The sequence below is a fragment of the Xenorhabdus sp. PB61.4 genome, assembly GCF_963894935.1.
GTDB lineage: Bacteria > Pseudomonadota > Gammaproteobacteria > Enterobacterales > Enterobacteriaceae > Xenorhabdus > Xenorhabdus stockiae.
On record NZ_CAWQJR010000155.1, the window covers coordinates 1 to 40425 of the forward strand.

Consider the following 40425-nt stretch of genomic DNA (forward strand, 5'->3'; position numbering starts at 1 on the left):
AAAATAAATACAAATCTATATATAGTATAGTTCTCATAAAGAGATTATCAAAGTGTAATGCATCAATACTCTTTTTTATTCTTCAATAAGTGCCCGGATCAATAAAGAATTTTACCAGAAGAGTGATAATTTATGGCAAACACCATTGGATCGCGGGTAGTTATACTCATCGAAAATCAGATGCAAACACTTTTCATCTGGCAGCGATAACAAATAAATCTCAACGTATATCCTCCCCCAGAAGAGATAAACTCCCGAGGAGTTATTTTTCATCCCAGCCATAACATCAATATTTTTTCTATTAAATCACGCTGCCTGCAATGAAAGATTCAAATTAAGTCTTAAATGCAAACAGTTATCTACAAAACAGATTATCTTTTGATTAACAATAATAAACAATAATTTGTCAGCATATCTCAGCGCTTCGGTATATAGCTTGGAAAATTTATCTAGATTAAGCTATTAAAGAGAATATACCTTTTCACAAAGCTAAATATTTATTACATGACAATTAAACCCAAAGTTAAGAATTTATATAACGTATTCAGTTATTGTCCAAAACAGGCTGTTAATTTATTGGAATCCAACTACGATAAATCTGAACAATTGCAAAAAAAGCAGGATGTATGTCTTCATAATCGCCTGATAAAACTGTTTAAAAGCCAGAAAAATATCAATAGACAAGATAATTGTATAAGTTCAGATAACTAATAACGGGAAATTCTCCCACAATAAAAACAGTATGATTTCCGGTCAGACTAATTTTCACTCACGCCATATTTTAATACGGCAAAAAATATAATCAGGGGATATACATTGGTGAGAAAATTTAGAACCCGATAAAAAAATCACCGGAAAAAGAGATTCATGGTGATGCAGAAAAATGATAGCTCAGACAGGAAACCTGTTCAGACAACATACAATACACTCTTCTGCCGAGTAATCAGAAAATCCATAAAGCAAAAATTCTTTCCTCTGCTCCTGTTCATGGCCACACATAAATTTATTAACAAATCAACAACCATATCCCTGATTACTCCATTTTTTCGATCAAAATCATTGTTCTCAATAATATTTATTAAATAATTTAGACATTTCACATTTTCACTTTTATTATATTTCGTTAATGTTGTTTTACCTGTTAACAAAAAAATAAATTACTCTATGTCGATACCTGATACACCCGTGCCCGATAGCTTAAGTTCAGACACGCCGATAAATGACCAAACTATAACAGGCAAAAGTTCCTCATTTATTGAAGGTATTTTTGATAGTCTCCCCATTGTTATCGGCTATATTCCCATCTCTTTTGCTTTCGGTCTGAGTGCTGTCAAACTGGGTTTTTCTCCTCTCGAAGCCATATTTTTTTCGTGTGTTATCTACGCAGGTGCCAGTCAATTCGTCATCACTGCATTACTCAGTGCAGGTACATCTTTATGGATTGCAGCCCTGACGGTTATGGCTATGGATATCCGCCACATTCTGTATGGCCCAGCCTTGCGTTATCGGCTCAAGCAAAAGTTATCCCAAAAGAAAACGGTTATTTGGGCGTTCGGGTTAACCGATGAAGTTTTCGCCGCTGCTACAACGAAATTAATAAAAGATCAGCGCAGCTGGAGCGAAAACTGGATGGTCGCCATTGCCATGTGTTCCTTGCTGTCATGGGTATTGGGCACAGTAGCAGGCGCATTGCTGGGTAATGGTTATCTCGAATCATATCCCGCTATTGAAGCAGCGATGATATTTATGCTGCCAGCCCTGTTTTTAAGTTTTCTGCTCTCTTCCTTCAAAAAACAAAATAATTACTGCGTTATTGCTTCTCTGGCAGGCGCGTTAATAGGTGTCATGTTTTTTTCTATCCCGGTTGCCATCCTGACAGGAATTATTGGCGGCTGCTTAGGTGCTCTTGTACAAGCTCACCTAACTCAAGTGGGGGAAAAAGCATCTCATGATTGATCATAATATATTCATAATTGGAATGGTTGTAGGAATAGCCAACTTTTTGTTCCGCTATCTGCCACTGTGCTTTGGCTCGAATCGTTCTCCCGGAGCAAAAATGGGAAACATCGGGATCATATTGGACAGTATTGGAGTGGCATCAATTTGTTCGCTCCTCATCGTTGCAGGAATTCCTGAGGTGATGCGGGCACATAACAAGTTTTTTCCTACACTGTTGGGCTGTCTGGCTATTGGTATATGCTTCTATAAGACACGTAGCATTATCATATCTACACTGTCCGGAGCAGCCATTTTTGGATTAACATTCAAAGTATTTATGAATTAGGTATCAATATTAAAAGAAATATGATGATAATAAATAACTATAATTGCTAAATTTAACTTTTAATATAGTATTTGTATGGTTTTTAACAGAAGTTACTTTACCGGTTGAAACTAATAAGGTATCTAAACAATGGAAAGTTCATTCACTCCCACAGAAGAGTTGCTTAATTGCCGTGTTGCACAGCAAAAAGAGTTGAACAAAAGTTTGCCCTATCAAGAGATATTACTGACTCGCTTATCGATGCATGTCCAGAGTAAGATGCTGGAAAATAGAAATAACATGCTGAGAGCTCAAGGAATCAACGAAACCTTGTTTATGGCACTGATGATCCTGGATACCAAAGAAAGTCGCAGCATTCAGCCATCAGAACTTAGTGCAGCGTTGGGTTCTTCTCGTACAAACGCAACTCGAATTGCTGATGAATTAGAGAAGCAAGGCTGGATAGAAAGAAAGGAGAGCCACAACGACCGCCGTTGTCTCCATCTTCATCTGACAGAAAAAGGTACAATTTTTTTGAATAGTTTACTCCCGCCTCAGCATGAGTGCTTGGTTAAACTTTGGTCTGCCCTTGATCTGGAGGAACAGAAACAATTAGAGAATTTGATGAGAAAATTGCTGACACAGTTGGATAATATTGGGGATTGTTTGAAAAAGTGATTGTTTCTCCCTGAACAGTAGTACTGAGTCAAAAAATCATATTATGGCAATATGACCTAAAAAAACTTTTCCGCTAGCCGGTATCATTTGATACTTCATATGGCTAACGATTAGCCTCTGATAATAATCAATCCCATAAGTCTATCTTTTCCAGTAGTGTCATCTACACTACTGGAATTGAATGGTTTTTATAATATTTATGTCGTACAGCAACATAAACCGAAATTACGGAGATTCACTATGAGTTCTAGTGAGGGAAATCCAGTACCACCAACTTCGAATCAACCTCAAAAAAATATGAGAAACAAAAAACGCTCTCGTCGCAATACATTGATCTTAATCTCTTTATTATTTCTCATCGTCGGAGTTATTTATGCCATTTACTGGTATCTCTTCTCGCGCCACCAGCAAGAAACGGATAACGCCTATGTCACAGGTAATCAGATTCAGATCATGTCTCAGGTAAGTGGCAGTGTCACCACGGTCTATTTTGATAATACCGATTTCGTGAAAAGTGGCAGTGTTCTGGTTCAGCTCGATCCTACAGATGCAGAACTTGCACTAAAAAAAGCACAGAACGGACTTGCCATGGCGGTTCGGAATACTCAGCAACAGATCGTTGATAGTGAAAAATATCAGGCAGTCATTGCACAGAAAAAAATTGCCCTCAGAAAAGCACAGAATGATTTTGACCGCAGGAAAATATTGGGTAGCCGAGAAGTAATTGGTAAAGAAGAGCTACAACATGCTTATGAAAGTGTAGCGCTTGCTCAGGCAGATTTGAATGTCGCAATTGAACAGTACAATAGTAATCAGGCTGTTATTTTGCATACACCGCTGGAAAAACAACCCGCAGTGGAAAAAGCAGCCTCCGATGTCCGTGATGCCTGGCTGAATTTACAGAGAACCAAAATTGTCAGCCCTGTAGACGGGTATGTTTCCCGCCGTAATGTACAGATAGGCTCCCGCATCAATACAGGAACGCCTTTAATGGCTATCGTACCCGCCACCGGCATGTGGATTGAAGCTAACTTCAAAGAAACCCAGCTCGTCAATATGCGCATTGGTCAACCAGCAAAAATCGTCAGTGATTTTTACGGTGATAAGATCGTATATACAGGAAAAGTTGTTGGCCTTGATATGGGAACAGGCAGCGCCTTTTCTCTGCTACCTGCCCAGAATGCCAGTGGAAACTGGATCAAGGTTGTCCAGCGCCTGCCTGTCCGCATTGAAATTGACTCAGAAAACCTGATAAAACATCCTCTTCGTATCGGGCTGTCAACAAAAACCACCGTTGATACAGCGGATACCAACGGAATTGCCTTATCCACTACTGAACGCATTAAACCAGCCTATCACACAAATGCGTTGGCGATAGACATGTCTCCTGCAAACAAAATAGTTACTGACATCATTAATAGTAACCTGAAGAATTAATTATAAGGGGGAGCCATGGTAACACGAGCACCACTTACAGGCGCAAAACTGGCGTTAGTGACCATTTCTCTCGCAATGGCTACTTTTATGCTGGTCTTGGATTCAACCATCGCCAATGTTGCCATACCAACCATTGCGGGGAATTTAGGTGCATCCAATTCTCAGGGAACATGGGTTATCACTTCGTTTGGGGTTGCAAACGCCATATCCATCCCCATTACCGGCTGGCTGGCAAAACGCATTGGTGAAGTCAGGCTGTTCATCTGGTCTACAGCACTGTTTACCCTCTCTTCATGGCTGTGTGGGATCTCAGGCAGCCTTGAGATGTTAATCGCTTTTCGTATTATTCAGGGGTTAGTCGCAGGCCCAGTGCTTCCGCTTTGCCAAAGCCTGTTATTGAATAACTATCCACCAGCCAAGCGGAATATGGCGCTGGCACTCTGGTCTGTCATGGTGGTGGTTGCTCCCATTTGTGGCCCGATACTGGGCGGTTATATCAGTGATAACTATCACTGGGGCTGGATTTTCTTTATTAACGTCCCTCTTGGTATCGGAATTATCTTTGTCACAATGAAACTCCTGCGGGGCCGGGAAACCAAAACAGAAATTAAACCGATTGATACAATTGGCTTAATTTTGCTCATCGCAGGTGTCGGCTCTCTACAGATCATGCTTGATAAGGGTAAGGAGCTGGATTGGTTTAACTCGACTGAAATTATTGTTCTGGCAACGGTTGCTGTTATTTCATTAGTGCTTTTGGTCATATGGGAATTAACCGACGATAACCCCATTATCGACCTTTCATTGTTCCGGGAGCGTAATTTTACTATCGGAACACTGAGTATCAGCCTCGCCTTTATGTTGTATTTCGGCAGCATCGTTCTGCTACCGCAGCTACTACAGGAAGTGTTTGGCTATACCGCAACATGGGCCGGTTTTGCAGCCGCACCGGTGGGGATACTCCCGCTGTTACTGTCACCACTTTTCGGTAAATATGGTCATAAAGTTGACATGCGTGTCCTCATCACCTTCAGTTTTATTGTTTATGCTATCTGTTTTTACTGGCGGGCATATACATTCGAACCAGGAATGGATTTTGCAGCGGCGGCATGGCCCCAATTTTTGCAGGGGCTTGCGATGGCCTGCTTCTTCATGCCACTGACAACCATCACTTTGTCAGGTTTGGGGCCTGAACGCATGGCATCCGCTTCCAGCCTGTCAAACTTTACCCGTATATTATCAGGCTCAATTGGTACATCGATCACAACCACACTGTGGACACAACGTGAATCGATGCATCATGCAAACTTTACCGAGCAGATCACCCCGTATAACCCCAATTATCAGCAGGTTCATCAGCAACTCTCTCAATTGGGAATGAATGATCAGCAAATTGCCGCCTATCTGGCAAAAGAGATCACTCATCAGGGGTTGATCATTTCAGCTAATGAAATTTTTTGGATTTCAGCAGGTATATTCTTGATCCTGATATTACTAATCTGGATGGCGAAGCCACCTTTTGTAGCAGGAAAACAGGGTAGTGGCGGAGCACACTGAGCAGACCATATATTTCCGTTCATAGTTTTTCCGACAACTGCAGCTCATTCTCTGACTGAAAGAACCCGGGATCATTCGGGTTCTTCAGACAGTGACGCTAAAACAACCTCTATAACCTTCTCTTTATTTTCATCAATAAAAAAATGACCGCCCTGAACATATTGTACGGTTACCCCTTCACTGGATAATTCTGACCATGCATGGAGTTCAATTGGTTTAATGTCCGGGTCAGCATCTCCGCTTAAAACGGTTATCGGGCTTTTCAACAATCTCCGTTTTATCTGATAAGTTTCAGCCATTTTAAAATCAGCCCTTAAAAGCGGCAGCAAGAAATCCATCAGTTCCCTGTTTAACAGGACTTCATCCGTAGCACCATTCATTTCCCGTAATACACAGATAAATTCATCATGCGGTAAGTCGTGAGTTACGGGGTAATTATGTCTCAAATGCGGAGCTGTACAGCCTGATGCAAACAAATGCACAGGAACCGGATAACCACAGGATTGCAGTTTGCAGGCAAGCTCAAATGCCACCCGGGAGCCCAGACTGTGTCCGATGAAAGCATATGGGATTGTCGTAATAAATTCCGTATGAGCCATTAATTCATCGATCAGTAATTGCAAATCTTCATATGGCGCTTCATCAATCCGGGTTGTTCTACCCGGCGGCTGTACGGCAACAATTTCAATATCATCCGTAAAATATTCAGCCCAGTCATGGTACGTCTTGGCGGAGCCCCCCGCATAGGGAAAACAGAATATTCTCAGCCTCGGGTTATGGATCGGCTTAGGGATAATAAATAGCTTATTACTCTCCAAACTACCCTCCTGTTTTTCCATAAATTACCTATTAATATATGTATTGCGATAGCGCAGTTGTTCTTCCGCTAACGCAATCAAATTTGTCAGAGACGGGCGTTGATAAAAGGCCTTAAGTTTTAGCTCAATGCTAAAATGGGCATTAATTTTTGCCAGTAGGCGTACAGCCATCAGAGAATCTCCGCCCAGCTCAAAAAAATTGTCCTCCGGCGAAACCGTGCTGCGATTGAGAGCCTCACTGAAATGGGAACAGAGCTGTCTGGCAATCTCAGAGCTAAATTCACACTCCACATGTTCTTCTGCCAGTGGAGAATGTTGGTTTTGCCCTAATATCAATAAAGCGGCAGTATCAATCTTATTGTTTATGGTATAAGGAATAGCATCGATTACCCGCCATTGCGTTGGGATCATATAATCCGGCAATTGGCCTTGCAGGTGCTGTTTGACCAGACCAATAAGTTGATGAGGGCTCTCCATAACCCCCGAAGCTGGCACCAGATAACCACAGAGCCGCTCATAGGGCTGTTTTTCAACGACGACGACAGCTTTATCAATATTCGGTACTTGCTTAATCCAGGATTCAATCTCTTCCGGCTCGATCCGATAGCCCCGGAGTTTGATTTGCTTATCCTTCCGCCCCAGACACAGCAGCGTGTTATCCAGAGTAAAACAACCCAGATCACCGGTTTTATAAAGCCGTTCGCCGCTGATACGGGAGAAAGTATCTTCAATAAACGCAGCCGCAGTTAAGTCGGGACGCTGCCAGTATCCTTTCGCGACCCCCGCACCACCGATAAATAACTCACCAACCACTCCGGCTGGCTGATGGCAGCCCCGTTCATTGAGAACATACATCTGTGTATTGGCAATAGGGGAGCCAATCGGTAACACACCCTGACGCCTTCGGAGGTCTGACCCGATATTCAATCGCTCGACACAACAACCCACAACCGTTTCTGTCGGGCCATACTCATTAAAACACACACTTTCAGGCGCAATAGCGCTGAGATACTCCAGATGGGTACGACTCATCTGCTCGCCACCGACAACGATCACGTTAACGTCCAGCGATGTCTGTTTCTGCCCCAGACTAAGTGCCAGATGCTCCAGTTGTGAAGGCGTTGTTTTCATTAATCCCAGAGGTTTATTCAGTTCTAATAGGTGCAGTAATGGCCCACCCTGACTATCCTGACTATCCTGACTGGCTTGTGAGGAGAACAGTATGACATGTCCCCGTGCCATTAATGGCAAGAGTAAACTGGTGATAGTGGCATCAAAACCGAAAGATGTTGTTACGGGAACACCCAGTCCACCTAAATCATGGGATTTTGTCGGAATAGATTTTATCGGAATATAGGTTTGTGCTGCCCAGTTAAGATAGTTATTCAGCCCCTTACGATAAACTTCAACGCCTTTGGGTTTGCCTGTCGTACCGGAGGTGTAAATCATGTAACAAAGGCTGTTATTCTGGGGAATTTGTTCCCATTGCGGGACTAAGGCACCAAAGTTTCTGTTGTCTCTGCTTGCCGCTTCCCATTCGCGCGTCAGCTCAATAACCGGAGTATTGAAACGCGATATCTCCGCAACCAAAGACGCGTTTTTGTCCTCTACACCACTTTCCTCAATCACAACAGCGTCAGGGCAGGCATCTTCAATAATCATCAGCAAACGGTTAAGAGGTAAATGGCTATCGACAGGTATCCAGACAATGCCTTCCATTAAACAGGCAATAATAGTGGCCAGAGCCAAAGGGGTAGCGCCGGAGAAAATCACAACCCGGGCCTGCTGCGCCGTTTCTGACGGAATATGCCGGCGCAACTCATCAGCGACTTTCTGGCTCAGAAAATATAGTTTTTCATAACTCATACTTTCATCATGTGAGCCAGTTAAATATTCAACTGCTGTTAACTCAGGTTCTGTACTTAATTGGCGCAAAAAATGCTGACAGAAGTCTTCCTGAAAGAGAGTATCGGTCTGATTGAATGCCAGTACCTGACGTTGATAATCATCCTCGCTCAGCAAAGACTGAGCTAATACTTCCTGATCAGCATTGAGAATCATCGCGGTACACAACTGCTGATAGCTGTTGATTAATACGTCAGAATAGTCTGCCGCAACATGGTTATATTGATATTCAAAACATAGCTCCACGGTATCAACGTGATTCACCACAAACAGCGTCAATGGGAATTTTCCCCCGACCGGCGTTAACTCATGTAGATAAGCACGAGTACCGGGTAACGTCCAATCTGTCTGACCGACAAAATAGTTGTACATCACATTGAATAACGGAGTTTGTGGGGTCTGCTGCACATGGCTGACACTGCGCACAATAGAGCTGTAAGGAAATTGCTGATGCTGTATACCGGTATAAAGCTGGTCACTCAGTTGAGAGGCTATATCGGCAAAACTGATTTTTGGGTTGAAGGTTACTTTAATGGGTAACACATTGATAAAATAACCTATTGTTTTATCAAGACGTGCATCATCCCGCAAAGATGTGGGCACACCGAACACAATCGTTTGCTGTCCCGTTAATCGGTATAGCAGCGCAGCGTATACAGTAAAGTAAGCAAGTGCCGGTGAAATACCCAAACCAGAAGCACAGCGATTGAAATTGTTAGCTAAATGCGATTCCAGCAAACGTCGAACCATACCGCCCTGCTCACTCTTTGAGGAGACAGGATTACCAATAGCAAACTCCAATCGGCCATCTACTCCGGACAATTCATTCAGCCAGTAAGCTTTATCACCATCCAAGTAATCACCACGCAGTAACTCGTCCTGCCAAATTGCAAAATCAGCGTACTCGAGGATATCGGCTCCTGCATCATCACTTAATAACGCTTCTCCTGCGTATGCAGTCGCAATGTTATTGAGAATTAAGGCGACAGAATCATTGTCACAAATCAGATGGTGCAGGCAAAAATGCAGAATATGCCGTTGCTCTCCTAATTTGATCAACAGAAAGCGGGCTAAACCGGGCTGGCTCAATGTAAATGGCGTTTCCAGATTATTCTGACAGTAAGCCAGTGCCCGTTGTAGTTGCGACTGCTGATGATCATCCGGGATCTCATTTTGTCCCGCCAGATCTACAACCGTCACCGGTAATTCAACTACTGGGTAAATATGCTGCACCAGCCCCTGTTCAGTTTCGACAAATGCCGTACGGAAAGCTTCACTGTTCTGGATCGTCTGTGCAATGGCATCCAATAATCTCACCTGATCCAACGTTCCGACCAACTCGTAGGTAACCGGCACAATGTAGAGCTGTTTTTCGGTCAACTGCTCCGCCAGCCATAAATCTTGCTGACCGGCAGTTGCCTGTATTTCATCAATTTCAAAGGTACGTTCCATCTCAATATCAGTATGCATCTGGTCTTCCATCTTATTCATGCCTGACTTTCCTTCCTGCCATTTGGATGTAAAATCGCCGCTAAGTTGCGGTGCAACTGGCTGATGAGAGACTCAGCCTCACCATATAACAGGCTCGGAGCACTGGATACTTCCAGATTCTTCTGTACTTGTTCGATGGCCTCGTAATCCTCTTCCAACGCTTCCGCCAAATACTCCACATCCAGCTGGCATACTTCCTTAATCTCTGCATCCGCGTTATGGATAAAGTTGAAGGTCTTCGACCACGTTTGATTAGCCGATACAGGATGGTAAAAAGAGACAAAAACATGATAAGGCTGCACCCCGATAATCACGTTAGGGAACAGTAAATAAGTCGCAACCATTTCCCGGCGTATCTTATGAGGAGTTTGCTGGCGAACCTGAGCCAGATTTTTCAGCGGAGTCAGGATACGGCCATGCTGGGCAAAGGAATCCAGCGAGTACAATTGACCATTCAATGTGGGTACCAGGCTGTTCCGGTGCAAAGACTGGACATGATAGTATTCGATAAAGTTTTCAATCAGCAATTTCCAGTTAGCCTGCACCATTCTTTCGCGGGAATTCAGCAGTTGATGCTGTTCAAAACCAATGGCTGTCATTTGATCTTCAATGGCAGCAAACCAGTTATCCAGCGAAAAATCAGGTTGAGGATCGCTCGGCATTTGCCACAACATACCGAATCTTTGTCGGGCATTAATTGAATTCAGTGAACGGTATTGGTCTGGTATTTCGGGGAAGGCATCACGCCAGCGCGCAGCAATTAAGTGCCCCTGATGGCTGAATGACCAGCTATGATAAGGGCAAACAAAAGCTTTTTTGCATCCTTCCGTCTGGTTTTCCAGCTTTGCTCCCCGATGTGGGCACACATTTTCAAATACAGCACAGCGATCACTGTCTACTTTGCTCACGATCATAGGAACACGGCCTTGGTAATCAACCGTAATAAAATCCCCGATATTTTCCAGTGACTGAATCGGAGTTATAAACTGAGGGATTTTTTTCCACAGCTTTTGCTGTTCGTCCTTAAAATAATCCTGACAAATATAGTGTTTAATCTGGCTTTCATAGATCCCAACGGGTTGCGTTGCAATAAAAGAATTACGCTGACTAAGCATGTCGATAAAATAATCAGCATAAGGAGAAAATACGTTATTCAGAACGCCTTCACCACCATCAAGCGAGCTTACTGTTGTTCCGCTCATTACGCATCTCCTTTAACCAGAGTCATATCTGTGAATGTATAAGATTGGGTTATGCACGACTGAGTTACATAGGTATTGTAAAAATCGAAATAACGATAAACGAAATCCAGATTGGGCACCGCAAGACCCATTCGTTGGCTGAGATTGATAAAAGAAGCGAGCAGGGTTTCAGCTTCTGTTTCTTTGCCATGAAGTACATCCAGAACCAAGGAGGATTTAAAATCAGGAATCGACATCAAATATCCCATGGACTGACGACGAAAATTTTCACTATCTCTGACGTATCCGGCTTTCTCACCAATAGCCGTACATTCATCAACAATCGCCTGTATCACGGTTCGGGAACTGCTGTTGCGCATCGCGGTTTCTACGCCGGAACGGACTAACCCACACACAGAAGCCGCCGCATTCAGGGTATTTTTAGCAAATGCTTTATGCTCTATATCTGTACAGCCTTCGAAGGGAATGCCCACGCGGTTGAGTAAATCCAACGCCGCTAAAATATCCGTTTCTGGCCGTTCTTTGATTCTTTTGATCTGCTCAGGGACACCAAGATAACTGGTTTTCAGGAACCTCAATTTCAGTTTTTGTTTCCCGTGCTGAGTCACTGAGAAATTGAGCACTCCTCGGATAATCGTGACATCCAGAGCCTCATCAATGAATGGCCGTTCGGTGGCAAACCCATTCTGAAATAAAATCACCGGGCCTTTAAGACAGTGTTTATGGCGGGACAATTGCTGACAAATATGCAGGTTGGAAACGGTTTTACTGCATACATACAGTTGATCAAACCCTTTAGCTAAAAAAGCACTGTAGTCGGTAAGATGCCCATCAATAGCAATGCTACCGAGATCCACACTCGCGGCGTATTCTGGTTTTGTCTCATCGAACAGCTGTATTTGGCTGATCGGATGTGCCTGATGTCTTGTACCGCGTGAAGACAATAAAAAAACCTGACATCCTTGTTGTTTACATTGATGGGCTAAGTAACACGCAACCGCCCCCGTACCGATAATGCCTATTCTGAGCATATTATTCTCCCCTTATAGCGACTAACAGCCTGCGTGTCGAGATAAGCAAGGGAGGTAATATCAGTAAGGTAATCCCAATAAAGTAAAGATCCATAGGATTACCCTGCCCCCAAATCGCCCATCCACCCTCTTGAGCCAGTAAGAGATCCAATACAATTCCGGTGATGAGATAAATAATGAAACTACTGAATGTCTTAACCAGATTACGCAGTGCGAAGACTCGGCCGTGATATATTTTCGGCACCGTTGTTTGCCATAACGTTTGCATTTTAATGATGCTTATCCGCATCGTGATAAAACTAAGCGCAATACATATGCCAGCGACATAAATATTCTTTATCTGGGTCAATACCACAAAACCCGCCGCGAACAGGAATTCCAGCGCGAATAGCGGCATACGTTTTAATATAGAAGGCCGCCATGCTGAGATAAGACTGACGATCACCATGGAGACACCACCGATAGACATCATGTAACCGGCATCTGCGACAGAAAAATACGTGGTGAAATAAGGCACAATAGTGATTAGCGTTCCCCCGACCAGAATGGCTTTAAAAAAGGTGTACGCAATCATATAAGTCATTTCCGGCGATGCTCTGACCAACCGGACACAGCCGATATCAGGAAAAATAGCTTTCCAGTTCAACTTAGAGAGCGTGCCATCATCATGTGGCAGAAACTGCACGGCGCTGACCCTGAACAATAATCCGGCAGCAAAGGCACTGATCATGAAAGTCATCAGATCGAGCGTCAGCACAATCCCCAAACCATAATGAGAGAACAGAAACGCCCCGATGATCGGGGCAAGCATTTGTGGTAATGAATCGCTGAGGCTGCCCAATGAATTCGCCCGATTCAGTGAAGCAGCCGGTACCAGCCGGAAAACCAGCGTGCTGTAACAATCAATTTGTAACGCCGTCAACACACTGGTCAATGCGATATAGAGATAAACCACGATGTTATTGAGATAGCCAAAGTGATTGAAGATAAGCACAATCGCCAAAGCTAACCCCGCAATGCCCTCTGTGAACAATAACACCTTACGTTTATCGTAATGATCAATCACATAACCGACTAACGGCATCAGTAAAAAGGCCGGAAGCACTAATACCAGATACATATTTGTATAGGCAGTGACTGACATTTGTTTTTCCAGCAACCACAATCCGAATGCAAATTCGGTCAGTTCACTGCCAAAAATCGACACCGCAATGCCAATCCACAGCGGATAAAAACCATTGATCCCCTTCATTCAACCATTACCTTCTTTTTTCGACTACGGGCCTGTAATACGGGTTTTGCTTTTTGCACGGTCATCTCTGCATGATTATTCGGTAAGGATGCCTGAGATCCGGCTGTAACCCTGCTCTCAGCCAGCGCGGATTCAATCCACCCAATCAGCTCAGCCAAGGTTTCACAGGCCATAAATTCCGGTAGTCTCAGCGTCATGCCATACTCTTTTTGCAATGCAGACAGGATTTTGATCGCAATTAACGAATCTCCGCCCAATGCAACAAAACTTTCATTCATATTCAACCCATGCTGTCCAAGATGAGTCATCAGCAAACGGCCCGCTGTGCTGCCAAGATCCGCCGGTGATGGCGCTTGCGTGACGCGTTCAGAAACATGTGCCTGTAATGAACTGTGTTGTAACGTGTTATTTGGGAATAAGTCAGGTTGCAAAGGAAATCTTTTTATCGATACTTTGCCATTGGTGGTTTTGGGGAAGTCAGCCAGATAAATAATGGCATGTGGCTGCATATAATGAGCAAAATTACCACGGATATACTGGCGTATCCGCTCACTTAGCGCTTTTTGTTCCGCTTTATCCGCCTGAGTTTTCACATAACAGAGTAATTTTGTTTCCGCCGGCGGAATACGCGGATCAATGACACTGTTTGTTGTCAGTACAACCTGCTCAACACCTTCCCACTGGCCGATAATACTTTCAAGCTGAGTCGGCTCAATGCGATAGCCACGTACCTTAATTTGGAAATCGGTACGTCCGAGGAATGACAGGCATCCCTGCTCATCCATGCTGACCAGATCACCGGTTTTATACATACGCGGAGTGGCATGGTTGCAGGCTTCACGCGGAATATACGGATCAGCCACATATTTGGCAGCGGTCAGGGTGTTATTACCGTAATACCCTTTGGATACCAGCGGGCCGCCAATATACAATTCACCGGATTCGCCACGGGGCACTGGCTGCCCGGCTTCATCCAGCACATAAAAACCAGTATTCGCTAATGGCTTGCCCAGCGGAACTGTTTCACCGACCCATGTATCAGCAGTGATTACCGAATCCGTCGCGGTGATGGTTGTCTCAGTCTGAGCATAAGCATTGGAGAAAATCCCGCCTTTCGGAACGTGCTGCTGCCATTTTTTCAGTGTCTGTGGATCAACTTTTTCCGTCCCGACTAAAATACGTCGTAAGTGAGAGGGATACTCCATCGCCGGATCGTCTAAACTTTCCACCCAGCCTTGCCAGTAGGTCGACGGTAAATCAGCCAGCGTAATCTGTTGCTCAATCAGCAATTGATTAAAATCAGAGAAAGTGCTTGGCGGTGTATCACCCATAAAGACAACCCGACCACCCGCGCTCCAGACAGGGAAAAGTTCTTCCAGAACAATATCCCAGAATAAATCGGTAAATTGAAGCATCCGATCTTCGGGCCCAATCGCCAGATATTCCTTCATCATCAAACAGTGATGGGCAATGGCTCCATGAGAGTTCATCACACAATTAGGTTTTTGAGTACTGCCTGAAGTACAGGTAATGTAAGCCGTCTGGCCTGCTGGAATCATTTTTTCGGGATTTTTCAGTAACGCCGAATTTCCCTCACTCATTCCACCTTCATCCACGCCACATTGACGTAACAGCGTCTCTTCATCGTAAAAATTGAAATACTGCACATGAGAGAGGGTGCTGAAGGTGCCATAATCTTCATCAATTAGGGCAAATCGCGGAGTCAGTATTGAGAGCAGATATTCAACCTGAGTCACTGGTAATTTTTTATCGACAGGAACATATACGCCCCCTGCTTTCAGTATGGCTAACACGGAGATTGCCAAAGGAATACCACGACGCACCCTGACAAAAACAGGTTCTTCTGGCTGTAATCCTTGGTGTAACAAATGATGAGCCAACGCATTTGCCTGACGGTTCAGCTCAGCAAATGAAAGTGGCTTCACCCCTTCCGGCGAACGGGTATCAACTAATGCACACGCCTGTGGTTCATCGCAAGCACGTTGCTCAAACAAGGCATGGATCGGAGCCTGATACAGAAAATCCTTCCGCACTGTTCCTATGGCAATAGAAGGCGCATCCAGTGATTTTAGATAAGTAGCAATATCAGCCAGAGTCAGTGCATTCTGCTCTGGTGCACTCACCAGATAGTTCAATAATTGCGCCATTTGACCGGACAGCATTTTAACTTGTACCTTGCTGTAGGCCTGTGCCGCATACTCCCAGTGCAGATACAGGTCATTCTCACTCTGGAACACATCCAGAGACAATTGACCCACAATGAAACGCTTGGGATTGTCCAGTAATACCGACCAGCTACCACTATCATTCAGCCTCAGTTTACGGGGGCTGAAATTGAAATCGTAATTGAGATAACGGGTCAGCATTTCTGAACGGTTGCTCAGGCTGTTACTTTGCACTGTCAGATCGTCAACGGTCACATCCTGATGGGAAAGAACCTCCAACAATTGCTCACAGGTCAGGTCAAGATACTCACTAAAAAGCTGCTGTTCATTGCAGGTATTAACCCGGACGGGCAACATCGCGGTCGTTAACCCGACCAAATTATCGAAGTTATCAAAATTACGCCCGGCCACCGATGTCGCCATAACGAACTGAGATTGTTTAAGTACCGATCCCAGAAAAATGGAGTAGGCGGTATACATCAGTATGTAAGGTGTTACGCGATGTTGAGTGGCGTATTGCAACAGCTTGGCCGTCAGTTCAGCCGGTAATTTCTCCAGATGAAAGCCCCCCGTAGCCAGCACGTCACCTTCTTCAGTAAGTTCGACAGGTACTGTAACGGGTAAATTAGCCAAATCCTTCTGCCAGCCAGATAGATATTTATGCCAGAATGATTTCTGATGAATAAAATCTGGTGTGTTTTTGAAGGCAGCCAGCCGTCCCAGATAATCCTGATATTGCGCAGCGGGTGGCAAATCACGGGCACCATGATAAACAGCAACTAATTCATTGATGAAGATATCCAAAGAGACACCATCAACAACCGTATGATGGGCAACCAAACAGATGATATCCACCCGGCAATGATCTGATGCGTATTGCGCTAAAGAAGTTCCATTCCATAATGGTTTGGACAGATCAACCTGCGCTACATGCACTCTGAACATCGGCCCGCGATCGAGTATAAATTCTTCATCTATACAGGCTTGTTGCCACTGAGAAAACTGCGCCGGTGAATCAAGAGGAGACTGCTCAACACGCATGGCAGCATGATAGTCAAATTGTCCCGTTACGGTTTTAAACGTTTCAGGGCAAAAAACCTGTTGTAGCTGCTGGTGACGATTGAATAGATACTCAATGGTGCTGTTCAAACGGTGGGGCTGCAATTCATCGGTAATCACACACTGAATGAATTCATTGTAAGATTTTGAGGCTGCCGGATCGTACCAACTCGCCATCGCCAGATTTTTCTGCATTCTGGGTTCAGCCAAAACCGTTGTTTCCTGCATTTTCGGCGCAATCGGTTTATCCTGCGGACGAGCAGAAGAAGAGCGAGAAGCAGTGGTAATTCCTTCAACCGTTTTTTCGAAAGCATTGAAACACGCCTCCAGAACATTATCGTCATGAGCCGTCGAGAGGAAACAAGTGCGCCCTTCCCACGTATAAACCCCATTCATCAGTAAATGATGGAAAAATAGTTCATGGTTTTTCTTCTGGTTGAACTTGAAAAGTGAACCAAAATTCGCAACTTCTATCCCGCTATTTGCTGCGGTAAATAAACCATTAAGCCGTTTGACAAACCCTGTTGTTCTGTCGTTCAAATCAGCTTGTAATGATGGCCCTTGTGCTTTCATATGTAACAGCGTTGCTTCTGCGGCTGCCATTGCCAGAGGGTGTTTACAGAATGTTCCGGCAAAGAAAGTGGTCTCATTAGGCGGGTAAGAAGAATCACCAAATTGCCAGAAACCACCATCAATATAATCCATGACTACAGCATCTCCGGCCAGCACACCAACAGGCAGGCCGCCACCGATAACTTTGCCATAAGTCACCAAATCTGCCTTAACCTGATAGTAATGTTGGGCGCCTCGGGCGTGATAACGGAATCCTGTAATAATTTCGTCAAATAACAAGACGATATTCTGCTGTGCGGTGATTTTCCGTAACGTCTGAATAAACGATTCTGGTCGTAAAGTGATATTGCGTGATTGAACCGGTTCAACCATAACCATGGCGATTTCATGCCCATGGGCTGTAATGTAATCCAGACTTTGCTGTTCGCCATAATTAAGCACCACAATATCCCGCCCCAGATTATCAGGAATACCGCTGGATTGTGGGAACTGCTCTCCGGGCTTCATGCCGCCCATAAAGAGAATTTCCGTATAATGACCGTGATAGGCATTATTGAAGATGACAATTTTTTGTTTCCCGCTGGCAGCTCTCGCCACACGGCAGGCAAGCATAATCGCCTCAGTCCCTGAATTGGTGAAAGCGACACGTTCAACGCCGGTGATTTCGGTAATGAGATCCGCAACAACCATCGCAGACTCATCAACAGGGCCAAGATGAAAACCGTGCTGGAGCCGCTTTTGCAACGCCTGTTGGATGAAATCGGGGTTATGCCCAAAAAAGTTGACACCAAATCCCATCGCGATATCGATAAAAACATTACCGTCAAGATCGGTAAAGTGCGCCCCTTTTGCCGTTTTCCCCACAATCGGGTAACACAGTTCTTTCAGTTTGCTGTTGAATTGGATCGCATTGCGGTTATCACAAAGTGCTGTCCGATATTTCTGGATAGTGTTTTTTGACGCGATTGTTTTCGCATTGTATTGCTGAATAAACGCTGTCGTTTCCGCATCACATTGCACAGGCTCTGAAAGCACAACCGGTTTATAAGTAAATTTGGCTTTTTCACCTGACGAAGCTGCCGGCTTTGTCACCTCAGTCTGAGGCTGCTCAGTGTGATGATCGGGGATCTCAACGGATTGTTTGCCTGATTGAGTGCTCGCCAATGGCGCGGGATTTGATGCTGTAGGCAACGCTGATGTTATTGGTGCTGGTGGCGCTATTGGGGTTGTAGATAATACCGGGGCTAATGCTGAGACTGGCGGTTGATTCGCCGTGATAAAATTCGTGGTTCCTCCCCTGATATTCTGCAATACCGCCAGCTGCTGCTGAAACAGTTGCTGCATAGCGTTTAACTGAGCCACCATAATGCCCTGTTTAGTCTCAATATCGAGTTTGGTTTCACGGACAGGAGTCATCGGCACATTAACGACAGGTGTGTTAACTGTAGACTGGTTAACTACTGATTGATTAACTACAGATTGATTAACCATAGGTTCGTTAATTATCGGCTCAGGCTGCCTATTATCGGCTGCCTGTGGCTGTACCAGTGCTTGCTGCGGTGTTGGCATCTCCGGCGCAGTTAGCGACACATCCGGTTCATGATTAACACTGCCAGCCACGGCAGGCTGAGCCTGCTGACGGATGAAACTGGCAACCTTATCGATATTCGACAATCCCTTAAAAAACTTCCCGATGCTGATATCCACGCCATATTCGGATTTAATATTGTTTTTAAATCTAATCAACGTGAGAGATTCAATACCCAGCGCCAAAAAGTCAGTATTGGTAGGCACATGCTCACTCGCTAATTCCGACTGTAGCCAATTTTGCAGAGCGTGTTTTAGTTCATTTGGCAGTTGCGTCATTACGTTACTTTCCCTTCATAAGTTCTAATTGGGCTTGGAAAATGGCGTTCATACAGTCAATTTGCTGCTGCATGATGAAGAAAGGTTCATGATCGATCAGATTGCCCTGCTCATATTCTTCAGGCTGTTTCTGTTGTCTTGCGCCATTCGCTAACGTGGCGGTGTATTCCGTAAACCAACACGTTTCTGTCAGTAGTTTTCTGGCCGGCAATAAGGCGGGATTAAATGTGAACGGGGAATACATTGTCAGCCATTCTCTCGGTGAGCCGGATAAACAGTCGCTGGCTAATACCGCCAATAAATCGCAATAATTGAGTTGCTGGCTGTTCCGGGAGGGACTATAAGCGGAGGCAAAGTGTTGCGGTTGTTTCTCCGACAACCATACGCTGAGCATACTTTTAGGCCCAATCTCAATGATCTTCAGCCCAGACATCGCCACTAAATTCTCCAGATTACGCCGGAACAGGACACGGCCTAACATGTGCTGCTGCCAGTATTCGACTGTAGCAAAACACGCTGTTTCCGGTTGTCCTGTCAGATTCGACAAAATCGGCACTTCTGCCACTTTAAGCGGAATATCAGCGAGAAACGCCCCAAATTCCTGAGCTGCCTTCCCCATCATCGGAGAATGAAATGCCCGGTTAGTATTGATAAACCGGGCATGGAGCTCATGCTGTTCCAGTTTTTGCCGGAAATGCTCCAGCGCATCACGTGTGCCGCTGATAATAGTGTTGGTTTCGCTGTTTTCTGCGGCAATAGTCAGCTCAGCGTGTTCTATCAGCTCACTGACCTGCTCCGCCGAACCATTCACCATCATCATTGCACCACGGGGATCGCTGGCTTCCATTAATTGAGCGCGCTTGATGATGATCCTCAGCCCTTCTTTCAGGGAAAATACATTGGCGATACAGGCCGCCACATACTCACCAAGACTGTGACCAAGCAGAATATCAATGCGTCCAATGGCAGGACGCAAGCACTGATAGAGCGCATATTCGAAGGCAAACAAAATAACCTGAGCAAACTCAGTGCGGTTGATTATCTGCTCGTCTACCGGCTCAATCAGAAGTTGTCTGACCTCCACCTTGAGTTGCCCACTTTCATGTGCTATCTCCGAACATAATTGATCAATCTGATCAATCCACTGGGCAAATTGCACATTATGACGATACAACTGAGCCGCCATTGCTACCGATTGAGTTCCCTGTCCGGCAAAAACTAATGCCATCGTTGTTTTATCAACCGTGGTATCAGCAATTGATGGGCCATGTTCACTGGCGCGATAACCTATTATTTCGCCTCTGGATACTGCGGATAACTGCTCAACCAATTGTTCAGCACTATTGACCACCAGTGTACAAACAACCGGCAATACCGTCCGTTGAGCCAGTGTCTGGCAAAAGTCTCTAAGCACAAATTGCTTTTGTTTGATATGTTGCTGCACATCCGCCAATAATCGGCAGGCAAACGCCTTCAGGTGTGCCTGATCGTATCCGCTCAGTACGCAAGGTAACGTCTGGTTTTCCGGCTCTGTCTCAGCAAGCCTTTTTTGACTTTTACGGGGGCTTTTGATCACCACATGCGCCCCTGTTCCTCCCATGCCAAATGCACTGACGGCCAGACACGTTTTTTCGGGGGCAAGCGGCTGGACGGTAGTCGGGATCGCCAGTTGTCCTTCGGCCAGCGTGATCCGTGGGTTCAGCTCGCTGAATCCTGCCACTGGCGGCGCGATTCTGTGTTTATCAATCAGTAATAGTTTGATTAATCCGGCAATACCCGCCGCAGCTTCAAGATGCCCGATATTAGCTTTGATAGCGCCTAAATAGCAGGGAGTCTGCGCTTTTTGAGCGTGAAAACAGGCATGGATACCCGCCATTTCGATGGGATCGCCCAGATGAGTGCCCGTACCGTGAGTTTCGAAATAACCGATATCACTCGCCTTCACATCAGCATTTGCCCAACACTGTTCCAGCAACTGTTGCTGTGCAAGCGGATCGGGGGCTGTGATGCCATTACTACGACCACCATGATAAATCTCAGAAGCCAGCAAACTGGCTTTAATATCGTTGTTATCACGGATGGCAAGATCTTGACGTTTAAGGATTACTACGCCAGCCCCTTCGCCCAGAACGGTTCCGTTTGCCTTAGCGTCAAAAGGGCGGCATATGCCATCATGGGATAATACGCTCAATTGCTGCATTTCCCTGAAATGGGCCATATCCAGCTGTAGGTGTACCCCCGCCACAATAGCGGTATCGCATTCGCCCCGTTCAATACTCAAACGTGCCTGATGCAATGCCACCAGCGATGATGAACACAAAGTATCGACCGTTAACGAAGGCCCTCTCAAATCCAAAAAGTACGATAGTCGATTAGCGCATACGCTGTTCTGATTGTTGATTGCACTGCTCGGATATCCCTCTTCCCCTGTCTCCGTGAGATAATCCTGTAGCAACTGTCGATAACCATTCTGGCTGATACCAACAAATACACCGGTTCGGCTTTCTTTCAGATCATTCAGGCTCAGATTAGCCTGCTCAATAGCTTCCCATGTTACCATCAGCAATAATCGGTGCTGAGGGTCCATCAGCCGGGCATCTTTAGGCGTAATCTGGAAGAAACTATGATTGAACTGACGAATATCGTCGCAAAACGCCCCGCTCAACTGGATACTATTCGCCTCAAACTCGGCTAATAGCGATGCCATAAAAGGACGATCTTCCGGGCAGCGGCTGAACTGGCTTTTTCCTGCCAGCAGATTTTCCCACAACTGATCGCAATCTTCTGCGCCGGGAAAACGTCCGGCATAGCCGATAATCGCTACTTCAGCATTATTTTGTTCAGACGGCAGTGATATTGTAGCCTCAGTGTGCGAAAGGCTTTCATCTATTGTTTTTACTGAGGATGTTTTTACTGTAGGTACTGCCAGCCTCTGCCAAAGCTGATGAATTGACGAAGCGGAGAACAACACGACTTCAGTCACCGCATGGCCCATAGCCTGACTTAAACTGTCAGCCAATTGGACGATGGTCACGGAGTTATAACCCAGATCCATTAAAGAACGTTGTACATCATCTTCGGCCAGTTTCTGCCCCCGCACCTGACCAATGATGCGAACAAATGTTTCCCAGTTAATTCTCTGTATTGGCACAGCCTCTTGAGGAATAACGGATGAAACAATGTGATTTTCGGTAATTTTCAGGAATGAATGACATGCCGGATTCAGATGGAAAGGCTGACTGATATCGTATAAGGCATCACGCACAGCCTGATAATTCTCGCGTACAGTACGCTGCGACACTTTAAATGACGGTGTGACTTCCCCTTTCTCCAGAGACAGTGAGGTTTCAGTGACCGCCACCGCAATCAATTTAAACGAACTATCCTCCACCTGCTGATTATGCTGTTGTACCACTTCAGCAATATGCTCCTGCAAGCGGGATGAGTGTTGTAGTGTGCAATTCTCGCCAAATCGCTGGCGACAAAGCTCAGGGTTAATAAACAATAAAGCCGTAGCGTAGGGGCGTTGTTCAATATCAATAATGGCATGGTTGATAATATCGGTTTTCTCAAACAAACTTTGTTCAATGGCATCACTGGAGACCTTTTCGCCATTAGACAGTTTTTTGACCGAATCTAACCGCCCCAGAAGCACAAGTTCACCCTTGATCATCTTGCCGAGATCGCCTGTTCTGAACCATCCCTGACTGAAGCAACGCTGGTTAGCGGCTTCATCGGCATAATAGCCCAGCATCACATTCGGCCCTTTTGCCAAAATCTCCCCGCTATCTTCATCAATACTGAGAATGACATTGGGTAAAGGGCGGCCTACGCTGTTGTGTTCTTCATAGCCCGGGCCTTTAAGTGTCAGGCATGGGCTGGTTTCCGTCAGCCCCCAGCCCTCAGCAACGTAGATGCCACATTGCTTAAAATAGTCTTCGATATCCGGAGGCAATTTGGAGGCAGCAGAGAAGATCATCTGCAATGTCGGTGCCACTGCCCGGTAAAAAGCCCCGGAATGTTTCATTTTGTTGGCAACGACTGTCAGTATCTTGGGTACACTGAAAAAACGTGTCGGTTTTAACTGACTCAGATTAGTGCACATCCGGTCAATATCCATGCCCCGGCTATTATCAATATGTAACATCGCCTGACTGAAAATAGCCGTGTATTTTTCAAATAATCCACCAAAGCTGTGATGCCATGGCAGGTAACTGAGAAAAGATTGCGGGCCATCGAAATGCCATAATGTTTGCAGAGCCTGCTGCTGTGACAGAATATTGTTCTGACTGAGCAGCACACCTTTTGGTTTACCACTGGAACCGGAAGTAAACATCAAACAGAATGCCTGTTCTGCCCGCGTGGCCTGTAAGTCTGTCGTAATAGCCCTGAGTAACGCCTCTCCGATAGCTTCATCGCTGACGGCTTTATCCGGGCTGATCAGGTCAGTTTCCCTGTCAATACCGGCAAAATCAGGGAACGGTCCGGCCTGTTCCAGTGTCATCACCTGCCACGGGCTATGCTGAGCCAGCGTCTGTGCAAGGGATACCTTTTCCGTGATGACTAATGCGGGTTCTGCCAATGACAGACAGTAAGTCATCATCTCCTCAGAATAATTGGCGTATACCGGCGCATAAATAGCACCTTTAAGCTGACAGGCGAATTCAATAGCCAGTAATTCCCAGCAATTATGGGAAATTGTCACCACCCGCTGACCACGAGTAACGTTCAATTCATGCAAATAACGATAAATGCGGGCAATACTGCACAGTAATTGGCGCCAGCTTAGCTGACGCCCGGATTGCAAGTCGTTAAACCGTATTGCATCAATATCGCTGAGTGCTTTTTTCAGTAACGCCAGAATAAGGACATTATCAGTATCAAGTCCCTGAAGGCAGACACGCCATTGCTCAACAAAACGATCTGCTCCTGCATTTTGATTGTGTTTACGCATACTCTTAAACCAAATAAAAAAGATCACTCAAATACATCAAGATTTCAGGCAGCAAAAATTCCCCTCAGTGCCCATACTTAAGGTAAAAACTTAAGGCAACACGTTGATGCGGCCGGGTAACGACAAGTGTTTAAAATCCCGTAATCTCGTTAAAATCTGGGTACGCTTCAACCAGCGATCAGTGCCGTCATATCTGGGTTGGTACGCTTTGCGGCCATGAGCACAGCGGTAATTATCGATAAAGGCAATTTCACCGGGGCTTAAAACCAGATCAAATACCGCCGACTCAGCTAATGCCTCCAGTTCAGCCACCGCCTCAAGTTCTTCGGTATCCAACGCGGCTTTATCCATATACAGAGGGTCATAGCGCATATGAATATGATCGCCGCTGCCCGTCAGGACAGGACAAACCGTATAATTTTCATCCCGCTCTTCTTTTGACAAACACGGACGATCGTTAAAAATACGGAATTTGTTTTTCTTGAGAATAGTGACGGTTTTTTCACTAAGTTTGGAAAAATCGGGAACTGATACGCTGGTAGGGATTCGGTAAATATTACGAATACACATAAAACCGAGATAATCTGCACGATAGTCCAGTGAGGTATCTTCGGTATGCAGTAATAGATCGACAGAACCCGTACCTAATTGCTTTCCGGCGTCTTGCTGGATTGGGAAGATCTCCTGCACCAGTTTTCCGTTTTGTAAATCGGAAAAACCGACAACGTCACCGCATAAGCTCGACATCAAACAGCAGTAGTAATCATAATGACCGTTTGTATTGGAAACGTCCTTCCAATGGTTCGGTGTTGCCCCCATCGACTCGGACATATCAGGGTATCCCTTTATAACAGCTAGCGGGTAACCCTGATGGCGGAATTTTTTGACTTCAATACGTAATCGGGTGGGTAATGACTCGACCCATTCAGGCAAGCTGTGAACAAATGCCTGATCATCAGTAGAGTGATAACGTTCTTGTAAATTTCCGATGAGTGCCTGAATCTCATCAACTTCTGAATGAGATAATTCAATGGAATATATCGCCTGATTCATTCTTGTTAATCCTTATGGTTATCAATTATACACTTCGTCTTTCAAGCTGCCTCTTTGTTGGCTGCGCTCGCTCACCCCGGTCGCATAGATATCTATGTGACCGGGAATTCTCTCCCTTGCCGCCGCGATGCATCCTGAAATTCATTGTGTATAGCGCAATACATTTGCGATCCGTTCAAACCCCTGCTCAATGGCATCCATGGGCGCAGCAAAAGAAACTCGTACGTGTCCACGATACAGACAGGCTTCTGCCGGGATCAGGGCTACCCCTGCATGAGTGAGCAGATATTCACAGAATTGAGTGGCATCACGACAACGATCATTGAGGTATTTTTCAACATTGGGGAACAGATAAAATGCACCGGCAGGAAGCTCACAATCGAAAAGCTCGCGGGTATATCGGTATGCCCGATCCCGGCGTTGTTTGAGTATCTCTAACCTTTCCTGATAAAAATCTTTGGGCATTTCGAGCGAGGCAATTGCACCATACTGGGCAAAAGTGCAAACATTATCGGTCATATGACCATGCAGGTCAGAGACTCTGTTGATTAGTTCAGGGTGAGCTATCATGTAACCAATACGGTAGCCCGTCATGGCAAAGCTTTTTGAAAATGTTTGCACCGTGATGATGTATTCATTGTCATCAATGGCAGCCAGACTATGATGTTCACCATCAAAGACAATTTGTTCATAGGCTTCATCAGATAACATGAAAATCTGTTTTTCTTTGACGATTTGGCACAGGGTCTGTAATGCAGCTTTCGAGTAAACAGCTCCGGTCGGATTATTTGGCGTATTGATAATGATAAGTTTGGTATTTTCGGTAATGGCCTGCTTTATTTTTTCAACATCCAGATCAACACCAATATTTTCAATTAATACCGCTTTCCCACCGGCTAATTTGACTGCTTCAAGATATGTTGCCCAACAGGGCACGGGAATAATGACTTCATCACCGGGATTAATGACTGTCTGTAAGATTTCATAAATAACTTGTTTGGAGCCATTGGTTACGATGACATTTTCAGGCGTCGCTTTAATCCGGTTATCTTCAAATACTTTTTGGCAGATTTTCTCTCTTAATTCAGGTTCACCGTTGAGCCAGCTATAACGTGTCCTGCCATCTATCAATGCCCGGATGGTCTCATTAACAATCGTAGCCCCGGTACTGAAATCCAGCTCACCTTCATTCAATCCAATAATGTCACGACCTTCACTTTTCAATTTAGCAACGATATCTGCCAGCCCTACCGTTACTGAGGCATTAATATTCTTTGCTCTACCAGCAATGCGGGATGAAAAAGGATTCTCTTGTATCATTATGAATATCTCAGTTAATTAATATAACAATGCTTAATCTTTCGTTTTAAAAACCGATAGCCTACAGATCGCTCTTTTTATAAATCGACAGTCTTAGAGGGAATAATTTCACTATTACGATATTCAGAGGGATAATCATTCAAATCTGAGGGCGGTTTGATATATTCAGTAATATCCAAAGAATCCTGTTTATAATTCCTCGCCGTTACACGACCATCTTCATGAGCGGTAACATGTGCCCGGTTAACCGGTAATTTGCCTAATGTCGTTGTAACGACATACTGCGGCACGCTAAAACCGGTCTCGAACCCTACCATCGCATCCATAATTTCCTGTCCCTTCTCCAGAGTGGTCATGAAGTGAGAAACACCGGATACGTTATCGCAATGGTACAAGTAATAAGGACGAACCCTGATCCTCAAAAGCGCCTTGAGTAGTGACCGCATCGTTTCTACATCGTCGTTGATCCCTTTTAATAAAACGGACTGGTTTTGCACAGGGATGCCATGTCGCAATAATCGATCACAGGCAGCAGCCGCTTCTTCGGTCACTTCTTTCGGATGATTAAAATGTGTGTTAACCCAGATAGGATGGTACTTTTCCAGCATCTGGCAGAATTTTTCTGTCACTCTTTGAGGAGCAAATACGGGATAACGGGTTCCGATACGGATAATATTAATGTGACTGATGCTCCTCAGCCTCTTAATAATCGCTTCAAGAAACTTGTCATAATGTATTAAGGGATCACCGCCCGTCAGCAGAACATCATCAATTTCGGGATGGCTCTCAATATAAGCGAAGTCTTCTTCATAAGATGCGGCAAGATCAGAACCAAAATAGGTGCCACTGACATCTGTGGTATGAAACTTTCGCGTACAATGGCGACAATAGACAGGGCAAGTATCCGAAACCAGTAAAACAATTCTATTCGGATATTTATGTACTACTCTGGCTGTTTTGAGGTTGGCTGTATCTCCTACCGGATCATTATCAGAATTTTCCGCTACGTTCATTTCTCTTAAATGAGGAATAGTCTGTAATCGAATGGGGCAATTCTCATCATGCTTGTCCATAAGCGAAGCGTAATACGGAGTGCTCTGCCACAGATATTTTCCTTTAACAGCCTCTATGGCTTTTCTTTCTCCGTCAGTTAATGCCACCCATTTTTCCAGCCCTTCAGATGTTTTAATTAAGTTACGTAACTGAAACTTAGGATCGTTCCACTCCTCGTCACTGAACGATTCTTTACTTAAGAACATACCACCTTCCTCATATACTTTTATATTCTTTATTAAGTGTGAGTCATGCTTCAAACCACGACAGTAAAATTTAGAAACAGGCGTAATAAAATAGCTATCACATCGAAAACCAGAGGAATAACTCACGAAATGAATGTGGGCATAAATAATAATGAGTGTTTTGATAACGTCTGGATAGCATTTATTAACAACAACAAGGCGTAATATAAATAAACCCTGCAATATTGCAGACTTTAAAATATATCGCCCCATTAAAAACAAATCATACTTTCAAAAAAAAATACCCGTTCAAAATAAACACGCCATTTAAAATAAAATACCCTATATAAAAAATGAATAATTACTCTTTGCCGAACTCTGGAATAACAGGAATAAATAGATTGGGAGGGTTATTTTACTGAGGATAAATGAGAGGACAAAGCCTCTCAATGGAGATCAGATTAAGTTAGAACCACTACATATTAGTCATTAATTTAATATTGGATAAATACCCGGTCCGATAGGTAATCCGGCAAAATACCATCCGATAAGCAACAACATCCAGACGATAAAAAATACCAGAGGATAAGGCAGTACCAGCGTATAGTAAGTGCCTAAGCGGGCATTTTTATAATAACGCTGGAGAAATCCTAAAAAGAGAGGCAGAAAAGGTGACATCGGTGCCAAAGGGAATACAGCAGAATCAGAAATACGAAAGATGATCTGCGCAAAAGCAGGATGAAAGCCAAGCAAAATAAACATCGGCACAAAGATAGGCGCAAGAATCGACCAAATGGCTGAACCACTCGCAATAAACATGCACAAAAAGGAAGATAAAAACATCAGTCCGATAAAAGCAGGCGCGCCAGTCAGCCCCAGTGTTTCCAGCAGGCCAGTAATACCAATGGCCATAAATTTCCCCATATGACTCCAATTAAAGAAAGCAACAAACTGAGCCAAAGGGAAAACCATCACAATGAAACCCGCCATGCTTTTCATCGGGTCAACGAGCAACTCCGGAATATCGTTAGGTGTTTTTATTTGCTGGGTAAAAACACCATATGTAATAGAAACGACAAAGAAAAACAGAATAATCAGCGGCACAATCCCTTTTATAAAAGGTGACGGAAGGACTGAACCCGTCAGAGGATCCCGCAACAACGCATTTTCAGGAATCACCAGCAACCCAACAATAGCGATGAAAATCAGGGCAGACAGTCCGGTCATTAACAATCCGCGATTTTGTTGTGGCGTGAGTTTTTCTAGTTTTTCCTCGCTATTTCCTTCCCAGGCAGGTAAACGTGGCTCAATAAACTTATCCGTCAGAATTGCTCCCGCAATCGTCAGTACAATCACGGATGTTGCCATAAAATACCAATTATCAATGACACTGACATGCAGGTTAGGATCAAACATTTTAGCCGCTTCAGTGCTAATGCCAGACAGCAAAACATCGGTTGTGACAATCAAGAGATTTGCCGTAAATCCTGATCCTACCCCCGCAATTGCTGCCAGTAATCCTGCCACTGGATGTCGCCCAACAGCAATAAACATCAGTGCTCCCAACGGTGGCATCACAACAAGTGCAGCATCCGACGAAATATGGCTAAAAAAGGCGATAAACAACACCATATAACTGGCATAACGTTTATTGATACCCATCGCCATTTTATACATCAGAGCTCTTAACAAACCGACTTTGTCAGCCAGCCCGGCACCAATGACCAGCGCCAGAATAGCTCCGAGAGGGGTAAAGCTACTGAAATTTTTTACAATATTAGGCAAAATCCATTGTATTCCCTCAGCACTGAGTAAATTTTTAACCCTGACCATTTCTCCATCTATCGGGTTTTTTACCGCCAAATCAAACCAGGATAAAATAGCGGTCGCAATCATTAACACGGCAATCAGATAGATAAATAAAACAAAAGGATTCGGAATTTTATTTCCTACTTTTTCAATCCATCCCAAAATATATCCCGGACTCTTATTTACAGATAGAGAGGCCTGATTCATAGTTTTTCCTCTACATTTGCTGACATTGTGATGTTGTATGCGGTTATGGCTGGATGCAGGTTTGCCCTGAACAGACAAGCCTAATAAGCGTTATTGGTGACGCTGAGCGTCAAAATCAGGTAGGTGAATGGTGATTGTTGCCAGTGTCTTCACTGCAATTGCCAGTACATCTTCATTAAAATCAAACTGCCCATGATGATGGCCTGCACTAAGTTCAGTACCGAAAATAAGGTAAGAAGCCAAACCTCCGTTTGCTTTAACCCGCTCCATAAAATAAGTTGCATCTTCTGAACCTACGGATTGACGACCGCTTTTAACAACAGATGAAAGCTCAGGGACATGCTGTTGAGCCTGCTGATAAATAAAATCGACCCATGCCGGACTGGGTTTACTACTTTGCGCTGCCCCCATTAGCTCGATTTCATACTCCACATTCTGCATTTTTGCTGCGCCTTCGATAACACCGAGGGCATGACCGTAGATAAATTCGTTGATTTCATTCGTTTCACCACGGGTTTCCACTTTCATTAATGCATAATCAGGAATCACATTACGACCAGTACCAGCCTGTAATACACCAACATTAATGCGCGAAATACCTTTGCTGTGATGAGAAATTGCATGCAGTCCTACCGTAGCCTGAGCCGCAGCCAACAAAGCGTTTTTTCCTTCTTCCGGCTTTCCGCCCGCATGAGAAGCAGCCCCGCGATAAGTGACATCAATTTTGGTCGTTGCCAGAAAACTATCATTACCACAAACTAATTCACCCATAGGTATACCGAGACCAATATGAATGGCGATAAAAAAATCAACATCATCAACAACCCCGGCTTCGACCATTGATTTTGCCCCTCTTGTCCCTTCTTCTGCGGGCTGAAATATCAGTTTGATTTTTCCTGTGAGCCGCTCTTGATATTGTTTCAATATACGCGCGAGTCCCAGCCCGATAGCTGTGTGACCATCATGGCCGCAGGCATGCATCATATGCGCATTACAGGAAGAAAAATCTTCAGCATGAGGGCGATGAACATGAGTCTGATCTTCATTCAAATCAAGTGCATCCATATCAACCCGGAATGCCAGTGTGGGGCCTGCTTTTCCGGTATCCAGTGTTGCGACAATGCCAGTAAAACCACCGGAAAAATGCGGCAACCATTCTACCTTCGCGCCCTGTTGGATGGCTCGCTGTTCTTGCTCCTGTAATGTATGTACTGAAGGCAGCCCCATTCTCGCATCGGCTTTAATCACCTCCTTCCCCATTTTCAGGCTATAACCTAACCGGTGTAGCTCATCAGCAACAAGGGTCGCAGTTCTGAATTCAACCCAGCCTGACTCAGCGAAATGGTGAAAATCACGACGCCAGTTTTGTAGTTGTCCGGTGATTTGCCGAATAGATTCATTCAATAAAGTTTGCATATTACTATCTCTTTTAGTTATCACATCAGTAGTCTGTTTTAATTAATGTAGACAAGAAGCTCAGCTTCAATGAGATACAATTAACTTCATCTATATAACTAATAGTTATCGCAAAAGAGAAAATAGTGATGCCAATAAAACTCAATCAGTTACGGGCTTTTGTTGAAATTAGCCGCTATGGCAGTATTCGAGCTGCAAGCCGAACCCTGTCGCTTTCGCAACCTGCTTTAACGAAATCGATTCGTGAATTGGAGGATTCACTGGGGGCAAAATTATTTATACGCAGTAATCAGGGTATTCATTTAACAGAGTGCGGGCAAAGTTTTTTATCACGTGCCAGCTTGATACTTGAAGAGTTGAGAATTGCTCAGGAAGATATTCAGCAACGTATTGGCTTACTCGGTGGTGTCATCAATATTGGTGTTGCTGGCTGCATTGTCCGCACAATCATGCCACAAATCATTACACAATTTCATCGCAATTACCCCACTGTCAAATTACGTATTGTTGAAGGGCAATTATTGGCTATGTTACCCCAACTCAGGCAAGGTGAACTGGATTTCTCTGTGAATACCTATTATCCCGATAGCACGGATGCAGACCTCAGCTTTGAGAAATTGATGGAAAAAGAGTACAAAGTGATTGTGCGTAAAGGGCACCCCAAAGAGCATGCAACTTCTTTAGAAGAGTTATCTGATTGCGACTGGACCATGCCAACACCAAAAGGCACTTATTATCGCCAATTGTTTGAAAGGCTTTCATTAATGGAGAGGCCTCCTGTCTTCAGCGTCACATGCGAAACATTAACGTCTTGCATGAGCCTAGTCGCCAAAAGTGATTTTGTGACCATTGTCGCTGTCGATTTAGCAGATGATGCACTGTTTCATCAGCAATTTGTCGCCCTAGATCTTAAAGAACAGCTCCCGTTAGCCATGTTTTGCCTGATTCGTCGCAAAGATACCAATTTAACCCCCGCCGGGGAGCATTTAGCCAGACTGTTTCGGATGTATTGCCGTGATTGACCGCCTGACATGCTTCCTGCTGCTAGCCAATGACGATAATACCAAGCTGTTCCATAATCTCTGCAACCTGAGAGGGTTCTAGTTTAACCCCCTGAAAATCCACTCGCCGTATATCAATTTCACCCAAAACAGAATTGGTCAAATCACAATGAGTAAAGTTTGCTGCACACCAATCAAAAGCGGTAAATTCCCCGCCAGACAGATCTGAGCCACTGAACGTTGCCCCTAAAATATGAGTGCCATGCCATCGGTTTTCCCATAGTTCACATTTTTCGAGTACCACATCAGACAAATTTGCATAGCTTAAGTTACTTTTGGTGATATAGGCTGAACAAAACCGAATTGTAGGACTTACGATATTCATGAAACTCACACCACGAAAATCAGCGCCTTGCAACCGACATCCACAAATTTCTATCCCCAGTGCATTGGCATATCTGAAATCCACCATCGATAAGTCACAATTTTTAAAACTGGCATCTTTCAAAATAGCGTGTTTAAAATTACAGCTCAGCTGATTTTTGGATTCATAAAATAAGCAATCAATAAACTGGCTGTCTGTTAAATCAGCATATGAGAAATCACAATTAAAGAAATGCGTATTTTTAACCACCTGACCACGAAATTGATCTTTTTCAATCCGTTTTTCCCGGAAATGGATTACTTGCATAACACCTCCTATTTATTAACCAATTTCAAGTGGGCAATCACGACAATTCCCTACTCCCGGTAATTTATTCCGTTGGCAACAACAGCGACGCTGCATAATGTTATTTCTTAATATCACTGTACGATATAATGGATTATCTCTGCCATCGGGTAATTTTGCTTCAAAGAAAAGATTATTGACCAATATTTCATATTGTCCATCACTCATTCTTTCTTTAAAGTTACTTAAATACCAATACATCACATAACCAATATTATTCCATAGCAAACGCCCATTAATTCCTTTATAAGATTCAATCTTTTCACAGACCGGAATAATATGACGATCCAATAAAGCATAATAGCGTTCCAGTAAGGATAGAGGCTCATCCATCCAGGTTAATTGATAGTAAACCATATCAGGCCGGCCGCTTTCATGAAATTCAACCTGAAAAAGATTATAATCAGCATCTGCCGCTTGAGGGTATTCCAGCAACATTAGCATCATCGGCGGAACAACGATGCCGAAATACCACTGTGCCCATAAAGAATAAAGCCCTTTATTATTCGGCTTCTGAGCACTATTTGCATAATACTCATTATGGTAACGTTGCATTAATAATAAAAATTCTTTTTCATCCGACCATTGGTGAAATACCATGCTACCTTCTGGAATGTTTTCTGCATTCACCTTCATTGATGAATTAAAATGGCTGAATGCGCTGTCGAATAAACTAACAATATTATTAACATCTACTTCTGACGTTATCTGAGTCATTCTACCCCCTTCCATTATATCTCGGAATAATTAATGGCTTATCCGATTCAGGATCACGGATAATACGACATGCCAGACCAAATACATCGGCAATGCTCTGCTCCGTGATAATTTCTTCAGGCTTTCCTTCCGCATAAATATGGCCACTCTTCATCATAATTAATCGGGTGGCATAGCGCAGTGATAAATTAATATCGTGTAAAACCAATACCAATGTTTTTCCCTGCTGATGTAAGCGTTGGCATAAATCAAGCATTTCGATCTGATGGGAAATATCCAGATAAGTCGTCGGCTCATCCAACAGAATAATCGGCGTTTGCTGTGCCAGTGTCATGGCAAACCATGCCCGCTGACGCTGGCCTCCTGAAAGTTCGCTGACAAATTTTTCCGACATATCCCATAAATCGACAGCCTGTAAGGCTTCTCTGACAATGCGTTCATCTGTTTCTGACCATTGCCGCAGGAAAGTCTGATAAGCATAGCGACCGCGGGAAACAAGGTCATAAATCGTCAACGCTTCCGTCACAATTGCCCCTTGGGTTAACAGTGACAACTCACGTGCAACCGCTTTTGGCTTATAACGATGGATATTTATTCCATCAAGTTGAATTTCACCTTGTTGTGGCTGCATACTTCGGCTAATTGCCCGCAGCAACGTCGATTTTCCACACCCATTAGGGCCAATAATAACGCTGAATTCGTTATCGTGGATTGCAAGGTTAATATCTTCAATAATCGTTTTTTTACCGTATGCCAGTGAAAGACTCCGGGCTTTAAGCCGCGAAGTCGCCTCTGGGGAATTTACATCCGATGGCATTATCGTGTTCTCCTTAATTCTGCATACAGTAAATACATCAAGTAAATTCCTCCAATCACCGCAGTCACTAAACCAACAGGCAAACGTGCCGGAGTTGGTAAGATTAGGGTAATAAAATCAGACAGCAGCATCAGTAAAGCCCCAACTAAAGCTGAGCAAAATAATGCGGCGCCTTTCGCATGGACTAACCGACGGGCAATTTGCGGCGCAGACAGGGCAATAAAAGAAATGGGGCCGACAACTAATACTGACATTGCAGCGAAAATGACAGCCAGTAATATACTGATAATCTGGATAAGGCGTACGGGCACACCCAATGTATTAGCTATATCGTCACCAAAATGGGTATAACGTAATTGCCTGCCCAGCCAAAATAAAACGGGAGTAAAAACAACCAACCCACTAATAATTGCCACATCCCGCCATCCCCTGCTGGCAAGGCTACCACTCAGTAATGCACGTATTTGCTGAGCCTGTTCAGCACGAATATTTGAAACAGCAAAATCAACGATTGCCATACAGAATGCAGCGATGGCCACGCCGGATATCACGATTTTACCTGTTTGCATTCTGCCAAGCCCTGCACCATTACCGAGATAAACCAGCAATACTGCGAGCCCGGCACCTGATATTGCCCCTACAGAGACTGGCAATACATCAGGCCAGACAAGCAATGCAACCATAATTCCCAGTGCGGCACCCGCATTGATACCAATGATGTCCGGACTACCAAGTGTGTTACGGGTCGTCAGCTGAAAAAGCGCTCCCGAAAGTGCCAGAGCCATTCCGGCCCCTATTGCTAACAATGCTCTGGGTAAGCGGATTTGCAATAAAATAAATTCCTGATAGGAGTTTCCTGTCCCCAGAAAGGGGTTATCCATCCCTTCCCTGCCGGATGCTAAAGCAAGATAGAAAAGTGCCACCAGCAACAACAGAATGAGCGTGATTATCTTACTCGTGTGCCATGATGGGCTGATGAATATAGCTCTTCCCAGAGAGAAAGTTCTGACAGTTTGTTGCCTTATTGGCCTCGGTGAATAAATCTGAGTCATGCTCTATTCCACCATAATTTTTTGGGTCCGGTTTTTAGCAACCAGATAAAGCAACGGAGCACCAATACAGGCGGTAATAATGCCGACCATGATTTCTTCAGGCGATATTAATAACCGCCCCACAACATCCGATATCAATAACAGGCAAGGGCCGGCAAACAGGCTGTAAGGCAACAACCAACGAAAATCACTGCCTACCCATGCCCGCATCAGATGTGGTGCTGCCAGACCAATAAAAGCAATTGGGCCAGCCATTGCTGTCGCTCCGGCCGCCAACATCGTGGCGCTTAATAGTGACAGAATACGGGTACGGGCAACGTTAGCACCGAGAACGCCTGCAATTGCCTCCCCAAAAACCATGACATTTAATGAAGCACTGAGTGAAAGCGTCAATACAACCGCCACTAGCAGGTAAGGTATCAGTAAACTGGCCTCATTCAGCGACATCGCACTTAATGAACCCACAGTCCAGAAACGGTAACTGTCCATTACCTGTGCATTTATCAATACCACTCCCTGTACAACTGCAAACAGGCAGGCATTGATAGCCGCACCTGTCAGAACCAGCCGTACAGGGTTAGTATTACGGGCACCGCCGCTGAGTAAATAGAACAATAAGGTTGATAAACCCGCGCCAATAAATGCACTCCAAAAACGGGAGAATCCCTCTAGCGCCGGAATGAAAGAGAAAAAAACCACGGCAACCGCCGCTCCCGCATTAATTCCTAATAACCCCGGATCCCCCAACGGATTGCGCAGCAAACCCTGAGTGACGGCTCCCGCGAGAGCCAATCCGGCTCCGGCCATCAAGCCAATAAGAGTACGCGGTTCACGGGCATTGATGACTAAATCATAGTAGCTGCCCTGATCACCCTGCCAGTAATGCAGCCAGACTGCTGACATCGGTATTGGTTTCGATCCCAGACTCAGGCTGGCAATAATGCAAAGACAGGTCAGCAAGGCCATCAATGCCAAACCCAATATACGAACCTTACGCCGTTTAGGGTTTTTCATGTTTTGCTATCTCCTGCTTCAGCAATGGCATAAATTTGGGTAGTCCCCAACGCAAGCTCAGTGGTGAGCCATAAGACATCGACATCACAATAGATTGATCGGTCATTGGAATATATCCTCCCTGACGAACCGCCCTGATTGAACGAAACAAAGGTTGTGCTTCCGTCTGCTGGCGCTCTTTTTCACTGCTATACCAAGTCACCAGAATATCTGCATCATTAAGCAAATCCGCATTTTCCAAACCAATGTTGGCTGTAAAACTGCCAAAAGGCGCGGTCAGGGAATCAGCCAATGGAAGTAAGGACAAACCAAGATGGACAAGGGTATCTACGCGTGGATCATTTTTGACGTAAATAGATAAGGTGTTACCTGTTGTTCCTGCTTTGATATATGCAAAAGAATAACGGTCTATATCAGGGATCGTACTTCCTGCCTGAGTCAGAATAGTATCCAGTTCGGTACTGAGCTTTTCTCCCTGTGGTATTTTATCCAGTGCACGGGCGACTAGTTCGATCTGTTGCCGGGGTGTTGTCTGCCACGGTTTATGTGGATAGGCAACGACAGGCACAAAATGAGACAGATGATCATAATTTTCCTGTGTGATACCTGATTGTGTTGCCAGAACCAGATCCGGTTTTAATTTGATGATCTTCTCAATATCCAGCTCCGGATACATTTCGATAACCGCGGGGAGTTTTGCTCCGCGTCGCTCTACTTCCTCCCTGAACCAAGGCAAATATCCGTCCGCATCACCACCCCAGCGATGCGATTCAACACCTACAGGAATAACGCCAAGATCTAATAAAATATCTTCAGTACCGGTTCCCAGCGCTACAACGCGTTGCGCTGGCTGGTTAATTACCGCAGTTCCCAACTCAGTCGTAATCGTCTTAGGGTAGCCAGTGGTATTTTTCTGTAACGCGTCTGCTGGCGCTGGCTTATCACAACCTGCCAATAAACCGGCCAGCAGTACCAACGGTACGACGACCCATATTTTGCAATGTGTGTATATTTTCTGTATCAACATTAATGGATAAAAATGCATCGCCGCTGTCCGTTAATGAGTTAGAACTTATAACGTAAAGTCGCTGAGACATTACGTGGTTCACCATAGTAGTACTGGGTGTAGCTACCAAATGAGGTGTAGTATTTTTTGTCGAACAGATTATTCAGATTAACAGTCAGGGAAATATCCGGAGTGAAATGGTAGCGTCCCATCAAATCAACCGTGGTAAAGCTACGTTGCCCATCTTCACGTATGCCGTCTGGGCTATTAAGCTCCAACCGTGTTTTACCCTGCCAGTTAACACCACCACCAAGAGTCAGGTCGCTCAGGGCATCAGGTAAGGTATAAGTCGTGAATAGCTTGAACAAACGGTTTGGTTTATCTGTATTGGTACGTTTACCGTCAGGCAATGTAGCGCGGAATTGGGTGTACCCAGCGTAAATACGCCAGTTATCGGTAATCTGACCACTGACTTCAGATTCAAAACCACGGGTTTTTACTTTATTAACGACAGAATAAACAACCGAGTTCTTTGGAATAGCCGGATGTCTCTGTGGGGAATTATCACGGATAGTGTAATTATTTTGATGGATCTCGAAGAGAGCCAGAGAATAATCAAGACCGTTATCAAAAGCGACACCTTTCAGACCCAACTCGTAATTTTCTCCGGTAACTGGCTTCAGCAGTTGGTTATCACGGTTAATCCGGCCTTCCGGCTCAAAAATTTTGGTATAACTACCATAAACGGAGAAATCGGAAGTGAGGTTATAAACTAATCCACCATATGGCAAAAATTCATTATTGTAGGTGCCATTCTGCGGTGTACCAAAATTATCACCACGGGTTTTCCAGTTTGTGATACGCCCACCAAGAATCAGCGTTAATGGATCGGCTAATGATAGCTGAGTAACCGCATAACCCGCTGTTTGCTCTATGTAGCCATCTGAACCATTATCTCGGGTTTCACTCCAGATTGGCTCAGGATAATCCCATGAAGGCTTAGTGAAATCACCCAGTGGATATTTATTACAGCTAAAAGACGGCTTCATACATGGAGCATAGTAATAGTCATTCCTGAAGTTCTGTTTTTGGTAGTTCAAACCAAAACTAGCGTGATGAATACGCCCCAGTAATCCGTAATTACCATTGACCTGTAAATCAACATTGCGCTGATGTCGGGTTCCATCGATCAATGTTATATTTCCCGGATACATTCCCTCATTAGTCGCCCGATCAGGAAAACCCGTTGCCCATAATACTTTTTGATCAAGGGCATTATTGTCATAAGTAAAGGTTCCTTTCACCCCCCAGCCATTATCGAATTTATGTTGTAAGCTGGTAAAAACAGAGGACGAACGGACTTTTGAGAATGCCCAATCAGGTGCATAACTGTTACTACGTTTATAGTCAGTTTTGCTGCCATCTTTAAAATAAATCGGCAAACCACCAAACATTCCGCCACGGGTATGGTTAATCTGATAATCAGCACCAATAGTTAGCAGAGTATTCGCTGTCAAGTCAGCTTCAATAATGCCGTAGAATGGGTATTTCTCGTGCTGGTCACGATCAATAAAAGAGTTGGAACGCTGGTAAGCTGTGACAAAACGGCCTCTAATTGTGCCGCTTTCATTTAATGAGCTGGATAAATCAAGGCCTGTTCGCCATTTATCCCAGGAACCACCTTCCAAAGTAACTTCACCACGGAATTCTTTGGTTGGGCGTTTACGGATCACATTCACTGCCGCAGAAGGTGTACCCGGCCCCACCATCAAACCCGCAGCACCACGCACAACTTCCAGACGGTCAAACATGATGGTATCCATCAGGTTATCACCGTAATTAAAGCGAATGTCATAAAAGGTTGGTACGCCATCACGCAACATATTTCTGACCGTCATTCCCCTTGACGAAAAGGTAAAGCGATCGCTGTCAGCCTGATTCACTGTCATGCCTGTGATACTACCGATGGCACTTTTCACACTGTCCAGATTCTCATCTATCATCAACTGCTTAGTCATCACACTAACACTTTGTGGCGTTTCACGTGCAGATAAATTCAGGCCGGTTGAGGTTACCATTGAAGTCGTATTGTACATCTCGCTGTCTTCAGTGACCCCTTCATGCCCCGGAGTTCCTGCTATTACGACAATTTTATCATTCTGCTCATGTCCTTCTTCCGCTATTGCCGTACTGTTCCCTGTAATAAGCAGCGGGATTAGGACTGAAAGTAATTTTTTCTTGGTTAAATGATTGCGATGAGAAATTGTGTTAATCACTCTTTTTTTGTCCTGTTATCAAAATGATTTTCTATTATATTTTCTTCAATTTTTTGATTATTTCTCTGAACGGTAACCACTTATTTTTCCTTAGATAATTCAGGAGCTGAGTTCAGTTTCGGTGTACGGCAAGATCATGTAATAAAATCTTTCATTCATATCCATTACCACATCTTTTATTCATAAGAGACACGCTTTATAGAGTGACAATTTATATAAGCCAGAATATCGCCCTCCAATTCCGGATATTAACTGTGGTTCATCAATAATGTTTTTATTTTAGCGAATGATAATTAAAATTATTATCATTAACAACCATGTTACTGCAAAGGTTTTATACATAACGCATTTCAGGATAAATTACGGCAACCGGGAATGATTGGGATAAGCAGCCTTAGCTAGCAAAAGAGACAACTCAAAAGACGAAGGAAATGGGTAAAGATAGGCTCGAAGATATAACATAAGGAACCTGAATAAATTTCAAAAATAAATAATTT

25 protein-coding genes are annotated in these 40425 nt (G+C 44.4%); 6 read left to right on the forward strand and 19 right to left on the reverse strand.

All coding sequences use genetic code 11. The features are described from left to right. Positions 1-1164: 1164 nt before the first annotated feature. The 5 genes from AACX68_RS10005 (at position 1165) to emrB (ending at position 5935) form a co-directional block, all read left to right on the forward strand. Complete coding sequence (locus AACX68_RS10005) at positions 1165-1956, forward strand: AzlC family ABC transporter permease (RefSeq protein WP_228859017.1); 792 nt, start codon at positions 1165-1167, stop codon at positions 1954-1956. Beyond that, positions 1949-2284 carry an L-valine transporter subunit YgaH gene (ygaH, locus tag AACX68_RS10010; protein ID WP_228859018.1) on the forward strand — a complete coding sequence of 112 codons (336 nt, stop codon included), beginning with the start codon at positions 1949-1951 and terminating at the stop codon, positions 2282-2284. Before AACX68_RS10005 ends, ygaH begins: the two co-directional genes overlap by 8 nt. A 129-nt stretch (positions 2285-2413) precedes the next feature. Then, a complete protein-coding gene (mprA, locus tag AACX68_RS10015) occupies positions 2414-2941 on the forward strand; it encodes a transcriptional repressor MprA (protein WP_099121678.1) in 528 nt (175 codons plus the stop codon). Positions 2942-3181: 240 nt separating this feature from the next. Next, on the forward strand, positions 3182-4378 hold the full coding sequence (emrA, locus tag AACX68_RS10020; protein WP_255705520.1) for a multidrug efflux MFS transporter periplasmic adaptor subunit EmrA: 1197 nt from the start codon (positions 3182-3184) through the stop codon (positions 4376-4378). 15 nt (positions 4379-4393) lie between these two features. Next, on the forward strand, positions 4394-5935 hold the full coding sequence (emrB, locus tag AACX68_RS10025) for a multidrug efflux MFS transporter permease subunit EmrB (protein ID WP_228859019.1): 1542 nt from the start codon (positions 4394-4396) through the stop codon (positions 5933-5935). Between the two features lie 71 nt (positions 5936-6006). Here emrB and AACX68_RS10030 read toward each other — a convergent pair whose 3' ends face one another. The 12 genes from AACX68_RS10030 to AACX68_RS10085 form a co-directional block, all read right to left on the reverse strand. Next, positions 6007-6774, reverse strand: a complete 768-nt coding sequence (locus tag AACX68_RS10030; protein WP_228859020.1) for a thioesterase II family protein — start codon at positions 6772-6774, stop codon at positions 6007-6009. 3 nt (positions 6775-6777) lie between these two features. Then, on the reverse strand, positions 6778-10149 hold the full coding sequence (locus tag AACX68_RS10035) for a non-ribosomal peptide synthetase (protein ID WP_228859021.1): 3372 nt from the start codon (positions 10147-10149) through the stop codon (positions 6778-6780). Further along, positions 10146-11351 carry an aromatic ring-hydroxylating oxygenase subunit alpha gene (locus tag AACX68_RS10040; RefSeq protein WP_228859022.1) on the reverse strand — a complete coding sequence of 402 codons (1206 nt, stop codon included), beginning with the start codon at positions 11349-11351 and terminating at the stop codon, positions 10146-10148. Before AACX68_RS10040 ends, AACX68_RS10035 begins: the two co-directional genes overlap by 4 nt. Next, positions 11351-12382 carry a ketopantoate reductase family protein gene (locus tag AACX68_RS10045; protein WP_228859023.1) on the reverse strand — a complete coding sequence of 344 codons (1032 nt, stop codon included), beginning with the start codon at positions 12380-12382 and terminating at the stop codon, positions 11351-11353. Before AACX68_RS10045 ends, AACX68_RS10040 begins: the two co-directional genes overlap by 1 nt. Before the next feature lies 1 nt (position 12383). After that, entirely contained in the window at positions 12384-13634 is a 1251-nt protein-coding gene (locus AACX68_RS10050; protein WP_228859024.1) for an MFS transporter, read from the reverse strand. Then, complete coding sequence (locus AACX68_RS10055; RefSeq protein ID WP_228859025.1) at positions 13631-19318, reverse strand: non-ribosomal peptide synthetase; 5688 nt, start codon at positions 19316-19318, stop codon at positions 13631-13633. Before AACX68_RS10055 ends, AACX68_RS10050 begins: the two co-directional genes overlap by 4 nt. A gap of 4 nt (positions 19319-19322) precedes the next feature. Continuing rightward, positions 19323-24272, reverse strand: a complete 4950-nt coding sequence (locus tag AACX68_RS10060) for a type I polyketide synthase (protein ID WP_228859026.1) — start codon at positions 24270-24272, stop codon at positions 19323-19325. Positions 24273-24362: 90 nt separating this feature from the next. Further along, the gene (locus AACX68_RS10065) at positions 24363-25325 is read right to left on the reverse strand and encodes a TauD/TfdA family dioxygenase (RefSeq protein WP_228859027.1); all 963 of its coding nucleotides are present in this window, start codon (positions 25323-25325) and stop codon (positions 24363-24365) included. Positions 25326-25466: 141 nt separating this feature from the next. Then, positions 25467-26645 (reverse strand): pyridoxal phosphate-dependent aminotransferase, encoded by a 1179-nt coding sequence (locus AACX68_RS10070; protein WP_228859028.1) that lies wholly within the window; start codon positions 26643-26645, stop codon positions 25467-25469. 77 nt (positions 26646-26722) lie between these two features. Beyond that, positions 26723-27904, reverse strand: a complete 1182-nt coding sequence (gene blsG, locus AACX68_RS10075) for an arginine 2,3-aminomutase (RefSeq protein WP_099121668.1) — start codon at positions 27902-27904, stop codon at positions 26723-26725. A gap of 468 nt (positions 27905-28372) precedes the next feature. Then, entirely contained in the window at positions 28373-29899 is a 1527-nt protein-coding gene (gene abgT, locus AACX68_RS10080; protein WP_228859029.1) for a p-aminobenzoyl-glutamate transporter, read from the reverse strand. Positions 29900-29989: 90 nt separating this feature from the next. Further along, entirely contained in the window at positions 29990-31315 is a 1326-nt protein-coding gene (locus tag AACX68_RS10085) for a M20 family metallo-hydrolase (RefSeq protein WP_228859030.1), read from the reverse strand. Between the two features lie 128 nt (positions 31316-31443). Between AACX68_RS10085 and AACX68_RS10090 the strand changes: the two genes are divergently transcribed. Then, complete coding sequence (locus AACX68_RS10090) at positions 31444-32337, forward strand: LysR family transcriptional regulator (protein WP_228859038.1); 894 nt, start codon at positions 31444-31446, stop codon at positions 32335-32337. Positions 32338-32359: 22 nt separating this feature from the next. On the opposite strand, the gene AACX68_RS10095 is transcribed toward AACX68_RS10090, so the two are convergent. From AACX68_RS10095 to AACX68_RS10125, 7 genes are read right to left on the reverse strand one after another with little or no spacing between them, the layout of a single operon-like run. Beyond that, a complete protein-coding gene (locus AACX68_RS10095) occupies positions 32360-33007 on the reverse strand; it encodes a Qnr family pentapeptide repeat protein (protein ID WP_228859031.1) in 648 nt (215 codons plus the stop codon). A 15-nt stretch (positions 33008-33022) separates the two neighbouring features. Further along, on the reverse strand, positions 33023-33763 hold the full coding sequence (fhuF, locus tag AACX68_RS10100; RefSeq protein ID WP_228859032.1) for a siderophore-iron reductase FhuF: 741 nt from the start codon (positions 33761-33763) through the stop codon (positions 33023-33025). Between the two features lies 1 nt (position 33764). After that, positions 33765-34580, reverse strand: coding sequence for an ABC transporter ATP-binding protein (locus AACX68_RS10105; RefSeq protein WP_228859033.1), 816 nt, complete (start codon positions 34578-34580; stop codon positions 33765-33767). Further along, positions 34580-35632 (reverse strand): FecCD family ABC transporter permease, encoded by a 1053-nt coding sequence (locus tag AACX68_RS10110; RefSeq protein WP_228859034.1) that lies wholly within the window; start codon positions 35630-35632, stop codon positions 34580-34582. Before AACX68_RS10110 ends, AACX68_RS10105 begins: the two co-directional genes overlap by 1 nt. A gap of 3 nt (positions 35633-35635) precedes the next feature. Further along, entirely contained in the window at positions 35636-36646 is a 1011-nt protein-coding gene (locus AACX68_RS10115; protein WP_228859035.1) for a FecCD family ABC transporter permease, read from the reverse strand. Continuing rightward, positions 36633-37691 (reverse strand): iron-siderophore ABC transporter substrate-binding protein, encoded by a 1059-nt coding sequence (locus tag AACX68_RS10120; protein ID WP_228859036.1) that lies wholly within the window; start codon positions 37689-37691, stop codon positions 36633-36635. The genes AACX68_RS10115 and AACX68_RS10120 overlap by 14 nt, the downstream gene beginning before the upstream one ends. 20 nt (positions 37692-37711) lie before the next feature. Then, a complete protein-coding gene (locus tag AACX68_RS10125) occupies positions 37712-39868 on the reverse strand; it encodes a TonB-dependent siderophore receptor (RefSeq protein ID WP_370630287.1) in 2157 nt (718 codons plus the stop codon). Between the last annotated feature and the right edge of the window lie 557 nt (positions 39869-40425).

Bases quoted from the DNA above. Each gene is read 5' to 3' on its own strand.
- blsG (WP_099121668.1), bottom strand. From the start codon at position 27,904: ATGTTCTTAAGTAAAGAATCGTTCAGTGACGAGGAGTGGAACGATCCT.
- AACX68_RS10120 (WP_228859036.1), bottom strand. From the start codon at position 37,691: ATGCATTTTTATCCATTAATGTTGATACAGAAAATATACACACATTGC.
- emrA (WP_255705520.1), top strand. From the start codon at position 3,182: ATGAGTTCTAGTGAGGGAAATCCAGTACCACCAACTTCGAATCAACCT.
- AACX68_RS10070 (WP_228859028.1), bottom strand. From the start codon at position 26,645: ATGATACAAGAGAATCCTTTTTCATCCCGCATTGCTGGTAGAGCAAAG.
- abgT (WP_228859029.1), bottom strand. From the start codon at position 29,899: ATGAATCAGGCCTCTCTATCTGTAAATAAGAGTCCGGGATATATTTTG.
- AACX68_RS10085 (WP_228859030.1), bottom strand. From the start codon at position 31,315: ATGCAAACTTTATTGAATGAATCTATTCGGCAAATCACCGGACAACTA.
- AACX68_RS10045 (WP_228859023.1), bottom strand. From the start codon at position 12,382: ATGCTCAGAATAGGCATTATCGGTACGGGGGCGGTTGCGTGTTACTTA.
- mprA (WP_099121678.1), top strand. From the start codon at position 2,414: ATGGAAAGTTCATTCACTCCCACAGAAGAGTTGCTTAATTGCCGTGTT.
- fhuF (WP_228859032.1), bottom strand. From the start codon at position 33,763: ATGACTCAGATAACGTCAGAAGTAGATGTTAATAATATTGTTAGTTTA.
- ygaH (WP_228859018.1), top strand. From the start codon at position 1,949: ATGATTGATCATAATATATTCATAATTGGAATGGTTGTAGGAATAGCC.
- AACX68_RS10005 (WP_228859017.1), top strand. From the start codon at position 1,165: ATGTCGATACCTGATACACCCGTGCCCGATAGCTTAAGTTCAGACACG.
- AACX68_RS10090 (WP_228859038.1), top strand. From the start codon at position 31,444: ATGCCAATAAAACTCAATCAGTTACGGGCTTTTGTTGAAATTAGCCGC.
- AACX68_RS10040 (WP_228859022.1), bottom strand. From the start codon at position 11,351: ATGAGCGGAACAACAGTAAGCTCGCTTGATGGTGGTGAAGGCGTTCTG.
- AACX68_RS10110 (WP_228859034.1), bottom strand. From the start codon at position 35,632: ATGACTCAGATTTATTCACCGAGGCCAATAAGGCAACAAACTGTCAGA.
- AACX68_RS10050 (WP_228859024.1), bottom strand. From the start codon at position 13,634: ATGAAGGGGATCAATGGTTTTTATCCGCTGTGGATTGGCATTGCGGTG.
- AACX68_RS10095 (WP_228859031.1), bottom strand. From the start codon at position 33,007: ATGCAAGTAATCCATTTCCGGGAAAAACGGATTGAAAAAGATCAATTT.
- emrB (WP_228859019.1), top strand. From the start codon at position 4,394: ATGGTAACACGAGCACCACTTACAGGCGCAAAACTGGCGTTAGTGACC.
- AACX68_RS10105 (WP_228859033.1), bottom strand. From the start codon at position 34,580: ATGCCATCGGATGTAAATTCCCCAGAGGCGACTTCGCGGCTTAAAGCC.
- AACX68_RS10060 (WP_228859026.1), bottom strand. From the start codon at position 24,272: ATGCGTAAACACAATCAAAATGCAGGAGCAGATCGTTTTGTTGAGCAA.
- AACX68_RS10030 (WP_228859020.1), bottom strand. From the start codon at position 6,774: ATGGAAAAACAGGAGGGTAGTTTGGAGAGTAATAAGCTATTTATTATC.
- AACX68_RS10065 (WP_228859027.1), bottom strand. From the start codon at position 25,325: ATGAATCAGGCGATATATTCCATTGAATTATCTCATTCAGAAGTTGAT.
- AACX68_RS10035 (WP_228859021.1), bottom strand. From the start codon at position 10,149: ATGAATAAGATGGAAGACCAGATGCATACTGATATTGAGATGGAACGT.
- AACX68_RS10055 (WP_228859025.1), bottom strand. From the start codon at position 19,318: ATGACGCAACTGCCAAATGAACTAAAACACGCTCTGCAAAATTGGCTA.
- AACX68_RS10115 (WP_228859035.1), bottom strand. From the start codon at position 36,646: ATGAAAAACCCTAAACGGCGTAAGGTTCGTATATTGGGTTTGGCATTG.